Annotated in this window: 54 protein-coding genes (2 of these 54 only partly in view); 11 read left to right on the plus strand and 43 right to left on the minus strand. The window is 68.2% G+C overall.

Annotated features, from left to right (window positions below):
• From WS89_RS15880 to edd, 3 genes are all read right to left on the minus strand, one after another.
• On the minus strand, positions 1-217 hold the 5' portion of the coding sequence (locus tag WS89_RS15880) for a GntP family permease (RefSeq protein WP_059500979.1). Its footprint begins 1,145 nt before the window's first position; only the first 217 of its 1,362 coding nucleotides appear in the window; the start codon lies at positions 215-217; its stop codon lies beyond the left edge, outside the window.
• 504 nt (positions 218-721) lie between these two features.
• Entirely contained in the window at positions 722-1,348 is a 627-nt protein-coding gene (gene eda / locus WS89_RS15885; protein WP_059500978.1) for a bifunctional 4-hydroxy-2-oxoglutarate aldolase/2-dehydro-3-deoxy-phosphogluconate aldolase, read from the minus strand.
• 19 nt (positions 1,349-1,367) lie between these two features.
• Positions 1,368-3,224, minus strand: a complete 1,857-nt coding sequence (edd, locus tag WS89_RS15890) for a phosphogluconate dehydratase (protein ID WP_034206405.1) — start codon at positions 3,222-3,224, stop codon at positions 1,368-1,370.
• Between the two features lie 294 nt (positions 3,225-3,518).
• Between edd and WS89_RS15895 the strand changes: the two genes are divergently transcribed.
• A complete protein-coding gene (locus WS89_RS15895) occupies positions 3,519-4,364 on the plus strand; it encodes a MurR/RpiR family transcriptional regulator (protein WP_034206404.1) in 846 nt (281 codons plus the stop codon).
• 96 nt (positions 4,365-4,460) lie between these two features.
• Here WS89_RS15895 and WS89_RS15900 read toward each other — a convergent pair whose 3' ends face one another.
• The 9 genes from WS89_RS15900 to WS89_RS15940 all read right to left on the minus strand — a co-directional run bounded on the left by WS89_RS15900 (position 4,461) and on the right by WS89_RS15940 (position 13,679).
• Entirely contained in the window at positions 4,461-4,883 is a 423-nt protein-coding gene (locus WS89_RS15900) for a CopD family protein (RefSeq protein ID WP_095211718.1), read from the minus strand.
• A gap of 23 nt (positions 4,884-4,906) precedes the next feature.
• Positions 4,907-6,178, minus strand: a complete 1,272-nt coding sequence (locus WS89_RS15905; RefSeq protein WP_059791855.1) for a glutamate-5-semialdehyde dehydrogenase — start codon at positions 6,176-6,178, stop codon at positions 4,907-4,909.
• Between the two features lie 212 nt (positions 6,179-6,390).
• Complete coding sequence (holA, locus tag WS89_RS15910) at positions 6,391-7,485, minus strand: DNA polymerase III subunit delta (protein ID WP_059791857.1); 1,095 nt, start codon at positions 7,483-7,485, stop codon at positions 6,391-6,393.
• A gap of 18 nt (positions 7,486-7,503) precedes the next feature.
• Complete coding sequence (locus WS89_RS15915) at positions 7,504-8,055, minus strand: LPS-assembly lipoprotein LptE (protein WP_006476923.1); 552 nt, start codon at positions 8,053-8,055, stop codon at positions 7,504-7,506.
• A 38-nt stretch (positions 8,056-8,093) separates the two neighbouring features.
• Entirely contained in the window at positions 8,094-10,688 is a 2,595-nt protein-coding gene (leuS, locus tag WS89_RS15920; RefSeq protein ID WP_059791859.1) for a leucine--tRNA ligase, read from the minus strand.
• Positions 10,689-10,869: 181 nt separating this feature from the next.
• Positions 10,870-11,310: an ExbD/TolR family protein gene (locus WS89_RS15925; protein WP_059500973.1), complete on the minus strand. Its 441-nt coding sequence runs from the start codon at positions 11,308-11,310 to the stop codon at positions 10,870-10,872.
• Between the two features lie 24 nt (positions 11,311-11,334).
• Positions 11,335-12,003: a MotA/TolQ/ExbB proton channel family protein gene (locus WS89_RS15930; protein WP_059791861.1), complete on the minus strand. Its 669-nt coding sequence runs from the start codon at positions 12,001-12,003 to the stop codon at positions 11,335-11,337.
• A gap of 18 nt (positions 12,004-12,021) precedes the next feature.
• Entirely contained in the window at positions 12,022-12,819 is a 798-nt protein-coding gene (gene dapB / locus WS89_RS15935; protein ID WP_034206397.1) for a 4-hydroxy-tetrahydrodipicolinate reductase, read from the minus strand.
• A gap of 65 nt (positions 12,820-12,884) precedes the next feature.
• Positions 12,885-13,679, minus strand: a complete 795-nt coding sequence (locus WS89_RS15940; protein WP_059500970.1) for an outer membrane protein assembly factor BamE — start codon at positions 13,677-13,679, stop codon at positions 12,885-12,887.
• A 141-nt stretch (positions 13,680-13,820) separates the two neighbouring features.
• On the opposite strand from WS89_RS15940, the gene fur reads away from it, so the two are divergent.
• Positions 13,821-14,249, plus strand: coding sequence for a ferric iron uptake transcriptional regulator (gene fur, locus WS89_RS15945; protein WP_006753314.1), 429 nt, complete (start codon positions 13,821-13,823; stop codon positions 14,247-14,249).
• Positions 14,250-14,343: 94 nt separating this feature from the next.
• On the opposite strand, the gene WS89_RS15950 is transcribed toward fur, so the two are convergent.
• The 3 genes from WS89_RS15950 to WS89_RS15960 form a co-directional block, all read right to left on the minus strand.
• A complete protein-coding gene (locus tag WS89_RS15950; RefSeq protein WP_059791863.1) occupies positions 14,344-14,877 on the minus strand; it encodes an ureidoglycolate lyase in 534 nt (177 codons plus the stop codon).
• A gap of 13 nt (positions 14,878-14,890) precedes the next feature.
• Positions 14,891-15,898, minus strand: a complete 1,008-nt coding sequence (gene alc / locus WS89_RS15955; protein WP_059791867.1) for an allantoicase — start codon at positions 15,896-15,898, stop codon at positions 14,891-14,893.
• Between the two features lie 104 nt (positions 15,899-16,002).
• A complete protein-coding gene (locus tag WS89_RS15960) occupies positions 16,003-17,322 on the minus strand; it encodes a C4-dicarboxylate transporter DctA (RefSeq protein WP_059500968.1) in 1,320 nt (439 codons plus the stop codon).
• 194 nt (positions 17,323-17,516) lie between these two features.
• On the opposite strand from WS89_RS15960, the gene WS89_RS15965 reads away from it, so the two are divergent.
• A complete protein-coding gene (locus WS89_RS15965) occupies positions 17,517-18,239 on the plus strand; it encodes a FadR/GntR family transcriptional regulator (RefSeq protein WP_179949386.1) in 723 nt (240 codons plus the stop codon).
• A 44-nt stretch (positions 18,240-18,283) separates the two neighbouring features.
• On the opposite strand, the gene cynR is transcribed toward WS89_RS15965, so the two are convergent.
• Positions 18,284-19,174: a transcriptional regulator CynR gene (gene cynR / locus WS89_RS15970; RefSeq protein WP_059791868.1), complete on the minus strand. Its 891-nt coding sequence runs from the start codon at positions 19,172-19,174 to the stop codon at positions 18,284-18,286.
• A 312-nt stretch (positions 19,175-19,486) separates the two neighbouring features.
• Between cynR and WS89_RS15975 the strand changes: the two genes are divergently transcribed.
• Positions 19,487-20,686, plus strand: a complete 1,200-nt coding sequence (locus WS89_RS15975; protein ID WP_059791870.1) for an MFS transporter — start codon at positions 19,487-19,489, stop codon at positions 20,684-20,686.
• A 117-nt stretch (positions 20,687-20,803) separates the two neighbouring features.
• Here the strand turns inward: WS89_RS15975 and WS89_RS15980 are convergent, their stop codons facing one another.
• Entirely contained in the window at positions 20,804-21,862 is a 1,059-nt protein-coding gene (locus WS89_RS15980; RefSeq protein ID WP_059791978.1) for an L-idonate 5-dehydrogenase, read from the minus strand.
• A 13-nt stretch (positions 21,863-21,875) separates the two neighbouring features.
• The gene (locus WS89_RS15985; protein ID WP_059500964.1) at positions 21,876-22,649 is read right to left on the minus strand and encodes an SDR family NAD(P)-dependent oxidoreductase; all 774 of its coding nucleotides are present in this window, start codon (positions 22,647-22,649) and stop codon (positions 21,876-21,878) included.
• Positions 22,650-22,800: 151 nt separating this feature from the next.
• On the opposite strand from WS89_RS15985, the gene WS89_RS15990 reads away from it, so the two are divergent.
• Entirely contained in the window at positions 22,801-23,691 is an 891-nt protein-coding gene (locus tag WS89_RS15990) for a LysR family transcriptional regulator (RefSeq protein ID WP_059791871.1), read from the plus strand.
• 76 nt (positions 23,692-23,767) lie between these two features.
• Here the strand turns inward: WS89_RS15990 and gap are convergent, their stop codons facing one another.
• Entirely contained in the window at positions 23,768-24,778 is a 1,011-nt protein-coding gene (gene gap, locus WS89_RS15995) for a type I glyceraldehyde-3-phosphate dehydrogenase (RefSeq protein ID WP_059500962.1), read from the minus strand.
• 87 nt (positions 24,779-24,865) lie between these two features.
• A complete protein-coding gene (gene tkt / locus WS89_RS16000; RefSeq protein WP_059500961.1) occupies positions 24,866-26,938 on the minus strand; it encodes a transketolase in 2,073 nt (690 codons plus the stop codon).
• A 211-nt stretch (positions 26,939-27,149) separates the two neighbouring features.
• Between tkt and speE the strand changes: the two genes are divergently transcribed.
• The 3 genes from speE (at position 27,150) to WS89_RS16015 (ending at position 29,359) form a co-directional block, all read left to right on the plus strand.
• Positions 27,150-28,007, plus strand: a complete 858-nt coding sequence (gene speE, locus WS89_RS16005; RefSeq protein ID WP_059791873.1) for a polyamine aminopropyltransferase — start codon at positions 27,150-27,152, stop codon at positions 28,005-28,007.
• Between the two features lie 150 nt (positions 28,008-28,157).
• Positions 28,158-28,574 carry a VOC family protein gene (locus WS89_RS16010; RefSeq protein WP_059500960.1) on the plus strand — a complete coding sequence of 139 codons (417 nt, stop codon included), beginning with the start codon at positions 28,158-28,160 and terminating at the stop codon, positions 28,572-28,574.
• 17 nt (positions 28,575-28,591) lie between these two features.
• Positions 28,592-29,359 (plus strand): 16S rRNA (uracil(1498)-N(3))-methyltransferase, encoded by a 768-nt coding sequence (locus WS89_RS16015; protein ID WP_059791980.1) that lies wholly within the window; start codon positions 28,592-28,594, stop codon positions 29,357-29,359.
• A gap of 6 nt (positions 29,360-29,365) precedes the next feature.
• On the opposite strand, the gene WS89_RS16020 is transcribed toward WS89_RS16015, so the two are convergent.
• The 5 genes from WS89_RS16020 to WS89_RS16040 all read right to left on the minus strand — a co-directional run bounded on the left by WS89_RS16020 (position 29,366) and on the right by WS89_RS16040 (position 34,922).
• Positions 29,366-30,178: a hypothetical protein gene (locus tag WS89_RS16020; protein ID WP_059791875.1), complete on the minus strand. Its 813-nt coding sequence runs from the start codon at positions 30,176-30,178 to the stop codon at positions 29,366-29,368.
• Between the two features lie 65 nt (positions 30,179-30,243).
• Complete coding sequence (locus WS89_RS16025; RefSeq protein WP_059791877.1) at positions 30,244-30,987, minus strand: hypothetical protein; 744 nt, start codon at positions 30,985-30,987, stop codon at positions 30,244-30,246.
• Between the two features lie 207 nt (positions 30,988-31,194).
• A complete protein-coding gene (locus WS89_RS16030; RefSeq protein WP_006476945.1) occupies positions 31,195-31,758 on the minus strand; it encodes a barstar family protein in 564 nt (187 codons plus the stop codon).
• A gap of 16 nt (positions 31,759-31,774) precedes the next feature.
• Positions 31,775-32,206 (minus strand): ribonuclease domain-containing protein, encoded by a 432-nt coding sequence (locus WS89_RS16035; RefSeq protein ID WP_059500957.1) that lies wholly within the window; start codon positions 32,204-32,206, stop codon positions 31,775-31,777.
• A 373-nt stretch (positions 32,207-32,579) separates the two neighbouring features.
• On the minus strand, positions 32,580-34,922 hold the full coding sequence (locus WS89_RS16040) for an NADP-dependent malic enzyme (protein WP_306454016.1): 2,343 nt from the start codon (positions 34,920-34,922) through the stop codon (positions 32,580-32,582).
• A 134-nt stretch (positions 34,923-35,056) separates the two neighbouring features.
• Between WS89_RS16040 and thiL the strand changes: the two genes are divergently transcribed.
• Genes thiL through WS89_RS16055 form a run of 3 tightly spaced genes read left to right on the plus strand, consistent with a single transcriptional unit; the run spans position 35,057 to position 37,131 of the window.
• Entirely contained in the window at positions 35,057-36,055 is a 999-nt protein-coding gene (gene thiL, locus WS89_RS16045) for a thiamine-phosphate kinase (protein ID WP_059500955.1), read from the plus strand.
• Complete coding sequence (locus WS89_RS16050; protein WP_059791881.1) at positions 36,045-36,590, plus strand: phosphatidylglycerophosphatase A family protein; 546 nt, start codon at positions 36,045-36,047, stop codon at positions 36,588-36,590. Before thiL ends, WS89_RS16050 begins: the two co-directional genes overlap by 11 nt.
• Before the next feature lie 40 nt (positions 36,591-36,630).
• A complete protein-coding gene (locus tag WS89_RS16055) occupies positions 36,631-37,131 on the plus strand; it encodes a CinA family protein (protein WP_027783514.1) in 501 nt (166 codons plus the stop codon).
• Between the two features lie 30 nt (positions 37,132-37,161).
• Here WS89_RS16055 and WS89_RS16060 read toward each other — a convergent pair whose 3' ends face one another.
• From WS89_RS16060 to mpl, 18 genes are all read right to left on the minus strand, one after another.
• A complete protein-coding gene (locus tag WS89_RS16060; protein WP_059791883.1) occupies positions 37,162-38,220 on the minus strand; it encodes a hypothetical protein in 1,059 nt (352 codons plus the stop codon).
• Between the two features lie 264 nt (positions 38,221-38,484).
• Positions 38,485-39,327, minus strand: coding sequence for an orotidine-5'-phosphate decarboxylase (gene pyrF / locus WS89_RS16065; RefSeq protein ID WP_059500952.1), 843 nt, complete (start codon positions 39,325-39,327; stop codon positions 38,485-38,487).
• A gap of 39 nt (positions 39,328-39,366) precedes the next feature.
• Positions 39,367-40,428: an aldose 1-epimerase gene (locus tag WS89_RS16070; RefSeq protein ID WP_059791885.1), complete on the minus strand. Its 1,062-nt coding sequence runs from the start codon at positions 40,426-40,428 to the stop codon at positions 39,367-39,369.
• A 49-nt stretch (positions 40,429-40,477) separates the two neighbouring features.
• Complete coding sequence (locus tag WS89_RS16075) at positions 40,478-41,284, minus strand: SDR family NAD(P)-dependent oxidoreductase (RefSeq protein ID WP_059791887.1); 807 nt, start codon at positions 41,282-41,284, stop codon at positions 40,478-40,480.
• Positions 41,285-41,312: 28 nt separating this feature from the next.
• On the minus strand, positions 41,313-42,329 hold the full coding sequence (araH, locus tag WS89_RS16080; protein ID WP_059500949.1) for an L-arabinose ABC transporter permease AraH: 1,017 nt from the start codon (positions 42,327-42,329) through the stop codon (positions 41,313-41,315).
• A gap of 69 nt (positions 42,330-42,398) precedes the next feature.
• Positions 42,399-43,910 (minus strand): L-arabinose ABC transporter ATP-binding protein AraG, encoded by a 1,512-nt coding sequence (gene araG, locus WS89_RS16085; RefSeq protein WP_059791889.1) that lies wholly within the window; start codon positions 43,908-43,910, stop codon positions 42,399-42,401.
• 67 nt (positions 43,911-43,977) lie between these two features.
• Complete coding sequence (locus WS89_RS16090; RefSeq protein ID WP_059500947.1) at positions 43,978-44,973, minus strand: arabinose ABC transporter substrate-binding protein; 996 nt, start codon at positions 44,971-44,973, stop codon at positions 43,978-43,980.
• A gap of 102 nt (positions 44,974-45,075) precedes the next feature.
• Entirely contained in the window at positions 45,076-45,855 is a 780-nt protein-coding gene (locus WS89_RS16095) for an SDR family oxidoreductase (protein ID WP_059791982.1), read from the minus strand.
• A complete protein-coding gene (locus tag WS89_RS16100) occupies positions 45,855-46,532 on the minus strand; it encodes a 2-dehydro-3-deoxy-6-phosphogalactonate aldolase (RefSeq protein ID WP_059500946.1) in 678 nt (225 codons plus the stop codon). The genes WS89_RS16095 and WS89_RS16100 overlap by 1 nt, the downstream gene beginning before the upstream one ends.
• Before the next feature lie 29 nt (positions 46,533-46,561).
• Complete coding sequence (locus tag WS89_RS16105; protein WP_059500945.1) at positions 46,562-47,587, minus strand: 2-dehydro-3-deoxygalactonokinase; 1,026 nt, start codon at positions 47,585-47,587, stop codon at positions 46,562-46,564.
• The gene (locus WS89_RS16110; protein ID WP_034206368.1) at positions 47,584-48,483 is read right to left on the minus strand and encodes an IclR family transcriptional regulator; all 900 of its coding nucleotides are present in this window, start codon (positions 48,481-48,483) and stop codon (positions 47,584-47,586) included. Before WS89_RS16110 ends, WS89_RS16105 begins: the two co-directional genes overlap by 4 nt.
• Before the next feature lie 351 nt (positions 48,484-48,834).
• Positions 48,835-49,233 (minus strand): EF-hand domain-containing protein, encoded by a 399-nt coding sequence (locus WS89_RS16115; RefSeq protein WP_059500944.1) that lies wholly within the window; start codon positions 49,231-49,233, stop codon positions 48,835-48,837.
• Positions 49,234-49,310: 77 nt separating this feature from the next.
• Positions 49,311-50,921 carry a S10 family peptidase gene (locus WS89_RS16120; RefSeq protein WP_059500943.1) on the minus strand — a complete coding sequence of 537 codons (1,611 nt, stop codon included), beginning with the start codon at positions 50,919-50,921 and terminating at the stop codon, positions 49,311-49,313.
• Between the two features lie 427 nt (positions 50,922-51,348).
• On the minus strand, positions 51,349-52,086 hold the full coding sequence (gene mtgA, locus WS89_RS16125; RefSeq protein WP_059791891.1) for a monofunctional biosynthetic peptidoglycan transglycosylase: 738 nt from the start codon (positions 52,084-52,086) through the stop codon (positions 51,349-51,351).
• 14 nt (positions 52,087-52,100) lie between these two features.
• Complete coding sequence (aroE, locus tag WS89_RS16130; protein WP_059500941.1) at positions 52,101-52,967, minus strand: shikimate dehydrogenase; 867 nt, start codon at positions 52,965-52,967, stop codon at positions 52,101-52,103.
• The gene (locus tag WS89_RS16135) at positions 52,964-55,051 is read right to left on the minus strand and encodes a ribonuclease catalytic domain-containing protein (RefSeq protein ID WP_059791892.1); all 2,088 of its coding nucleotides are present in this window, start codon (positions 55,049-55,051) and stop codon (positions 52,964-52,966) included. Before WS89_RS16135 ends, aroE begins: the two co-directional genes overlap by 4 nt.
• 80 nt (positions 55,052-55,131) lie before the next feature.
• Positions 55,132-55,701 carry a YqiA/YcfP family alpha/beta fold hydrolase gene (locus tag WS89_RS16140; RefSeq protein ID WP_059500939.1) on the minus strand — a complete coding sequence of 190 codons (570 nt, stop codon included), beginning with the start codon at positions 55,699-55,701 and terminating at the stop codon, positions 55,132-55,134.
• A protein-coding gene (gene mpl / locus WS89_RS16145) for a UDP-N-acetylmuramate:L-alanyl-gamma-D-glutamyl-meso-diaminopimelate ligase (protein WP_059500938.1) crosses the window boundary here: on the minus strand, positions 55,698-56,919 show its 3' portion. The gene runs 164 nt beyond the window's last position; 1,222 of the gene's 1,386 nt are visible here — the last part of the coding sequence; the start codon falls outside the window, past its right edge; the stop codon is at positions 55,698-55,700. The genes WS89_RS16140 and mpl overlap by 4 nt, the downstream gene beginning before the upstream one ends.

Genomic DNA, 56,919 nt, shown 5'->3' on the forward strand with positions numbered 1-56,919 from the left:
CGACGACGATCGCAATGTGGCCGAGCGTGCCGCCGGTGCCCGTTTCGAACGACTTGACGATCTTGTCCATCGGCATGCCGACGACGAGGCCGAGGCCGAGCGAAACGATGATCAGCACCAGGAACGGGTAGATCTTGTAGCGCGCGATCATCAGGATCAGCGCGGCAATCGCGATCAGCGTGAATACGAGCAGCATGCTGCCTTGGACGGCCCCCATGTGGCACTCCTCCTAGAATTGTTCGAACCGGGCGAGTCGTTGCGAGTATGCCCGGCTATGCAGGTCTCCGAAACACGGGGGTACCCCCCCGTCAGGACGCTGAATTTTACTTATCTTTGCGATCCGCGGATAGAACCGGTTCCATCAGCAAAAACCCTCGGTAAAACAAGCACTAACGCTTGCTTTCCGAGGGTCAAGGGCCTGTTCGCGCCAGTAACGGGCTTGCGCTGGCCACCAGAAGGGCCGAGCGCAAGGAATGCGACGAAGCGAATACTTGGCGTATTCGCGAGGAGCATGACGCAGCGATTGGCCCTTCTGGTGGCCAGCCCCACGAATTATTTTTCCACAAACACGGGAACGAGCCTTTCCGCCCACATTGCGGCGTCGTTCGTCGCTTGTTTGGCTCGGCCAAACGGCGCTCCTCACTCCTTGCACTGCGGGCGGAAAGGCTCGTTCGCAAGCCCGTTACTGGCGCGAACAGGCCCTTGTCATCCGGTACAAGTCTTAGCGGGGCAACTGGCTCGCCGCTTGCGCGAGACGCGTGACTTCCGCCCAGTCCTGCGCGGCGAGTGCGGCCTTCGGCGTGAGCCACGAGCCGCCGACGCACACGACGTTCGGCAGTTTCAGGAAGTTCGGCGCGGTGTCGACCGTGATGCCGCCGGTCGGGCAGAACTTCAGCGCCGGGAACGGGCCGTGGAACGCCTGCAGCATCGGCACGCCGCCCGCCTGCTGCGCGGGGAAGAACTTCACGATCTCGTAGCCGAATTCGAGCGCCTGGATGATGTCGCTCGGCGTCATCACGCCCGGCAGCAACGGCAGGCCGGCGTCGAGCGACGCGAGATGCAGCTCCTTCGTCAGGCCCGGCGACACGCCGAACGTCGCGCCCGCGCGCTTGGCCTGCGCGCAATGCTCAGGCTTCGTGATCGTGCCGACGCCGACGACGATGTCGTCCGCGAGCTGGCTCGCGCGCTGGATCGCCTCCAGGCCCGCCGGCGTGCGCAGCGTGATCTCGAGCACCTTCACGCCGCCCGCGTGCAACGCGCGCGACACGTTTTCGCCCTGCTCGACCGAGTCGAACGCGAGCACCGGAATCACCGGGCCCAGCTTCACGATTTCAGCAATCGTCTTCATTGAATTGGCTCCTTGAAATTCATGCGGCGACGCTGACGGCCGTTTCGCCGACCAGCGCCCCGAAAACCGATGCGCCCTGCTCGGCCGGCGCCGCGGCCGCGCGGAACACGCCGAACAGTTCGCGCCCGAAACCGACTTCGTTCTCGGCCTGGTGCTGCGGCTGCGCGACCGGGCGCGCGTGCCACTCGGCGTCGTCGATCTCGATGTCGAGCACGCCGGCTTCCGCGTCGATCACGAGCGTATCGCCCGTCTTCACCTTGCCGATCGGGCCGGCCAGCAGCGCTTCCGGCGACACGTGGATCACCGCCGGCACCTTGCCCGACGCGCCCGACATGCGGCCATCGGTCACCAGCGCGACATGGAAGCCCTGATCCTGCAGCACGCCGAGCAGCGGCGTCAAACGGTGCAGCTCGGGCATGCCGTTCGCGCGTGCGCCCTGGAAGCGCACCACCGCGACGAAATCGCGCTTCAGCTCGCCGCGATCGAACGCTTCCTGCACGGCCTCCTGCGAGTCGAACACGATCGCGGGCGCCGTCACCTTGCGGTGCTCCGGCGCGACCGCCGAGATCTTGATCACGCCGCGGCCGAGCCGGCCTTGCATCAGGCGCAGGCCGCCGTCCGGCTGGAACGGGTCGCGAATGCCGCGCAGCACCTTCGTGTCGTGGCTCTCGGCCGCACCGTCGACCCACGTCAGCTTGCCGTCGATCAGCTTCGGCTCCTTCGTGTAGTGCGACAGGCCCTTGCCCGCGACCGTCGTCACGTCTTCGTGCAGCAGCCCGCCTTCGAGCAGGTTGCGCACCAGGAACGCGACACCGCCCGCCGCGTGGAAGTGGTTCACGTCGGCCTTGCCGTTCGGGTAGATCTTCGCGAGCAGCGGCACGACGGCCGACAGCTCGTCGAAGTCGTTCCAGTCGATCAGGATGCCGGCCGCGCGCGCGATCGCGACGAGATGCAGCGTGTGGTTGGTCGAGCCGCCCGTCGCGAGCAGCGCGACGATCCCGTTGACGATCGCCTTTTCGTCGATCACGTGGCCGATCGGCGTGTAGTGGCCGCGCTCGACGGTCAGGTCGAGCACGCGGCGCGCGGCCTCGGCCGTCAGCGCGGTGCGCAGCGGCGTATGCGGGTGAACGAACGCCGAGCCCGGCAGGTGCAGCCCCATCAGCTCCATCAGCATCTGGTTGCTGTTCGCGGTGCCGTAGAACGTGCAGGTGCCGTGGCCGTGATACGCGGCCGATTCGGCTTCGAGCAGCGCGTCGCGGCCGACCTGGCCGGTCGCGAACTGCTGGCGGATCTTCGCCTTGTCGTCGTTCGACAGGCCGCTCGTCATCGGGCCGGCCGGCACGAAGATCGTCGGCAGGTGGCCGAACTGCAGCGCGCCGATCAGCAGGCCCGGCACGATCTTGTCGCAGATGCCGAGGCAGAGCGCCGCATCGAACATGTTGTGCGTGAGCGCGATCGCCGTGCCCATCGCGATCGCCTCGCGCGAGAACAGCGACAGCTCCATCCCCGGGTTGCCCTGCGTGACGCCGTCGCACATCGCCGGCACGCCGCCCGCGAACTGCGCGACCCCGCCGTTCTCGCGCGCGGCCGCCTTGATGATCTCGGGGAAATCCTTGTACGGCGCGTGCGCGGACAGCATCTCGTTGTACGAGGACACGATGCCGATGTTCGGCTCGCGAATCGCCTTGATCGCGAACTTGTCGTTGCCCTCGAGGCCCGCGAAGCCGTGCGCGAGGTTCGCGCACGACAGCGCGCCGCGCGCCGGGAACTTGCCTTGCGCGCCGTCGATGCGCTGCAGATAGGCGGAACGGGTCGATTGGCTGCGGGCGATCACGCGTTCGGTGACCTTCGCCAGAGTGGGGTGCAGCGACGTCATGCTGGGCGCTCCTGTATGCCGGCCGACACCGGCGGTTGGAATCGTGGGGACGGTCGAGCTTCGTCGATCGAACGAAGGCAGTCTAGTAGAAAAACTACAAGCACGCAATGCCGATCGACTCACTCGCAACCGTTATTCCCGCCACCAGCAAGGGTTTAATCAGTGAAAACCCTAATTCACGCTGCTGATCCCGCACCGAAATCTTCACGACTGGGCTAGTATTTTCATGTAGATTTTCTACAATTCGATTGCGATACACTCGCTCATCCGAACCCGATTTCCATTCGCCGTCCCATGCTGCCTCGCATTGAAGCGATCCGCGCCGAGTTGCGCCCGTCCGAGCGCAAGCTCGCCGACTACATTCTGGCCGCGCCGCGCGAGGTGCTCGACCTCGCGATGACCGAGCTGTCGACTCGTGCGGGCGTCAGCCAGCCGACGATCGCGCGCTTCTGCCAGGCGCTCGGCTGCAGCGGCTTTCGCGAATTCAAGATCCGGCTCGCGCAGAGCGTGGCGCCGGGCGTGTCGTCGGTGTATCGCGACGTCGAGCCCGACGAACCGGCGCCCGGCATCATCGGCAAGGTGTTCGACCGCACGATCGGCGCGCTGATCGAAGTGCGCAACAGTTTGTCAGCGGGCAGCGTCGCCGACGCGATCGCGCTGCTGTCAAACGCGTCGCGCATCGAGTTCTACGGCGCCGGCGGCTCGGGCATTGCCGCGCAAGACATCCAGCACAAGTTTTTCCGGCTCGGCGTGCCGAGCGTCGCGTATTCGGATCCGCACACGTTCTCGATGTCGTCGGCGCTGCTCGGGCCGCACGACGTCGTCGTCGCGATCTCGAACACCGGCCGCACGCGCGACATCGTCGACGCCGCGCGCTCCGCGCTCGCGTGCGGCGCGAAAGTCGTCGCGATCACGCAGAGCCATTCGCCGCTCGCGAAGCTCGCGACGGTCAGCCTCGCGTCGAACGTCGCCGAGGAAACGGACGTGTTCTCGCCGATGACGTCGCGGATGTCGCATCTCGCGATCGGCGACATTCTCGCGGTCGGTGTCGCGCTGTCGCGCGGGCCGGCGCTGATGGAACGGGTCGGTCGCGCGAAGGAAGCGATCACGCGGCGCCGGATCGACGACGCGAAGGATTGAGCCGGCGACGCACGGACCGCACGTCAACGAACAACGGCGCCCCGAGGGGCGCCGTTGCGCATGATTCGGCGGCGACGTAACCGCCGGCCGCGCCGCTCAGAACGGCTTGATCACCACCAGCGCGACCGCCGCGAGCATGCCGAGCACCGGCAGTTCGTTGAACACGCGATACCACTTGTCGGTGCGGCGGTTCTCGCCGCGCTCGAACACCCGCAGCAGGTGCCCGCAATACGCGTGGTAGATCACGAGCAGCAGCACCACCGTCACCTTCGCATGGATCCAGCCCTGCCCCTGCCCGATGCCGATCGCGAGCCAGAGCCACAGCCCGCAGGCCAGCGCCGGCACCGCGATCATCGTCATGAAGCGGAACAGCTTGCGCGCCATCAAGAGCAGGCGCCGCACCGCGGCCGGATCGGTCTCCATGGCCAGGTTCACGTAGATGCGCGGCAGATAGAAGAGCCCCGCGAACCACGCGGCGATCAGAACGATATGGAACGTCTTGACCCAGAGCATTGCCATTGGTGATGCGCCTCGTTGTTGACTTATTGACGGCCTTCGCCGTGCCCGAGCACCACGTATTTCAGCGACGTCAGCCCTTCCAGGCCGACGGGGCCGCGTGCGTGCAGCTTGTCGTTCGAGATGCCGATTTCCGCGCCGAGGCCGAATTCGAAACCGTCCGCGAAGCGCGTCGACGCGTTGACCATCACGCTCGCCGAATCGACTTCGCGCAGGAACCGCATCGCGCGGTCGTGATCCTCGGTGACGATCGCATCCGTGTGATGCGAGCCGTAGTGGTTGATGTGCTCGATCGCGGCGTCGAGCCCGTCGACGACCTTGATCGCGAGCACCGGCGCGAGATACTCGGTGTGCCAGTCTTCTTCGGTCGCGTCGACGAGCGGGCCGACGCCCGCATCGGCGAGCACCGCGCGCGCGGCCGCGTCGACGCGCAGTTCGACCTGCTTGTCGCGATACAGCTTGCCGAGCGGCGGCAGCAACTTCTCCGCGATGCCGCTCGACACGAGCAGCGTCTCCATCGTGTTGCACGTGCCGTAGCGGTGCGTCTTCGCGTTGTCGCACACCGTCAGCGCCTTGGCCAGATCGGCGCGATCGTCGACATACACGTGGCAGATGCCGTCGAGGTGCTTGATCATCGGCACGCGCGCCTCGTTGATCAGGCGCTCGATCAGGCTCTTGCCGCCGCGCGGCACGATCACGTCGACGTATTCGGTCATCGTGATCAGCTTGCCGACCGCCGCGCGATCGGCCGTCGCGACGACCTGCACCGCGTCCTGCGGCAGCCCTGCCGCCGCGAGCCCTTCGCCGATCAGCTTCGCGAGCGCGGTATTCGATTCGAGCGCCTCGGAGCCGCCGCGCAGGATCGTCGCGTTGCCCGACTTCAGGCACAGCGCGGCCGCGTCGATCGTCACGTTCGGGCGCGACTCGTAGATGATGCCGATCACGCCGAGCGGCACGCGCATCTGGCCGACCTGGATCCCGCTCGGGCGGAACTTGAGGTTGCCGATCTCGCCGATCGGATCGGCGAGCGACGCGACCTGGCGCAGCCCTTCGACCATCGTCTTCAGCGCCTTGTCCGACAGCGTCAGGCGATCGACGAACGCCGCATCGAGCCCCTTTTCGCGGGCGCGGGCAACGTCGCGCGCATTCGCATCCTTCAGCGCCTGCGCGTCGCGTTCGATCGCGCGGGCCACGGCGTCGAGCGCCGCGTTCTTCGCGGCCGTGCTGGCGCGCGCCATCGCGCGGGAAGCGTGCCGGGCGCGGCGGCCCAGGTCGGTCATGTACTGATCGATATCCATCGTGTGACTCGAGAAGCGAGCCGCGCGGAGCGGCATGAATTCGTGGGGAAGCATGGGCCGGCCATCCGGGGGCCGGCCATCCGAGGGACGACCATCCGGGCGCGACGATCCGCGGGACAGCCATCCGTGCAGGGCAGCGGCCGATATGCCGCGCCAGCCATCGAAGCATTGTAAGCGGGTTGCGCAGCGCGCGCTGACGGCCCGGACGGGACCTAGCGTCGCACGCGACCCGCGGTCGGCGGTCGCTCGCCGCGGGCACCCGCGACCGTCATCGCAAGCTGGAACAGCCCGTCCCACGGGTCGGGCGGCGGCTCGTCCTGCGTGCGGCGGCCCGGTGCGACGGCCGTGAGCCCCTTGACCTGCCGGTCGAGCTTCGCGGCGAACGCGAGCGCCTTTTCGAGCACCGCTTCCGACACGCGGTTCAGCGCAGGCGCGATCAACCGCTCGCGCGGCCCCCACACGCGGTTCTCGCGCAGCAGCGTCGCGAGCGGCTTGCCGGCCGTCGTGCCGCGCTTGATCCGCAACAGCGTGCGCAACTCCTCGACGACGGCCCACATCACGAGCACGATCGCCTCGCCCTCGCCCTTCAGCCCGTCGATCATCCGCGCGAGCCGCGCGGCGTCGCCGGCGAGCATCGCTTCGTTCAGCTTGAACACGTCGTAACGCGCGACGTTCAGCACCGCGTCGTGCACCTGCTCGAACGACAGCGCGCCCTGCGGATACAGCAGCCCGAGCTTCTGGATTTCCTGGTGCGCGGCGAGCAGGTTGCCCTCGACGCGCTCCGCGATGAACTGCAGCGCGCGGCGCCCGTCGTCGCCCGGCGCGGCGCGCTGGCCCTGCATCGCGAGTCGCTGGCCGATCCAGTTCGGCAACTGCGCACGGTCGACCGGATCGATCTTCAGCGCGACACCGCCGTTCTGCAGCGCGGTAAACCAGGCGGATTTCTGCGTGGCCGCGTCGAGGCGCGGCAACGTGACGAGCATCAGCGCGTCCGGATTGGGCGTCGCCGCGAGCGTCTTCAGCGCATCGGCGCCTTCCTTGCCGGGCTTGCCCGACGGAATGCGCAGCTCGATCAGCTGGCGCTCGCCGAACAGCGACATCGCCTGGGTCGCGCCGAGCAGCACGCTCCAGTCGAAACCGCGCTCGACCGTATGCACCGAACGCTCGGTGAAGCCGGCCGCGCGCGCGGCCGCACGAATGCGGTCGCACGCTTCCTGCGCGAGCAGCGGCTCGTCGCCGTAGACGGTATAGAGCCCGGCCAACCCCTTCGCGAGGTGCGGCTCCAGCGCATCAAGTCGCAATTGCATCGCTGCGTGCGCCCGCGATCAGAGCGGCGGCGGTGGCAGCGGCGCGCGCGGCGCCACGCCCGGCACCACGTCCTCCGGCGCCGGCGTCAGCGAGTGGACGATCGCGAGACGCCGCATCAACTGATCGACCGCGTCGTTCTGCATGTCGCCGTACAGGATGTCGGCTTCCTGCGCCTTCGCGTTCGTGTACTGGTCGCTGTACGTCATCGCGCGGTTCAGCGCGATCGCGCTCGGCGGGATCAGCACGGTGCCGTCCTTGCTCGTCAGCGTGTAGTTCAGCGTGTAGAACAGCGCGTATTCCTGCGCGGAGCCGTACTTGTTGAGCGTCAGCGTGTTCTGGCCACGCGACTCCCACATGCGCAGCACGGCGTCGGCGTCGTCCGCCGACTTGACGATCTTCGTGTCGCTGCCGGCCTGGACGAGGCGCGTGAGCCGCGCCTCGACGGGCGCCGGCGCACCGGCCACGAACAGGTGCTTGAACGCGTAATCCTGCTGGCCGCGCAACTGGAAGCCGCATGCCGACAGCACGACCGTGCTGCCGACGAGCATCAAAAACGATCTGCGGATCACCTTCGCTCCTTCTGGGTACGTCCGACGGCCGGCGGCCGTCAGACGACGATGTTCACGAGGCGGCCCGGCACGACGACGATCTTCTTCGCCGGCTTGCCGTCGCTGAATTTCGCGAATGCCTCGTCGGCCACCGCCGCCGCTTCGATCGCGTCGCGGCTCGCGTCCTTCGCGACCTTCAGCGCACCGCGCACCTTGCCGTTCACCTGCAGCACGAGTTCGATCTCGGCCTGCTCGAGCGCGGCCTCGTCGACCTTCGGCCACGGCGCATCGAGCAGCGGGCCGAATTCGTCCGCGTAGCCGAGCGCCTTCCACAGCTCGAACGTGACGTGCGGCACGACCGGGTACAGCACGCGCAGCAGCACGCCGTAGGTCTCGCGCAGCACGGCGGGCGTCGCGCCCTTCGCGCCGTCGATCGCGTTCAGCATCTTCATCGCGGCCGACACGACCGTGTTGTACTGCAGGCGCTGGTAGTCGAAATCGGCCTGCTTCAGCACGCCGTAGATCTCGCGGCGCAGCGCCTTGTCGGTGTCGCCGAGCGCGGCGGCGTCGAAGCCCGCGCGCGCGGCGAGCGCTTCGCGATTCGCGTAGCCGAAGCTCCACACGCGGCGCAGGAAGCGACTCGCGCCCTCGACGCCCGCGCCCGACCACTCGAGCTGCTGCTCGGGCGGCGCCGCGAACATCGTGAACAGGCGCGCGGTGTCGGCGCCGTACTGGTCGATCAGCAGTTGCGGATCGACGCCGTTGTTCTTCGACTTCGACATCTTTTCGATGCCGCCGAGCACGACCGGCTGGCCATCCGCATTCAGCGTCGCGCCGACCGGGCGGCCCTTGTCGTCGTGCGTGACCGTCACGTCGAGCGGGTTGTACCAGGTCTTCTTGCCCGCCGCGTCTTCGCGGTAGTACGTCTCGTTCAGCACCATCCCCTGCGTGAGCAGGTTCTTCGCCGGCTCGCCGAACTTCACGAGGCCGAGGTCGCGCATCACCTTGGTCCAGAAGCGCGAATACAGCAGGTGCAGGATCGCGTGCTCGATGCCGCCGATGTACTGATCCATCGGCATCCAGTAATCGGTGCGCGCGTCGACCATCGTCTCGGCGTCCGGCGCCGTGTAGCGCGAGAAGTACCACGACGAATCGACGAAGGTGTCCATCGTGTCGGTTTCGCGCTTCGCGGCCGCGCCGCACTTCGGGCACGTGCAGTTCAGGAACGCTTCGGACTTCGCGAGCGGGTTGCCCGAGCCGTCCGGCACGAGGTCTTCCGGCAGCACGACCGGCAGATCCTGCTCCGGCACCGGCACGTCGCCGCACGACGGGCAGTGGATGATCGGGATCGGCGTGCCCCAGTAGCGCTGGCGCGACACGCCCCAGTCGCGCAGGCGCCACGTGACCTGCTTGTCGCCGAAGCCGCCGGCCTTCAGGTCGGCGGCGACCGCGTCGACCGCTTCCGTGTAGCGCAGGCCGTCGTACTTGCCGCTGTTCACGCAGACCGCGGTTTCCTTGTCGCCGTACCACTCCTGCCATGCGTCGAGCGAGTACGTCTGCCCTTCGCTCGCGATCACCTGCTTGATCGGCAGATCGTATTTCTTCGCGAACGCGAAATCGCGCTCGTCGTGGCCCGGCACGCCCATCACCGCGCCTTCGCCATAGCTCATCAGCACGTAGTTGCCGATCCACACCTCGACCGGCTCGCCGGTCAGCGGGTGCTTGACCGAGAAGCCGGTCGCGACGCCCTTCTTCTCCATCGTCGCGACGTCGGCCTCGGCGACGCCGCCGCGCTTGCACTCGTCGATGAACGCGAGCAGCTCCGGCTTGTCCTGCGCGAGACGCGTGGCGAGCGGGTGCTCGGCCGCGATCGCGCAGAACGTGACGCCCATGATGGTGTCGGCACGCGTCGTGAACACGCGCAGCAGCTTCTGCTCGCCGTCGAGTTCGTACGGGAAGCCGAAGTTCACGCCGAAGCTCTTGCCGATCCAGTTCTGCTGCATGATCTTCACGCGCTCGGGCCAGCCGAGGCCGTCGAGGTCGTTCAGCAGCTCATCCGCGTACTGCGTGATCCGCAGGTAGTACATCGGGATCTCGCGCTTCTCGACGAGCGCGCCCGAGCGCCAGCCGCGGCCGTCGATCACCTGCTCGTTCGCGAGCACGGTCTGGTCGACCGGATCCCAGTTCACGGTGCCCGTCTTCTTGTACGCGATGCCCTTCTCGAGCATCTTCAGGAACAGCCACTGGTTCCACTTGTAGTAGTCGGGCTTGCACGTCGCGATCTCGCGCGACCAGTCGATCGCGAGGCCCATCGACTGCATCTGGCCCTTCATGTAGTCGATGTTGTCGTAGGTCCACTTCGCGGGCGGCACGCCGTTGGCCATCGCGGCGTTCTCGGCCGGCATCCCGAATGCATCCCAGCCCATCGGCATCAGCGTGTTGTAGCCGTTCATCCGCAGATAGCGGTACATCACGTCGTTGATCGTGTAGTTGCGCACGTGACCCATGTGCAGCTTGCCGGACGGGTACGGCAGCATCGACACGCAGTAGAACTTCGGCTTCTGCGAATCTTCCTTCGTCTTGTAGGCATCGGCTGCGCGCCAGTCGCCCTGGGCGGCGGCTTCGACGTCGGCGGGTACGTATCTCTCGTGCATGGTGTGGTTCGGGCTAGGCTTTAGGCGGCGCGACGGCGCGCGCGCAGGATTGGATCGAAATCGTGCGTGCCCGGCGCAGGAACGTGCTGACCGGTTCCGGGCCGGGAAAAACGTCGATTATACCGCCCGTGCGGGCCCGCACGGCCGGTCTCGCGGGCCGGCGGCCCGCAACGACGACGGATCAGGGCTTCGCGCCGGCGGCGCCGGCCGGCGGCACGTCGGTCACGAAGCCGATCCGCGTGAGGCCCGCGGCCTGCGCGGCGCCCATCACCTGCGCGATCACGTCGTAGCGCGTCGCGCGCGACGCGCGCAGCCGCAGTTCGGGCGGCGCGGCGCCCGCGGCGGCGGCCCGCAAGCGCGCGGGCAGCGCGTCGATCGCGACGGGCGCGTCGTCCCAGTAGAGCTTGCCCGCGTCGTCGATCGACAGCGTGACGGATTGCGGCGTGTCGCGCGCGACGCCGGCCGCGACCTTCGGCAGGTCGAGCCGGATCGCGTGCGTCATCAGCGGCGCGGTGATGATGAAGATGACGAGCAGCACGAGCATCACGTCGATCAGCGGCGTCATGTTGATTTCCGCCATCGGCGCGGACGTCTTGTGGTGCTCGAGCCCGCCGAATGCCATGATCGTTCCTCCGGAGCCGGCGCGTCAGGCGCCCTGTGCGCACACGAATACGTGCAGATCGCGCGCGAAGCCGTCGAGTTCCTCGGCGAGCTGCCGGACGAGCCGGCCGAGGATGTTGTACGCGAGCACCGCGGGAATCGCGACGACCAGCCCGAACGCGGTCATGATCAGCGCCTCGCCGACCGGCCCCGCGACGTTCTCGATCTGCGCCTGCCCGCTCGCGGCGATGCTGCCGAGCGCGTGATAGATACCCCACACGGTGCCGAGCAGGCCTACGAACGGCGCGGTGCTGCCGATCGACGCGAGCAGCACCTGGCCGAATTCGAGGCGCCGCTGCGAGCGCAGCATCGCATGACGCAACGCGCGCAGCACGCGCTCGCCGCGCTCGACGCGCGCGGCCAGCGCGGTGGGATCGTGGTCGCCGGCCGCGTCGCGCGCGGCTTCGGCGAGCGGCACGAACACGCGCTCGCGATCGGCGCCGGCGAGCGCGGCGATCCCCGCGTCGAGCGACGGTGCGCGCCAGAACGCGGCGAGCGCGCGCGGCCCCTGCCGCTTCGCGCGGACCAGCAGCCAGGCTTTCATGAGGAGGAAGCACCAGCTGGCGACGGACATCGCCAGCAGCACATAGGAGACGGCGTGCGTGATCGCATCGCCGCTTTCGAGGTAGTGGACAACGCCGGTGGGAATCGCCATCGGAGTTTCCTCGCGGGGTCAGCGCAGGCCGAGCACGTCCTGCATGTCGAACAGGCCGGCGCCGCGCGCCGACAGGAACCGGACCGCGCGCAGCGCGCCCTGCGCGTACGACACGCGGCTCGACGATTTGTGCGTGATCTCGATGCGCTCGCCGATCCCGGCGAACAGCACGGTGTGGTCGCCGACGATGTCGCCGCCGCGCACCGCGGCAAAGCCGATCGACGACGGATCGCGCTCGCCCGTCACGCCGTGGCGGCCGTACACCGCGCAGTCGTCGAGCGAGCGGCCGAGCGCGCCAGCCACGGCCTCGCCCATCATCAGCGCGGTGCCCGACGGCGCGTCGACCTTGTGGCGGTGATGCGCCTCGATGATCTCGATGTCGTAGCCGTGCGAGAAATGCTTCGCCGCGAATTCGAGCAGCTTCAGCGTGACGTTCACGCCGACGCTCATGTTCGCCGCGAACACGATGCCGAGCTTGGCCGCAGCGGCCTGCAGTTCGGCCTTCTGCTCGGCGGTGAAGCCGGTCGTGCCGATCACGAGCTTCACGTCGTGGCGCAGTGCGGCCTCGATGTGGGCCATCGTGCCTTCCGGCCGCGTGAAATCGATCAGGTAGTCGGCCTGCGCGAACACGGCGTCGAGGTCGTCGGTCAGCTTGACGCCGGTGTCCTTGCCGAGGAACGCACCGGCGTCCTGGCCGAGGAACGGCGAACCGGCGCGGTCGAGCGCGCCGACGAGCTGCGCGTCGGCGTCGTTGAGAACGGCTTCGATCAGCATCCGGCCCATTCGGCCCGATGCGCCGGCAATCGCAATCTTCATGGCTTTCTACACGACAGGTCTAAAGGCGGGCGGCGCATGCCGCCCCGTTTCCGCACGCCGGCCGCTTACTGGGCCGGTGCGGTGAGCGGCTGGTTCTGCAGGTTGTCCGAGCCTTGCGGGCCGACCGGCGGCGACGCCTCGTTCGACACGTTCGGCTGCGGCGGACGATGGAACTGGAACTGCGGCTGGATCGCCGGCGCAGCGCCCGGCGGCTGGCCGCCCGGCACCGGCGCGCCGCCCGAGGCCTGCGCGGCCGGCGTGAACCGGCGCGAACCCGAACCCTGACCCGACACCTGGTTGGTCGCGCGGTTCGCCGCGCGCGCCGCCTGGGCGTTCGCATCCTGGTCGACCGCCGCGCCGGACGCCGGCACCGTGGCCGGGCTCGCGGCAGCGGCAGCCTCCGCGGCGCTCGCGGCGGCGGCTTCGGAAGCCTTCTTCGCCGCGGCAGCGGCCTTCGCCTTCTTGCCGCCGCGGTCGCCGTCGATGTCGGCCAGCAGGTCGAGCTCGGACGGCAGGTTGTCGGCGCCGGTCCAGCTCGCCACGCGATCGCCCGAGAAATTGACCACGAGGTCGCGCTGCTGGACGATCGACGTCGAGCCGCGCTTGAAGTAGAAAAGGTAATCCCAGCGATCCGCGTGGAACATGTCCGCCAGCAGCGGCGTGCCGAGCAGCGCGCGGACCTGCTCGCGCGTCATCCCGACCTGCAACTGTGCGGCCTTCTCCTGCGACACGAAGTTGCCTTGCACGACGGTGATCCGATACGGCGTGATGCTCTGCGCAATGCGCTGCGTCACGCTGTCGTACGACGAACAACCCGCCAGCGCGACAACGGCGGCGGCAGCGATGATGGCACTTCGCATGCGACTCCTCTGAAAGTGCGAAAGCGATTCTGGGATCATTTCCTTCACCGTGCTGGCCCGCGTGCAGGCCGCGCGTATATCTGGAACGGCGAAAAGCCGGTAACATTGAAGCCCTGCATTGTACTCTAGGGATGCCTAGCCATGACCAATCCGACGGATCTCAAGAATATCGGGCTAAAGGCCACCCTACCGCGCCTCAAGATTCTCGAGATCTTCCAGCAGAGCCCCGTGCGCCACCTGACGGCCGAAGACGTCTACCGCAACCTGCTCAACGAGCAGCTCGACATCGGGCTCGCGACCGTCTACCGCGTGCTCACGCAGTTCGAGCAGGCCGGCCTGCTCACGCGCAGCAACTTCGAATCCGGCAAGGCGGTGTTCGAGCTGAACGAAGGTTCGCATCACGACCACCTCGTGTGCCTCGATTGCGGCCGCGTCGAGGAATTCTTCGACGCCGAGATCGAGAGCCGCCAGCAGGCGATCGCGAAGGAGCGCGGCTTCCGGCTCCAGGAGCATTCGCTCGCGATGTACGGCTCGTGCACGACCGAGAACTGCCCGCACCGCAAGCACTGACTCGCGCCACCCGCGCACGCAGCACGGCCCGGCCGGCATCTCGCCGCCCGGGCCGTCTGCTTTTTTGGGCGAGCGTGCCGCGCGCCCGGCATGCTTACGAAAGCCCTTCGACGCCCGCGCAGGCCGACTCGAAATCGAGTGCCCACGCACGTTCCAGCGGAATCTCGTCGCAGTTCGGCTGCGGGCCGCCGCGATCGACGATCACGAAATCGCTGACCGCGTCGAGCGCGAGCAGCGGATGGTGCCAGACGCCCTTCGCATAATTGACGCCCTGCCAGCCTTCGGCCAGGAACGCGCGCATCGCGTCGGGCCGGAATTCGCCGGCCGGCGCGACGACGATCGCGTAGCGCGACACCGCCGCGAGCGGAATGAACGCCTGGCTGCCGTGCGGGTGACGCTCCATCAGCGTGACCGCGACCGGCAGCGCACGCGGCTGCGCGCGAAACACGCTGACGAGCGGCCGGCCGCCGTCCGCGCACACGTCGATCGTCGCGAGATCGTGAAAGCGCTCGGTCGTGCCGCCGTTGATCGGGAAATGCCGCGCGCCTTCGAGCGCGATCACGTCGCCGAACGGCGCGAACGCTTCGCGGGTCAGGCGCTCGACGCGCAGGATGGGAGTTCCGCTCATGCCGCTGCCTCCTTCAAGCCGGCTCGCCCCACAGACGCAGGCGCGACACGCCGCCGTCCGGGAAGATGTTGAACCGCACGTGCGTGACGGGGCCGAGTGCCGCGAGCGAGTCGAACGTGTGCACGTGATCCATCTGCAGCTTCTGCTCGCCGAGCAATTCGGCCCAGAACATCGCCTGCGTGACGAGCGAATCGTCGGTGCCGCCCGTCACGTGCGCGGCCTGCAGCGAGCAGCGGTCGGGGTAATTGCCCTTGAAGAACGCCGTATCGATCTCGACGCGCCGGATGATGCCCGGCCGCGCGAGCGCGATGATCGCCCAGTCGTTGCCGGGCTCGCGGCGCCGCCGCGTTTCCCAGCCGTCGCCCATGTTCGCGCCGCGCCCCGGCATCAGCATCTGCGACGCCGGGCCGAAGTGCTGGTTGTTCGCGGCCACCAGGTAGCCGCCGTTCTCGATCGCCGCGAGATCGACGAGCTCGCCGGCCGGCACGTGGCGCCAGTCGCGCTGCGGCTGGCCGTACACGCGCAGCCGCGCGAGCCCGCCGTCCGGATACAGGTTCACGCGCAGGTGCGTGACCGGCCGCGCATCGTCGACGCTCACGTAGTGATGCGAATTGCCCTGCAGCGTCGTCGCGGGAACGATCGTGCGCCATTCAGCGTCGTCCGGCGGCGTGTCGCCGTCCACCGCGCAGGCCTCGATCGACGCGGCCGGCGGAAAGTTGCCGGTGAAGTGGCTCGTATCGAGATCGACGCCATGGATCACGCCCGGCCGCGCGAGCCGGACCACGCAGAAGTCGTGGCCGGTCGTACGCTTGCGGCGGGTTTCCCAGCCGTCCATCCACTTGCCGTGGTCGTCGTACTTGCCGGGAATGAAGACGGCCGGCTCGGGATCGAGCATGCGCTCCTTCGGCGCGAAGAATTCGTCGCTGGCGAAAAGCGCCTGCGCGCCCAGGCGCGGGTCGGCGAGGTTCATGTAGCGCCGCGTGAAAGCCGGCGCGTTCGGATCGAGGATGGGGGCTGCCATGTCGTCTCCATTTTTTTGACAAGCGCCGGCGCATCGGCGCGCCAGTCGCATGAAGTGCGCTCGCGCGGTGCGGCCGGGGAAGCCGCGCCGCGCGAGCGGCGTGTTCAGAGCGCGTGAGCCTGGTCGCCGGCGACCGGTGCGGCGCTGCCCGGCGCATCGGCCACGTAGCGCAGCTCGCGGTTCAGCACGCGCTGTGCGCGGGCGCGGTCGATGTCGTTCTCCCACACGGCGACCACCACCGTCGCGACGCAGTTGCCGATCAGGTTGGTCAACGCGCGGGCGATGCCGACGAACCAGTCGACCGGCAGGATCAGCACGAGGCCAAGCACCGGAATCGCGGGAATCGCCGACAGCGTCGCTGCGAGAATCACGATCGCCGAGCCGGGGATGCCGTGCGCGCCCTTCGACGTGACGAGCGACACGAGCAGCACGACGATCAGGTCGTGCGTGGACAGCGGCGTGTTGGTGGCCTGCGCGATGAACAGCACCGCGAGCGTCAGGTAGATCGAGAAGCCGTCGAGGTTGAACGAATAGCCGGTCGGAATCACGAGGCCGACGGTCGAATCCTTGATGCCCATGTATTCGAGCTTGCTCATCACCTGCGGCAGCACCGCGTCCGACGACGCCGTGCCGAGCACGATCGACAGTTCCTCGCGCAGATAGCGGATCAGCTTGAACACGGAGAAGCCCGCGAGCCGCATCACCGCGCCGAGCACGACCGTGACGAACACGAAGCAGCTCAGGTAGAACACCGCGACCAGGTAGCCGAGCTGCTTGAGCGACGCGACGCCGTACTTGCCGGTCGTGAACGCGATCGCGCCGAGCACGCCGAGCGGCGCGAGCTTGATGATGAAGCCGATGATCCGGAAGAACACGTGCGACAGCTCCTCGATCAGCGAATTGACGCGCTGCGCCTTGTCGCCGAGCAGCGACAGCGCGGAGCCGAACAGCACCGCGAACACGAGGATCTGCAGGATGTCGCCCTTCGCGAACGCGTCGATCGCCGTCTCGGGGATGATCTTCATCAGGTAGCCGGCCGTATCCTTCAGGCTTTCGGCGTTCTTCGCGTACGTCGACAGCGACGCCGCGTCGAGCGAGCGCAGGTCGATGTTCATCCCGACGCCGGGGCGCGTGACCCAGGCGAGGACGAGCCCGATGCCGAGCGCGAGCGTCGTCATCACCTCGAAGTAGACGACCGCCTTCAGGCCGACCCGGCCGACCTTCTTCAGGTCGCCCGCATTGGCCATGCCGCTGACCACGACGCAGAACACGATCGGGCCGATGACCATCTTGATGAGCTTCAGGAAGCCGTCGCCGAGCGGACGCAGCGACTCGGCGAAGTGCGGGAAGAACGCACCGAGCGCCACCCCTAGGATTAATGCGACGACTACCCGGCCAAACAGCGAATTGAGGAATTTCGACACGGCGCTCTCCCGATCCAACGGTTGCAGTTTCGTCTGTTCATACTGGTAAGACCAGTAATGTTATGGGGGATAGTAGGAAGCCGATATAGTGGCGTCAAGGACGAACAAAATAGGGATTTCCCGCCCCCGCGCACGGGCTTGCGGCGCCCCGGAAAGGGGCGGATCGTGGCTTTCCCACTCGCGGGCGGATTACAATGCCGGTCAGACCGGCCATCGTTCACACCATGAAAAATGTTCCGCATACCGTGACCGACACCGCCATCGCGACGATCCGCGACCGGATCGAGACAGGCGTGTACCCGGTCGGCAGCCTGCTGCCGGCCCAGCGCCAGCTCTCCGAGGAGTTGGAAATCAGCCGCGCGTCGCTGCGCGAGGCGCTGTCGACGCTCGAGGCGCTCGGGATGCTGCGCATCCGCGCGGGCAAGGGCGTGTACGTCGAAAGCGCGCAGGCGTCGGCCGCGCATCCGTGGCAATTCGCCGAGCAGTCGTCGCCGCCCGACACCTACCAGATGCGCTATGCGCTCGAAGGCTTCGCCGCGCGGATGGCCGCGCGCGTGGTCAGCGACGCCGACATCGCATGGTTCGAGGACAACCTCGCCGACCTGCACGTCGCGCTGACGGAGAACGCACTCGAAGAAGCCTCGCGGCTCGACTTCGACTTCCACATGCGGATCATCCATCTGGCCGGCAACGCGGCGATCGAATCCATCCTGCGCAGCAGCGCGGACATCATGAAGGAAAGCCAGCGCATGCCGTTCTACCGCCGCGAACTGCTGCTGTCGACCTGGCACGAGCACCGTGCGATCGTCGACGCGCTAATCGCGCGCGATGCGGCCGCCGCCGGCATCGCGATCGAAACGCACATCGCGAACGCCGCACAGCGCGCGGGCGTATTCTTCCCGACGCCCGGCACGTAATTCCCCCCCGCGCCGCCGTCTGCCCGTCCGGCCGGCCGCGCCGGTCACCGTTCCGACGAATCGCGATAGGCGAGCACGCGCTCGATGAATGCGCGCGCCGCGACGCTGCGGTACGCGCCCTTGCGCGTGAGCAGCGCGGCCGTGCGCGTCGGCAGCGGCGGATCGATCTCCAGTGCGCACAGGTCGCCGCTCTCGCGCGCGACCGCGTCGGGCAGCACCGTCGCGAGCCGGCCGCACCGTACGAGTTCCAGCACCGCGCTGACCGTATTCGTCTCGATCGCGATCGACGGCCGCGCGCCGTGCTCGACGAAATACCGGTCGATGTGCTCGCGCGTCGCGAACGCACGGCTCAGCAGCACCAGCGGCTCGCCGCCGAGCTCGGCCGGCGTCAGCGCGCGGCGGCGGCGCGCGAGGCGGTGCGTGCGCCCCGTCACCAGCGCGAGCGGCTCGTCCCACAGCGGCAGTGCGTCGATGTCCGGCGCGCGCGGCGGCATGAACGCGAAGCCGGCGTCGAGCCGGTCGTCGGCGAGGAGCGCCTCGATGCGCGCCTGCGGCATCGCATCGATCGTCAGCGCGACGTTCGGATGGTCGGCATGGAATGCGTCGATCAGCGAGCCGCTCAGGTAAGCCGCGAACGTCGGCATCATCGCGAGCCGCAGCGAGCCGCTGCCGAGATCGGCGACGTCGTGCAGCGCGCGCTGCCCGGTATCGAGCGCGTGCAGTGCGGCGCGCGCATGCCGCGCATAGACCTCGCCGAATTCGGTGATCTGCACCGTGCGGCCCGAGCGGTCGAACAACTGCACGCCGAGCGTTTCCTCGAGCTGGCGGACCTGCTGCGACAGCGTCGGCTGCGACACGTGCAGCGCATCGGCCGCGCGCGTGAAACTGCGCTGCTCGGCGACGGCCAGGAAATAGCGGATGTGGCGGAGAAGCATCGCAACCAACGTATTGGTTTTGCCAATAGAGACCATAACGATCCAGTCTTGGACGCTATGGGTCGATACCCGCATCATACGCACATCCGCTTCCGTGCAGCGCCGCTGTCGCCGCACGGAAGCGGCACGCCCGGGCCCGCCCTGCTTCCGCCCGCCGCACGGCGATCCGCCGCCCGCCCGATCCGGGCTCGGCCGCGGTCCGCCCGGCGCGCTTCGGCTCACCGCCGATCCGTCGACGCCGGCCCCCGATTTCCTTCACCCCGCGCAACCGACGGCCCGTGCCGCCGGCCGGCGCCGCCGTTTTTCGCGATCATGGAACCGCATCACGACAACCACCCTCCCCTCACCCGCGGCATGACGCTGCTGTTCGCGTGCGCGTGCGGCATCGTCATCGGCAACATCTACTACGCGCAGCCGCTGCTCGCCGCGATCGCGCACAGCTTCGGGCGCGCGCCGACCGAGCTCGGCTATCTCGTCACGCTGACGCAGCTCGGCTATGCGGCCAGCCTGCTGCTGATCGTCCCGCTCGGCGACGCGATCAATCGCCATACGCTGATCGTGCGGCTGCTGATGCTCAACGTCGTCGCACTGATCGCGGTCGCGTCCAGCACGAACTTCACGATGTTCGTCGTCGCGAACGTCGCGGTCGGCTTCGTCACCTGTTCGACGCAGTTGCTCGTGCCGTTCGCGGCGTCGCTCGCCGATGCGCGCTCGCGCGGCCGCGCGGTCGGCACCGTGATGAGCGGGCTCCTGCTGGGTATCCTGCTCGCGCGCGTCGCGGCCGGCGCGATCGCCGACTGGCTCGGCTGGCGCGCGGTGTACGGCATCGCCGCCGCGATGGTGCTCGCGCTGACCGCCGTGCTCGCCGTGAAGCTGCCGAAGGACCGCCGCGACGTGCGCGTCGACTACGCGGCGCTGATGAAGTCGCTCGTCGCGCTGGTGCGCGCGCAGCCGCCGATCGTGCTGCGCTCGACCTACGGCGCGCTCGTGTTCGCGTGCTTCAGCCTGCTGTGGACAGGCCTCACGTTTTTGCTGAGCCAACCGCCGTACAGCTATTCGGAAGGGCAGATCGGCCTGTTCGGGATCGTCGGCGCGGTCGGCGCGCTCGCGGCGACGTCGGCCGGCCGGCTCGTCGATCGCGGTCACGGCAATGCGGCCACCGGCCTGTTCGCGGCGGCCGTGCTCGCGTCGTTCGCGCTGATCGCGACCGGCTCGCATTCGCTCGCGGCGCTGATCGCGGGCATCCTGCTGCTCGACGTCGGCGTGCAGGGCATGCACATCTCGAACCAGAGCGTGATCTATGCGCTCGCGGGCAACGCACGCAGCCGCGTGACGACGATCTACCTGACGAGCTATTTCATCGGCGGCGCGTTCGGGTCGTTCGCGGCGAGCGTCGCGTACGGCCTCGACGGCTGGCGCGGCGTGTGCATCGCGGGCGCCGCGCTGTCGGGTGCGCTGATCGCGCTGTGGCTCGCATCGCAACGTGTCGGCACGCGACGGGTCACGCAGTGATGCGGCAGGCCGGCGATCCGTTTGCACCGCACGACGAGAAAGGCACGCTGCGCGCATCGCGGGCGTGCCTTTTCACCAAGGATGCCGCAGCCGTCGCGACGCGCCGACGCCGCACCGTCACGCGGCCTCGTTCGCGAAATCGATCAGCACCTTCATCGCACGCTGGCGGTCGCCCGCCAGTTCGAACGCGAGGTTCGCATCGCGCATCGGGAACACGCGCGTGACGGCCGGCCGCAGGTCGACGCGCCCCGCGTTGATCAGTTGCACCGCCAGCGCGAATTCCGCATGAAAGCGAAACGACCCGCAGATCGACAGCTCCTTCGCGACCACGACGTTCTGCGGCAAGCTCACGTCGCCGCCGAGCCCGAGCTGTACGACGACGCCGCGCGGACGCATCACGTCCAGTCCGTCGCGCAACGCGCGCGCATTGCCCGAACATTCGATCATCACGTCGAACGTGCCCTTGTCGGCGCTGTAGCGTTCGACCCAGCCGACATCGGCCGTCGCGTTGATCGTGCGGTCCGCGCCGAGCGCGCGCGCCACGTCCAGCGGCGCGTCGACGACGTCGGTCGCGACGATCTCCGCCGCGCCGTGCACGCGCGCCGCCGCGACTGCCAGCACGCCGATCGGCCCGCACCCCGACACGAGCACGCGCTTGCCGATCAGCGCGCCCGCGCGCGACACCGCATGCAGCCCGACCGCGAACGGCTCGGCGAGCGCCGCGAGCGACAGCGGCACGTGATCGGCGACCTTCACGCACTGCACCGCGTCGCACACGAGCGCGTTGCGGAACGCGCCCTGCACGTGCGGCATGCGCATCGCGCTGCCGTAGAAGCGCATGTCCAGGCAATGGTTCGGTAGCCCGTCGAGACAGTAGCGACATGCGCCGCACGGCCGGCTCGGATTGACGGCGACGCGATCGCCGACCTTCACCGACGTCACGTCCGGCGCCACTTCCGCGACCGTGCCGGCGACCTCGTGGCCGAGCACCATCGGCTGCTGCAGCCGGATCGCGCCGAAACCGCCATGCCGGAAGTAATGCAGATCGGAGCCGCAGATGCCGCCCATCGCGACGTCGACGCGCACCTGGCCCGGGCCGATCTCGCCCGCGTCCTGCTCCTCGACCCGCAGGTCGTTCGGCCCGTGGATCACGACACACATGCAACGCATACGCATGACACGCTCCTTGTCAGACGGCACTGGTCAGCCCGCCATCCACGAACAGCGTCTGGCCGTTCACGAAATCGGACGCGGCCGACGCGAGGAAGATCGCCGCGCCGCACAGCTCGTCGACCTGCCCCCAGCGGCCGGCCGGCGTGCGCTTGCACAGCCAGTCCGAAAACGCCGCGTCGTCGACCAGCGCGCGATTCAGTTCGGTCTCGAAATAGCCAGGCGCGAGGCCATTGGCCTGGATGCCGTGACGTGCCCAGTCGGCGCACATCCCCTTGGTCAGCATCCGCACCGCCCCCTTGGTCGCCGCATAGGGCGCGATCGTCGGCCGCGCGAGCTCGCTCTGCACCGAACAGATGTTGATGATCTTCCCGCGGCCGCGCGCGATCATGTGCCGCGCGACGGCCTGTGCGACGTTGAACACGCCGTCGAGATTCACGCGCATCAGCGCATGCCAGTCGTCCGGGTCGAATGCGTCGAGCGGCGCGCGACGCTGGATGCCCGCGTTGTTCACGAGGATGTCGATCGCGCCGACGCGCGCCTCGACGTCGTCGATCGCCATGCGTACCTGCGCGTGCTCGGTCACGTCGAACACCGCATGGTCGGCCGCGAAGCCTTCGTCGCGGAAACGGCGCGCGAGCGTCGCGGCCTTCTCTTCATTGCGATCGTTGATGACGATCGCCGCGCCCGCTTCCGCGAGCCCGCGGGCAAGCGTCAGCCCGATCCCGCGGCCGGAACCGGTAATCAGCGCGCGGCGGCCGTCGAGGCGGAACCGGTCAAGGGCGTCAGTCATGGATGTCTCCTCGTACCCGACGAGCCGGCTGCCCGTCGCGGCCGGTCTCGTATGAACGGTATCTTCCGTCGCAACCGGGACGCCGCGCCAATGGTCTTTCTTGATCCGGTTATCATGAAAACTGATTACCGTCCTTTCGAGCCCGCCGCCCATGGAACTCAAGCAATTGCGCGCCTTCGTCACGCTCGCGGAAGAGCTGCATTTCGGGCGCGCCGCGCAGCGCCTGTGCATCGTGCAGCCCGCGCTGAGCATGCAGATCAAGGCGCTCGAGGCGGAACTCGGCGCACGCCTGTTCGAGCGCGACCGGCACAAGGTCGAGCTGAGCGACACGGGGCGCGTGTTCCTGCCCGAAGCGCGGGCGACGCTGCAGCAGGCTGCACGCGCGGAACAGATGGCGCGGCTGTCGAGCCGCGGCGAAATCGGCACGCTGCGGATCGCGTTCGTGTCGTCGGTATTGCCGGCGCTGCTGCCGGCCGTGCTGCGCGCGATGCGCGAGCGCTATCCGCTGATCGCGCTCGAGCTGAAGGACATGCCGACGCCCGACCAGATCGCCGCGCTGCGCGACCGGCGGATCGACTTCGGCATGATCCGGCTGCCGGCCGCGTATGCGGGCATCGATATCCGCGTGGTGCTCGAGGAAGGCTTCGTCGTCGCGCTGCCGCTCGGCCATCCGCTCGCCGCGCGCGATGCGATTTCGCCCGCCGCATTGCGCGGCCACCCCGCGTTCGTGCTCGCGCGCCGCTACGCGCCCGGCTTTCACGACGACATGCTGCTCGCGCTGAGCCGCGCGGGTACGACGCTCGAGATCGCCCAGGAGTTCGGGGAATTCACGACGATGCTCGCGCTCGTCGCGGCGGGAATGGGGATCGGGCTGATCCCGGCGGAAGCGGCCAGCGCGCTGCCGCCGAACGTGCTCGCGCGGCCGCTCGACCTGCCCGGTCATCGCAGCGGCATCGGTCTCGCGTGGACCGATCTCGACGGCCCGCTGAAGCGCGCGTTCGTCGCCGCGATCGAACACGCGACAGCGAACGGCGGGCAATAAAAAACCCGGCCGGGAAACCCGGGCCGGGTTCGTCCGCCACGCCGGCCGCGTTGCGGCGGCTGCGCGACGTGCGGGATTACTTCGCGTTCGCGAATGCGACGGCCGTATCCAGCATGCGGTTCGAGAAACCCCACTCGTTGTCGTACCAGCTCGACACCTTCACGAGGCGGCCCGACACCTTGGTCAGCGTCGCATCGAACGTCGACGAAGCCGGGTTGTGGTTGAAGTCGATCGACACCAGCGGTGCGTCGTTGTAGCCGAGGATGCCCTTCAGCGCGCCTTCCGATGCTTCCTTCATGATCGCGTTGACTTCCTCGACCGTCGTGTCGCGCTTCGCGATGAACGACAGGTCGACGATCGACACGTTGATCGTCGGGACGCGGATCGCGTAGCCGTCGAGCTTGCCGTTCAGTTCCGGCAGCACGAGGCCGACGGCGGAAGCCGCGCCCGTCTTCGTCGGGATCTGGCTGTGCGTGGCCGAACGCGCGCGGCGCAGGTCTTCATGGTAGACGTCCGTCAGCACCTGGTCGTTCGTGTACGCGTGGATCGTCGTCATCAGGCCGGTTTCGAGGCCGATCTTGTCGTTCAGCGGCTTGACGAGCGGCGCGAGGCAGTTCGTCGTGCACGATGCGTTCGAGATGACCGTGTGCTCGGCCTTCAGCACGTCGTGGTTCACGCCGTAGACGATCGTCGCGTCGACGTCCTTGCCGCCCGGCGCCGAGATGATCACCTTCTTCGCGCCGCCCTTCAGGTGCGCGCTCGCCTTTTCCTTGGTCGTGAAGAAACCCGTGCACTCCATCACGACGTCGACGCCCAGCTCGCCCCACGGCAGTTCGGCCGGGTTGCGGTTCGCGAGCACGCGGATCTTGTCGCCGTTCACGACGAGGTAGTCGCCGTCGACCGACACTTCGCCCGGGAACTTGCCGTGTGCGGTGTCGTACTGGGTCAGGTGCGCGTTGGTCTTCGCATCGCCCAGGTCGTTGATCGCGACGATCTCGATATCGTGCTTCTTGCCGTTTTCATAAAACGCGCGCAGCGTGTTGCGGCCGATACGGCCGTAGCCGTTGATTGCGACGCGAATCGTCATGGTCTATCTCCTGATGGCTGAAAAAATTCGTTTCGTGCAGCTTCACGGTGCGACGCGCGCATCGGGCGGCGCGCGTCGCGTATGCTTTTAGGCCAGCACGGCCTTCGCCGTCTCGACGACGTGCTCGACGGTGAAGCCGAAGTACTTGAACAGCACGCCGGCCGGCGCCGATTCGCCGAACGTGTCGATCCCGACCACGCCGCCTTCGAGGCCGACGTACTTGTGCCAGAAGCTCGTCACGCCCGCTTCGATCGCGACGCGGCGCACGCCGTGCGGCAGCACGCGTTCGCGGTATTCGGCGTCCTGGCGGTCGAACACGTTGGTCGACGGCATCGACACGACGCGCGCCGCGATGCCCTGCTGCGCGAGCGGCTCGACGGCCTTCATCGCGAGTTCGACTTCCGAGCCCGTCGCGATCAGGATGATCTTGCGCGCAACGATCTCGTCGTCCCAGTCCTTCAGCACGTAACCGCCCTTCTCGATGTTGGCGATCTGCGCATCGGTACGCGGGTTGAACGCGAGGTTCTGGCGGCTGAAGATCAGGCTCGACGGACGATCCGCGGCGATCGCCTGGGTCCATGCGACGGCCGTCTCGACCGTGTCGGCCGGGCGCCAGACGTCGTGGTTCGGGATCAGGCGCAGGCTCGACACGTGCTCGATCGACTGGTGCGTCGGGCCGTCTTCGCCGAGGCCGATCGAATCGTGCGTGAACACGAAGATCGACGGCACCTTCATCAGCGCGGCCACGCGCAGCGCGTTGCGGCTGTAGTCGGAGAACGTCAGGAACGTGCCGCCGAACGGCTTGTGGCCGCCGTGCAGCGCGAGGCCGTTGATCGCGGCGCTCATGCCGAATTCGCGCACGCCGTAGTTGATGTGGTTGCCGAGCCGCACGCCCGCGCCTTCCGGATTCGCGCGCACGGCCTTCGACGCCTTCCAGTTGGTCAGGTTCGAGCCGGTCAGGTCGGCCGAGCCGCCGAGCAGCTCGGGCAGCGCGGCGGCGAGGCCCTCGATCGCCTGCTGCGACGCCTTGCGGGTCGCGACCGTCTCGGCGCGCTCGTTCGCGCCGGCGATGATCGCGGCAGCCTTCTCGGCCCAGTCGGCCGGCAGCTTGTTGGCCATCCGGCGCTCGAATTCGGCCGCTTCCGCCGGGTACTTCGCGCGATAGGCCGCGAACGTCGCGTCCCATTCGGTCTCGGCGCGCTTGCCGGCTTCCTTCGCGTCCCATGCCGCATAGACTTCCTGCGGAATCACGAACGGCTCCCACTTCCAGCCGAGCGCTTCGCGCGTCTTCGCGATTTCTTCCGCGCCGAGCGCGGCGCCGTGCACGTCGTGGCCGCCGGCCTTGGTCGCCGCACCCTTGCCGATCACCGTCTTGCAGCAGATCAGCGTCGGCTTGTCCGACAGCTTCGCCTTCGCGATCGCCGCGTCGACCGCGTCGACGTCGTGGCCGTTCACGTTCGGGATCACGTTCCAGCCGTACGCTTCGAAACGCTTCGGCGTGTCGTCGTGGAACCAGTTCACGACGTCGCCGTCGATCGAGATGCCGTTGTCGTCGTACAGCGCGATCAGCTTGTTCAGCTTCAGCGTGCCGGCGAGCGAGCAGGCCTCGTGCGAGATGCCTTCCATCAGGCAGCCATCGCCGAGGAACACGTACGTGTGGTGATCGACGATCTTCGCGCCGTCACGGTTGAACTCGTCGGCCATCAGCGCTTCGCCGAGCGCCATGCCGACCGCGTTCGCGAGACCCTGGCCGAGCGGGCCGGTGGTCGTCTCGACGCCCGGCGTGATCCCGTATTCCGGGTGGCCCGGCGTCTTCGAGTGCAGCTGGCGGAAGTTCTTCAGCTCTTCGATCGGCAGGTCGTAGCCGGTCAGGTGCAGCAGCGAGTACAGCAGCATCGAGCCATGGCCGTTCGACAGCACGAAACGATCGCGGTCGGCCCAGTGCGGGTTCGCCGGGTTGTGCTTCAGATGGCGCGACCAGAGCGCCACGCCGATTTCGGCCATGCCCATCGGCATGCCGGGGTGACCGGAGTTCGCTTGCTGGACGGCGTCCATCGCGAGCGCACGGATCGCGTTGGCCATCAGGGTGGTGGAGGCGGGAGACGAAGTCGTCATGTCGAGTCCGGAGAACGAGTCGAGGAAACGGGAGCACGGCGGCATCCGGAAGCTCGAGCGTCAATCGTTCCCGGCGCGCGGTGCGGCGCCTGACGGACGCGAAGCGGACGGAGCCAACGGACGGGGCTGCAAAGCTCGTCATTTTAACAGATGGGCCGACATTTCCCTTGTCGGCGCGTCGTGTTCCGGCACGGTTTTCCGCCAAACCGGCCGCCGCCTATAATTCAGGCGTCGGAACTGCCCCAGCGGCCTGCCCGTGAGTACCACCCTTCTCTTTCACCCGACGCCCGACGCCACCTACGGCTTCCCGAATGCGCGGCGGCTCGCGCACGTCTCGTCCCCGCACCAGCAGATCGAAGTCTGGGACACCCCGCAGCTCGGCCGCCTGTTCACGCTCGACGGCCGGCCGATGACGTCGGTCGGCGACGAGTACGTCTATCACGAGTGCATGACGCACCCGGCCGCGCTCGCGCATCCGTCGCCGCGCAAGGCGCTCGTGCTCGGCGGCGGCGACGGCGGCGCCGCGCGGCAGTTGCTCAAGCACGCATGCATCGAACGGATCGTGATCGCCGAACTCGACGACGAGGTGGTCGGGATGGCGCGCCGCTATCTCGACGACGTGCACCAGGGCGCGCTCGACGACCCGCGTGTGGAGGTGGTGATCGGCGACGCCGCGCATTTCGTCGCGTCGACCGTCGAGCATTTCGATCTCGTGGTGTTCGACCTCACGCCGCCCGACTCGCCGGCGGCCGGCCTCTACACGCGGGCGTTCTACGCCCGACTCAAGCGGATCCTCACGCCGCGCGGCGCGATCTCGATGCATCTCGGCTCGCCGGTGTTCCATGCGACGCGCATCGCCGCGCTGCTCGACGACCTGCGCGCGAGTTTCGCGTTCGTCGATCCGTTGTCCGCCCATGTGCCGCTGTACGGCTCGCAGTGGCTGATGGCGATCGCGAGCGACACGCTCGACGCGGCCGCGCTGTTCGCGCACGACGTCGACGAACGGCTCGCTGCGCGCCGCGTGCAGGGATTGCGCTATTACGATGCACGACTTCATGCGGCCCTCTTTGCCCTGCCCCGCGCGCTGCGCGATACACTGGGCGTTCGCCGCTGAACGTCCGGACGGCCACATCGCTCCGTTTTCCTTCGAGGCTTCGCATGGTTCGCCTGCGAAACGCGGAGCCGGAACGACCCGGATGCAGCGAACGCCATTCGACCGACCGCGCCGCAACGCACCGTTCGACCGCGAAAACAGGAGATTTTCATGACCGATCCACGTCCGGCCGACGTGCCTTGGTTGACGCCGTACCTGACCGTGCGCAACGTGCGCGCGGCCATCGATTTCTTCAAGGCCGCATTCGGCTTCGAGCTGCGCGACGTGCACGACGAGGACGGCGCGATCATGCACGTCGAGATGACCTATCGCGGCCAGTTGATCGTGATGTTCGCGCCCGAGGGCGCGTTCGGCTCGAAGGCCTTGACGCCGAAGCGCGCGAACGCCGTCGCGCCGCAATCGTTCTATCTGTATGTCGACGACGTCGACGCCACCTGGCAGCGCGCGCTCGACGCCGGCGCGAAATCGCTGAGCGAGCCGCAGGATCAGTTCTGGGGCGACCGGTTCGCGCAGATCGAGGATCTCGACGGCTACCGCTGGGCGCTCGGGTGCCGCCTCGACGCATGACCGACACCGCCACGCGCATGAACGAAGCCACCACCACCGCGGCCGTGCCGCGCTTTTTCGTCGACGCGGCATTGCGCGCCGACACCACGCTCGCGCTGCCGGCCGAGGTCGCGCGCCACGCGCAGGTGCTGCGGCTGCAGCCCGGCGACGTGCTCGCGCTGTTCGACGGCACGGGCGGCCAATACCGCGCGCGGCTCGTCGAGATCGACAAGCGCAACGCAATCGCACAGATCGAGGCGTTCGAACCGGTCGAAGCCGAGCCGCCCTATCGCGTGACGCTCGCGCAAGGCATCGCCGGCGGCGACAAGATGGACTGGGTGATCGAGAAGGCCGTCGAGCTCGGCGTCGCGGCGGTCGTGCCGCTGTCGACCGCGCGCGGCGTCGTGAAGCTGTCCGGTGAACGGGCGGACAAGCGCGTCGCGCATTGGCGCGGCGTCGTGCGCGCGTCGTGCGAACAGTGCGGACGCAACCGTGTGCCGGACGTCGCGGCAGTACGCGGCTTCGGCGCATGGCTCGATACGCTGCCTGCCGCGTCGGGCGACGGCGAACTGCGGCTGCTGCTGTCGCCGCGCGCAAGCATTCCGTTTTCGTCGTTGCCTGATGCACCACCCGCGGCATCGGTCACGCTGCTGATCGGGCCCGAAGGCGGACTGTCGCCCGATGAGGAAAACGCGGCCCGTGCGCGCGGGTTCACCGCGCTGTCGCTCGGGCCGCGCGTGCTGCGCACGGAGACGGCCGGCGCGGCCGTGCTCGCGGCGCTGGCGGCGCGCTGGGGTGGGTGGTGAAGCGCGTCAGCGCGCCGCGTTGAACGGCTCGATGTCGATGACGCCGGAACCCTTGAGCGCCAGCGCAAGCGCATCGATGCTGGCCGGATCGAACGAGAAGGTCGTCGCGGTGACCCGCAACGGCGGCGTCGCCTGGATCGCCTCGATCAGTGGGCCGCGATAGCGCAGGTTCATCAGCATCGGCACGACCTGTGCGATACCGACCGGCCGGCCGCCGTGCTGCACCGTGGCGGCATCGACCGTATCGTTCCAGCCCTGGATGAAGCCGCCGGCGTCGATCCGCGTGTTCAGCTCGATCCAGCGCCGCTTCTTCTCGTCCGGGCTGTCGCCCGATGCGCGCAATGCGGCGGCTTCGCGGCCGACATCCGTATCGTGCTTCGCGCGCCACGCCATGTAGCCGAGCGCGAAGACCATGTTGTCCGGCAGGATGTCGTCGTCATGCACGACGTGGGACAGGCGTCGCGGCGCCTGACTGTCGACGAAGGCCGGCGTCAGGATCCAGACGCTCCCGTTGCGCAACGCGCCGGATGTCCTGCCGAGCGCGGGTTCGCCGCTGTCGACCGCGATGCGCGTCAGCAGCCCCGCATCGACCAGTTCGTTCAACTGGCCGGCCAACGCCGCCGACGCGTGAATCGCGCCGGCCACTGCCGCGTATTGGCCGGGCGTCGAGCGCGTGCGCAAATCGGCAAGCAGCCGCTCTACCGCCGGATACGCAGCCGGCGTCGACGCCGGTTCGGCCGCGACGGCATTCGCGGCCGCCGCGCCCCCCATCGAAACCACGACTGCAGCAACCAGCAGCCCTCGCGTGAAAGCGTTCATCGTTGATGCCCCCGTTCGAATGTCCGGCGCGCCGGCGACGTGCACGACAGCCCGGACGCTGCCGATTACTTGCCGGCGTCGCCGTCCGCGTCCCGCATCTGGCTCATCAGCGCGTTGACGACCGGCCGCAGCACCTGAGCGGGGGAATCCATGATCCAGCCCTTGCCGTCCGCACCATGCAGGTCGATCCGGCCCGTCATCGGCCGGCTCGTCTGCGCGTGGTCGAACACGGGTACCATGCCCTTCAGGAACGTCGCGAGGTATGCCGCGCGCGCGTTGTCGTCCTCCGAGCGCGGCTCGTCGACCTTCTCCCGCAGCGCCCGCAAGCCAGGCTCCACCTCGGCGACGCGGCACGCGAATTCGACCGTCGCGATCGATTCGCCTTCCACGGATTCGTTCGGTTTCCGCGTCGAGCCGGTGGCCTTGCACTCGGAACGCGCAAGTGCATGCTGAAACGACTCGATCGCCGCGGTGGCCGGCCCGCTCACCGTTGCGCGCACCGTCGCCGGCACCTTGTTCAGGATGGAGGCGACGATAGCCTCGCTCACCTTGTCGGCGAGCTTCGCAACTTCCGCCACGTCGAGCACACCCTTGCCGTCGAAGTGCGTACGCGTTGCCTCGTTGAACTGCTCGGCCTTCGACGCGTCGCCATTGACGAATGCGCCGAGATACAGGTCGGCGGTTTGCTCGGGGGTCAGCAGCGCGGCCTGCGCGGCCGGCGGGATGCCGAACGACAGCGCGCACAGGGTCAGCGCGCATGCGAGCGGACGACGCGCACGCGTGCGCGCCGCAAATCGGGTAGCGGTCATGGGAAGACGGCCCTCTCTCGAATGATTGGTGTTGTGCGCCCGACGCGTCGTCCGCAGCCCGGGCCGACCGATTGTCGCGGAAAAAAGTGTGCGATGAAAGGCTTGTGTCGGGTCGCGTACCGCGCGCGACACGTGCAGACGCAAAAAAGCCCGCTCGAAGCGGACTTTTGACGGGCGGTTCGGCGAATCGGCCGCAGGCCGATGCGCTTACGCGAACGAGTAGAACACGCGGAACGCGACCTTGCGCTCGGCCCAGAATTCGGCCGCCTCGCGGAACACGTCGAGCAGCGTCTCGCGCCCTTCCTTGTCGAATTTCTGCGCGATCGGCAGCCCTTCGAGGACGATCACGAAACCGGGCTGCGCGCCGGCCTTCGCGACGAGGTCGGTCAGGCAGTCGTACAGCGCGTCGTAGTTCTTCCCGAAATGCTTCGGAAACAGGAACGACGTCGCGATCGTTTCCATCACTTCCTGCTTCGACTGCGCGGCGCCGCAATACGCATACAGGAAATGCTGGCCGAGCCGACCGGCTTCGTCGGCGAGATCCTGCACGCGGAACGCGCGGATCGACTGCACGAGATTGGGTCGCACGGTCGTGAAAAGGCTCATAGGCTCCTCGTTCGATGAAAGCCCGGGCTCGGCTTCCTGTTGCTCCGGCGTGCCGCCGGCCTGCGCCGCCGCGTGCAACTGAATCACACGCTGAAACAGATTACCGTCGCCGGCCGCGAACAGTTCCGCCGCCGCCGTATCGTGCGCGTAGATGGAGTCGCTCATGCCATTCGTCCCGAAGTCATTCAACAATACGTTTAAAACTGTTGTAGTGGTCGCCCGTGTAATAACAGTTGTCGATCCGGCGCAACGGCCCGCCACAGACGATCCGGCGCGCGCCGCGATTGCGCGCACGCGGCGTCGGCACCGTGTACTCATGGTAGTAGCCGCGCTTCGCCTTCGGCAGGATCCGCTCGCGATTGCCGAATACGACGCCGTCTTTCTCGTACGGATAGGGGCCGCCGGCGGCGATCAGGCCCAGCGTGGTCACGGCTTCGCGCGGAAGACGGGCGGCCGGGATCGTATCGAGCCCGCTCGCGGCCACGTCGGCCGGAACGGCCTCCCGTGCGTAAGCGGCGGAAACCAGACTGCCCGTCGGCGTGCCGACGATACCCATCGCGAACATCGCGAAGACGGACGCGAGCGCGCCGTTGCGGAGCCACTTGCGTGCCATGAACCAGGGTTCCCGCTGTTAAATCAAGTAGTTGACGACCAACAAAGGCGTTAGCGTAGCGTTATTGGCCGCGCGAATCAATGTCCGTTTGGGAATCGAAAGCCGCGCGACACCGGTAATGCCGTATTTCTTACCGAATTTGCACTACATTTAACTTACATGGGATAAAATACGACCGGCATCTTTCATATGGCAAGACCCTGCCTCCTTGCCACACTCGCTACCCGGAGTGGAAAGATGCTGCTGTTGCTTATGGGAAGCGCGATTGCGCCCTGCCCGCGGCGTGCCCATTGCGGGCACGCCTCTTTTTGCTTTTGTTTACAATTTCGCCCGACGCGCGGCACCGGTTCGACCGGCGCCGCGTCGTTTCGCCTCAGCGCGCGGCGTTGACGTCGGCGACCAGCAGCGCCGCCATGTTGACGATGCGGCGAACGGTCGCCGATTCGGTCAGCACGTGCACCGGCTCCGCGGCGCCCAACAGGATCGGCCCGATCGCGATGTTGTTGCCGGCGGCCGTCTTCAGCAGGTTGTACGCGATGTTCGCGGCGTCGATGTTCGGCAGGATCAGCAGGTTCGCGTCGCCTTCCAGCGTCGATTCCGGCAGGATTTCCTTGCGCAGCGCCGCGTCGAGCGCGACGTCGCCGTGCATCTCGCCGTCGACCTTCAGCTCCGGCGCGGTTTCCTGCAGGATCGCGAGCGTATCGCGCATCTTCTTCGCCGAAGGTGCATTGCTCGTGCCGAAATTCGAGTGCGACAGCAGCGCGACTTTCGGCTCGATGCCGAAGCGGCGCACTTCTTCCGCGGCCATGATCGTGATCTCGGCCAGTTGCTCCGGCGTCGGATCGACGTTCACGTGCGTATCGACGAGGAAAATCTGGCGGCCCGGCAGCACGAGGCCGTTCATCGCCGCGTACACGCTGCAGCCCGGGCGCTTGCCGATCACCTGGTCGATGAAGTGCAGGTGGCGGTGCGTGGTGCTGATCGTGCCGCAGATCATCCCGTCCGCTTCGCCCTTCTTCACCAGCATCGAGCCGATCAGCGTCGTGCGGCGGCGCATTTCGACGCGCGCGAGCTGCTCGCTGATGCCCTTGCGCGCCATCATCTTGTGATACGTCTGCCAGAAGTCGCGGTAGCGCTCGTCGTGCTCGGTGTTGACGACCGTGAAATCGGCGCCGGGCGTGAGGCGCAGGCCGTAGCGCTGGATGCGGTGCTCGATCACCGACGGGCGGCCGATCAGGATCGGCTTCGCGAGTTTTTCGTCGACGATGATCTGAACGGCGCGCAACACGCGCTCTTCTTCACCTTCCGCGAACACGACGCGCTTCTTCTCTTCCGGCGCGGCGCGCGCGATCTGGAAGATCGGCTTCATCGTCGTGCCGCTGTGATACACGAACTGCTGCAGATGGACGCGATACGCCTCCATGTCCTCGATCGGGCGCGTCGCGACACCGCCGTCCATCGCGGCCTGCGCGACGGCCGGCGCGATCTTCACGATCAGGCGCGGATCGAACGGCTTCGGGATCAGGTATTCGGGCCCGAACGACAAATCCTGGATGCCGTACGCGGTCGCGACGATGTCGCTCTGCTCGTGCTGCGCGAGTTCGGCGATCGCATTGACGGCCGCGATCTCCATTTCGCGCGTGATCGTCGTCGCGCCGACGTCGAGCGCGCCGCGGAAGATGAACGGGAAGCACAGGACGTTGTTGACCTGGTTCGGGTAATCGGTGCGGCCGGTGGCCAGCACGGCGTCGGGGCGCACTTCGAGCGCGAGTTCCGGCAGGATTTCCGGCGTCGGGTTCGCGAGCGCGAGGATCAGCGGGCGCTCGGCCATGCCCTTCACCATCTCCTGCTTCAGCACGCCCGCGGCCGACAGGCCAAGGAAGATGTCCGCACCGTCGATCACTTCGGCGAGCGTGCGGGCGTCGGTTTCGCGCGCGAAACGCTCCTTGTCCGGATCCATCAGTTCGGTGCGGCCCTTGTAGACCACGCCGGCCAGGTCGGTCACCGTGATGTTCTCGAGCGGCAGGCCGATGTCGACCAGCAGGTCGAGACACGCGAGCGCGGCCGCGCCCGCGCCGGACGCGACGAGCTTGACCTTCTTGATGTCCTTGCCGACGACCTTCAGGCCGTTCGTGACGGCCGCGGCCACGACGATCGCGGTGCCGTGCTGGTCGTCGTGGAACACCGGGATCTTCATCCGCTTGCGCGCTTCGCGCTCGACGATGAAGCAGTCCGGCGCCTTGATGTCTTCGAGGTTGATCCCGCCGAAGGTCGGCTCCAGCGCGGCGATCACGTCGACGAGCTTGTGCGGGTCCGATTCGTTCAGCTCGATGTCGAACACGTCGATGCCCGCGAACTTCTTGAACAGCACCGCCTTGCCTTCCATCACCGGCTTCGACGCGAGCGGGCCGATGTTGCCGAGACCGAGCACCGCCGTGCCGTTCGTCACGACGCCGACCAGGTTGCTGCGCGCGGTGAAACGCGCCGCGTTCAGCGGGTTCTCGACGATCTCCTCGCACGCGTACGCCACACCCGGCGAATACGCGAGCGCGAGGTCGCGCTGGTTGATCATCTGCTTGGTCGGAGCGATCGCGATTTTGCCGGGGGTCGGAAATTCGTGATAGTCGAGCGCGGCTTCGCGAAGCTTGGCTTTGGAGGAGGCTTGGGTGGACATGTGTCTCGTGACGTGCGGATTAGAATAACTGTTCGACGGCATTGTAGCGCCAATCATCGGCCGCCAGACCGGCGATTCGGGTGCAACAGCCGCGACCAAAATGTACTGGATGGTGCAGGAGCGCCGCCGCTCGCCTCGTACAATGCCGTTCCTTCAACCGTTTCGGACCGCCCGCCGTGCCAGCCGCCCTCTCCGAGTTTTCGCTGATCGAACGCTTCTTCACGCGCCGCGCCGCGCAGGGCGCCCGCGCGTCGACGCTCGGCATCGGCGACGATTGCGCACTGATTGCGCCCCGATCCGGGAAATTGCTGGCCATTTCGACGGACATGCTGGTGGAAGGCCGCCACTTCTTCCCCGATGTCGCGCCCGACGCGCTCGGCCACAAGACGCTCGCGGTCAACCTGTCGGACCTCGCGGCGATGGGCGCCGAGCCGCGCGCATTCACGCTCGCGTGCGCGCTGCCGCGGGCCGACGCGGCGTGGCTCGAGGCGTTCAGCGACGGCCTCTTCGCGCTGGCCGAGCGATACGGCTGCGAGCTGATCGGCGGCGACACGACGAGCGGGCCGCTGAACCTGTGCGTGACCGTGTTCGGCGAAGTCGCGCCCGACGCGGCGCTGCGGCGCGATGCCGCGCGCGACGGCGACGACGTGTGGGTGTCCGGCACGCTGGGCGATGCGCGCGCGGGCCTCGGCGTCGCCCGCGGCGAATGGGCGGCCGGCGCGGATGAAGCCGCCGCGTTCCGGCGCGCGCTCGAGCGGCCCGAACCGCGCGTCGCACTCGGCCTGGCGCTCGCGGGCGTCGCGCACGCGGCGCTCGACCTGTCGGATGGCCTCGCCGGCGATCTCCAGCACATCCTGACGCGCTCGAACGTGCGCGCCGAGATCGACGCCGACGCGGTGCCGCGCTCGGCCGCGCTCGCGACGCTGCCGGCCGACGTGCAGCGCCGCTGCACGCTGGCCGGCGGCGACGACTACGAACTGTGCTTCACGGCGCCGGTCGCGGCCCGCGCGGCGGTCGCGGCGGCGGGCGCCACGGCCGGCGTGCCGGTCACGCGAATCGGTACAATACGCGCGTTGTCCGCGCCGTCGGCGCAACCCGCCATCGCGTGGCGCGACGCGGCCGGCGCGCCCCTCGCTCTCACGTTGCACGGCTTCGACCACTTCCATGCAGACTGATCCGACGCCCACGCACGCCGCGGCCGAGCCCGGCGCCGCGCAGCCCGCGCCGACACGCGTGACGGCCCGCTTCATGCTGTCGCACCCGGCGCATCTCGTGTCGCTCGGCTTCGGCAGCGGGCTCGCGCCGATCATGCCCGGCACGTTCGGCTCGCTGTTCGGCTGGCTCACGTTCGTCGTGCTCAACCGCTACCTGACGGTGCCCGAATGGTGGGCGCTGATCGCCGTCGGCTTCGTGGCGGGCACGTGGGTCACCGGTTTCACCGCGAAGAAGGCCGGGATGGCCGACCCGGGCGCCGTCGTCTGGGACGAGATCGTCGCGATCTGGCTCGTGATGCTGTTCGTCACGCCCGCGACCTTCGTCGGCCAGCTGTGGGCGTTCGTCGCGTTCCGCTTCTTCGACATGCTCAAGCCGCCGCCGATCCACTACTTCGAGCGCCGCCTGAAAGGCGGGCTCGGCATCATGGTCGACGACCTGGTAGCCGCGTTCATGACGCTGCTCGTGATCGCCCTGTGGCGCTCCGTCGCCGGCTGACCGATTTTCCGACCGCTTCCCCGACTGTTTCCCGACGCGTATGCCAACCGATTCCGTCGTTCACCAGCTTGCGATCCGCGCTGGCAACAAGCTGCGTGACGAGCACCTCACGCTCGCCACCGCCGAATCCTGCACCGGCGGCATGATCGCCGCGGCGATCACCGACATCTCCGGCAGCAGCCAGTGGTTCGAGCGCGGCTTCGTCACGTACTCGAACCAGGCCAAGATCGAGATGATCGGCGTGCCGGCCGACCTGATCGACAAGCACGGCGCCGTCAGCGAGCCCGTCGCGCGCGCGATGGCCGAAGGCGCGCTGCGCAACAGCCGCGCGCAGGTCGCGCTGTCCGTTACCGGCATCGCGGGCCCGGCCGGCGGCAGCGAGAAGAAGCCGGTCGGCACCGTATCGTTCGGCTGGAGCAACCGGCTGCATACCGACGTCGAGACGCTCGTGTTCAAGGGCGACCGCGAACAGATCCGCACGCAGGCGGCCGCGCATGCGCTGCGCGGGTTGCTGAAGCTGCTCGACGAGCGCGAGCGCTGACCGGGCGGGGTGTGCCGCCCCGCCGCGCGCTTATTGAATCGCGTCGGGCTTCACGACGATCCAGTTCTTGTCCGCCGTCACCGGCAAGCCGAGCGACTTCTGCTTCGCGGCCGATTCGTCCGACCACGCGCGGATCTGCGCCATCTGCTTGTCCTTCTTGTCGACCCACACACGCACGCCGCCGCGCGCGACGTCGGTCGCGTTCAGCAGCATGTAGCCGTCGGACGTCGGCGTGTCGCCCGCGACGAGCACCGGCTTCTTCCACTGGTCGATCCAGCCGACGATCGAACCGAGCTTGCCTTCGTACCACGTCATCGGGTTCATCAGGAACGGCGTGATCACGAGGTGGCGGTTCGCGGCCTCGTCGTACTTGCCGGCCTTGATCTGCAGCCGCGACGTCGTCAGCGTACCGGTCGCCGGGTCGCGCAGCAGCGTCGTCACGCCGATCACGTTCTGCGGCTTCACGTTGTAGCCGTACTTCGGATCGGACAGCACGAGCCGCGCGAGCTCCTCGTGCGCGGCCGTCATCACGTAGACGTCGATGCCGTTCTCGCGCAGCGCGTTGTACAGCTCCTGCATCCCGCGGAAGAAGCGCGGCGGGTTCACCGTGCCGTCGACGATCTTGTCGCCGTGCCAGTAGCGGATCGGAATCGGCTTGCCGTCGGCGAGCATCGCGTCGACGTGGCGCTTCAGGTCGGCGAGCGACTGCCCGGCGAACGCCTGCGCGATCCATGGATAGCAGACCAGATCGTCGATCTCGCACAGCCGGTAGTAGTAGCTCGTCAGCGATTCCTTGTAGTCGGCGGCATCCTTGAACGGGATCAGCTTCAGTGACGGGTCGAGCGAATCGCGCGTGAGCACGCCGCGGTTCTCGAGATACGGCAGCAGCGCTTCCTCGAGGTCGTAGCGGTAGGTCGTGTTGTCGGCGTCGAACACCGCGTAGTCGCCGCGGTTCGCGTGCGCGGCGATCATCGCGTTCAGCGCCTTCGCGCTGTCGGCCGGCCAGTACGACAGATCCGCCGCATGGGCGAACGTCATGCACAGCGACGCGGCGAACGCGCTCAGAAGACGGCGGGACAGCTTGGGCATGGCGTCGCTCCTTTTCTTGACATTTTCGTGACGGATCGATGACAAGAGGCAGCATCGCGCGAATAAATTAGCGACATGCGGTGCGGAAGCGACGGGAAGTTGTCGGCGTGCGCCAGGGACGATCGGGGAACGCGGAGGGGAACGGGAGGATGCAGCGCGGCCCGCGGGCGCGGGGCGGACACCAACCGCCCAGCGGGCGGCCGGGCGGTGTGGTGCGATACGGTACAGCGATACGGTGCGGCGATACGGTGTCGCGCGATTCGATCAGCGATGCGCGTTGATCGCGTCGCGCGTCTTCTGCGCGGCGAGCGCCGCGGCTTCGACGAAATCCTCGCCCTTGCTCGCATACAGGATCGCGCGCGACGAGTTGATCATCATCCCGGTGCCGTCGGCCGTGCGCCCCGCGTTGACGGTCGCCTGCACGTCGCCGCCCTGCGCGCCGATGCCGGGAATCAGCAGCGGCATGTCGCCGACGATCCCGCGCACGATCTCGATTTCGTTCGGGAACGTCGCGCCGACCACGAGGCCGAGCTGGCCGCTCTTCGCATTCCACTTGTTCGCCGCAAGGTCGGCGACGACCTGGTACAGCGGCCGGCCCGGATGGCCGGCGCCGTTCGTGTCGAGGAACTGCAGATCCGAGCCGCCCGGGTTCGACGTGCGGCACAGCACGATCACGCCCTTGCCTTCGTGCTCGAAGTACGGCTCGACCGAGTCGTAGCCCATGTACGGGTTCACCGTGACGGCGTCCGCGCGATAGCGCTCGAACGCTTCGCGCGCGTACTGCTCGGCGGTGCTGCCGATGTCGCCGCGCTTCGCGTCGAGGATCACGGGCAGGCCCGGATGCTGGAGATGGATGTGCGCGATCAGGCGCTCGAGCTGGTCTTCCGCGCGGTGCGCGGCGAAGTATGCGATCTGCGGCTTGAACGCGCTCGCGTACTGCGCGGTCGCGTCGACGATCTGCCGGCAGAACTCGAAGATCGCGTCGGGCTGGCCGTCGAACTGCACGGGAAAGCGCGACGGCTCGGGATCGAGGCCGACGCACAGCAGCGAATTCGTGCGCTGCCACGCGGCGCGCAGCGATTCGATGAAAGTAAGCGGGGAAGACATGGCGGGTACTCGCGTCAAACCGTTGGTAGACCGCGTATTTTACCCGCGTCGCGGGCGGGCCTCGCGTGCCGCGGCGCTGCCGCGCGCATCGGCGCGCTCGACGGTGAACGCGAAGCGCCGCGTGAGCCGCTCGCCGGGCGCGAGCAGCGTCATCCCGTGCGCGGCCGCGCCGCCCGGCAGGTTCACCGCATTGATCGGATGATCGACCGGCTCGAAGCAGAAGAAATCCTCGCCCGGCGGCGTATAGAGCACGTACGCGTCGGCGTCGGCCGAGACGGTCAGCGACAGCCGGCGGCGCGGCCAGCTCACCGTCGCGTGGCCGCCCCAGCCGGTGAACGCGTGATTGACGAGCGTGGCCGGCAGCGGATACGCGACGCCGAACTGCCAGGCCGGCGGCACGCTGACGTGCCGCACCGGCAGGAAATCGGCGCCCGACAGCCACAGGCCGCCCGCCGCCGCGGCCAGCTCGGTCGCCGCATCGCGCACGAGGAACGGATGCACGCCGAGCCCGAACGGCAGCCGCGCGCGCCCCGCGTTCTCGATCGTCAGCGCGATCGACAGCGTCGCGTCGTCGAGCTCGAACGACTGGATCGCGCGGAACGCATACGGCGCGCCGGCGGCACGGTCGAGCGACAGTTGCAACGACGTGTCGGTCGCATCGTCCACCTGCCACGGCGCGAGCCAGCCATCGCCGTGGATCGGCAGCGGCTCGTCGCGGCGGTTGCGCGGCACCGCGACCTTGCGCCCGTCGCATTCGAAGCGCCCGTCGCCGATCCGGTTCGAGTACGGCAGCAGCGGATAGCACGCGAGCTCGTTCGGGTCCGTCGCCGTCTCCGGGTGCTCGCAACGGCGGAACACCGGCATCAGCATGCCGTTGTCGCCGCGCCAGTCGAAGCGCGCGATGCCGCCGCCGAGGTGCGGCAGCACGTCGAGCCGCAGCGACGCGTTCGACAGCGTGACGGCCGCCGCATGCGCGGCGCCGACGCCCTGCGCGAACGCGGCCGTCTGCGGGCCGGGGCTGACCGGCTGGGCGGCGGCGGCCAGGCGCGCGCGGCGCGACTGGCTGGTGGACGACGATGCGCGCGAGGACGTGGCGGTCATGGTGAGCTCCTTTCCTTCGTCGAAGAAACGATGCAGGTCGTGCGAACGATCAGGCCCAGCCGCCGTCGACGATCACGTCCTGCGCGGTGATCATCCGGCTGTCGTCGGCCGCGAGAAACAGCGCCATCCGTGCAAGATCGGCCGGCAGCAGCTCGGCATCGATGCACTGGCCGGCCTTGATCGCCGCGCGGCCCGCGTCGTCGAGCCACAACCGGCGCTGCTTGTCGGTCAGCACCCAGCCGGGCACCAGCGAATTCACGCGGATGCCGAACGGGCCGAGCTCGCGCGCGAGGCCGCGCGTCAGGCCCTGCACGGCCGCCTTCGCCATCACGTAGACGGGATAGCCGCCGTTCTTCAGCATCCAGCTGATCGAGCCGAGATTGATGATCGCGCCGCCGCCCTGCCGCTTCATGTCGTCGATCACCGCCTGCGCGGCGAAGAACTGGTGACGCAGGTTCACCGCGATGCCCGCGTCGAACGACGCGGGCGTCACGTCGCCGATCGCATGGCGCGTGTCGTTCGCCGCGTTGTTCACGAGCACGGCGATCGCGCCGATGCGCGCGCGGATCGCGTCGATCGCCCGGCGCAGCGCGTCGATGTCGGTCAGGTCGCACGACAGGAACAGCGGCGCATGTCGCGCATGCGCGAGGCGCTCGGCGAGCGCGGCGCCGGCCGCCGCGTCGAGATCGACGAATGCGACGCGCGCGCCCTGTTCGGCGAAGTGCTCGACGAACGACGCGCCGATGCCGGTCGCACCGCCCGTGATCAGCACGGTGCGATTCTCGAGGCTCGGGTAGCGCGCGAAGCGCGTGTCGCTCGCGGCGTGCGGATCGGGCGCGGAAGTGTCGATGGTCATGCGGATCGTCTCCGTGGGAACAGGTCGGTCAGTCGCGTACGCCGCGGTTCTTGAGCTGGTCGAGCAGCACGGCCGCGAGCAGGATCGCGCCGCGCACGAGGTACTGGTAGAACGCGTCGATGTTCAGCAGGTTCATCACGTTCTCGACGGTGCCCATGATCAGCACGCCGATCACGACGCCCGAGATCGTCGCGCGGCCGCCCATCAGCGACACGCCGCCGAGCACGCACGCCGAGATCACGTTCAGCTCGAAGCCCTGCGCGGCGTTCGGCTGGCCCGACGTGATGCGCGACGCGAGAATTACGCCCGCGAGCGCCGTCACCGCGCCCTGGATCAGGAAGATGTACACGCGCGTGCGTTCGACGTTGATCCCCGCGAGCCGCGACGCTTCCGGATTGCCGCCGATCGCGAGCGTGTTGCGGCCGTAGACGGTCTGGTTCAGCAGCACGCCGAACCCGATGAAGCACAGCAGCGTGACCCAGATCGGCAGCGACACGCCGAACATCGACAGCCCGCCGAGCGCGATGAAGGTGTCCGACGACACGCCGACCGCCTGCCCCTTCGACACGATGAAGCCGAGCCCGCGCACGATCTCCATCGTCGCGAGCGTCGTGATCAGCGCGTTGATGCGCAGGTACGCGATCACCGCGCCGTTCACGAAGCCGATCGCGGCGCCGGCCGCGACCGCCGCGACGATCGCGACGAATGTGTTGTCGGTCGCGTTCAGCACCATCGCGCACAGCACGCCGGAGAATGCGACGGTCGAGCCGATCGACAGGTCGAAGTCGCGCGACGCGAGACAGAACATCATCGTGCACGCGACCATGCCGATCTGCGAGATCGACAGCGCGAGGCCGAGCATGTTGTCGATCGAGAAGAAGTGATCGACGGTCAGCGACATCGTGATGAACATCACCGCGAAGATCGCGATCAGGCTGTATTCGGTCAGATGCTGCCACCACTTCTGGCGGTCGCTCTGCTGCGGCACCAGCGCGTCGGCCGACGGCTTCGCGGCGGCGCTGGCAAGATTTTCGTTGACTTGCATGGTGTATCTCCTGCTCCTGCATCGCGCGGCCCACGCCGCGCGTGTTCGATTCGAATGTCGTATGTCGCGTCAGGCCGCCTCGACCGCACTCGTCTGCGGCAGCGCGAGGTTCAGCACCGCGTGCTCGTTCGCCTGCGCGCGCGGCAGTTCGCCGGCGATCCGGCCTTCGCGCATCACGACGACGCGGTCGGACACGCCGAGCACTTCCGGCAGTTCCGACGACACCATCACGATCGCGCAGCCACGCTCCGCGAGCCGGTAGATCACGTCGTAGATCTCGTGCTTCGCGCCGACGTCGATCCCGCGCGTCGGCTCGTCGAGGATCACGACCTTCAGGTCGGGCTCCGCGAGCCAGCGCGACAGGATCGCCTTCTGCTGGTTGCCGCCCGACAGGAAGCGGATCTTCTGGCGCCGGTTCGGCGTCTTGATCTTCAGCCGCTGGATGAAGCGGTCGGCCGTTTCGCTTTCGGTCTTGCCGTTGATGAAGAGCCCCGCGCGCAGCGAATGGCGGCGGCAGCTGATGTTGATGTTCTCGGCGACCGACGCGATCGCGATGATCCCTTCTTCCTTGCGGTCCTCGGGGCACAGCACGATGCCGTGCCGAATCGCGTCGCCGGTGCGTTTCACGTCGATGCGCGCGCCGTCGAGCGTCAGCACGCCCGCGCGCCGGCGGTCCGCGCCGTACACGAGCCGCATCAGCTCGCTGCGACCCGCGCCGACGAGCCCGAAGAAACCGACGATCTCGCCCGCGCGCACCGAGAAGCTCGCGGGTTCGCGCAATGCCGGGCCGTCGACGCCTTCGGCGGAAAACCGCACGTCGCCGAGCGCGCGCGGCGCGTAATGGTAGATGTCCGAAATCTCGCGCCCGACCATCTCGGCAACCAGCCGCTCGCGCGGCACGTCGGCCAGCGATTCGTGCGACGCGATCTTGCGCCCGTCGCGAAAGATCGTGCACGCATCGCACAGCCGGTAGATCTCGTCCATCCGGTGCGAGATGTAGATCAGCGCGCGGCCTTGCGCACGCAGATCGTCGACCAGCTTGAACAGCACTTCGGTCTCGCGATGCGACAGCGAGCTCGTCGGTTCGTCGAGCGCGATCACGCGCGCGTTGCGCATCAGCGCCTTGCAGATCTCGACCATCTGCCGCTGCGCGATCGACAGCCGCCCGAGCCGCGCGTCCGGATCGAGATCGACGCCCATCTCGGCGAGCCGCTCGCGCACGTAACGCTTTGCCTCGCGCTTCCTCACCCAGCCGAACGCGTTCGGCAGGCGGCCGAGCAACAGGTTTTCCGCGACCGTCAGGTCGGGCACGTACTGCAATTCCTGGTGAATCACCGCGATGCCGGCCGCGATCGACGCGGCCGCACTCGCGAACTGCACGGGCTGGCCGTCGACCAGCACGCTGCCCGCATCGGGCTGGTATTCGCCGCCGAGAATCTTCAACAGCGTCGACTTGCCCGCGCCGTTCTCGCCCATCAGGCCATGCACCTCGCCCGCATGCACGTCGAACGAAATGCCGTCGAGTGCGCGCACGCCGGGAAATACCTTGCCGATATTGTCAAAACGCAGTGCCGCTGACACGTCGTCTCCCCACTTCCAGATCGATCGACCGCCGGCCGCCGCGTCGCCGCGGCAGCCGGCGGGCCGCTTACTTCGACGCGAGCCCCATCTCCTCGCGCACCTTCGCCACGTTCTCGCGCGTCGCGAGCATGCCCGTCGTCAGCGTCAGCGGCGGCGGCGCCTTGCCCTGCGTGATCCACGCGTACATCAGGTCCGAGGTTTCCTCGCCGTGGCGCTTCGGGCTGATGATCACGGTGCCGTAGAAGCCCGTCGGCTGCGGCTTCTTGAACTCGTTCAACGCCGAATCGGAACCGCCGATGCCGATGCCGATCATGTTGTCGGCCTTGAAGCCGCGCCCTTCGGCCGCGCGCACCGCGCCGAGCACGGCCTCGTCGTTCAGGCCGTACGCGACCCAGTGCTTGAACTGCGGATTCTTCGTGAGCGCGATGTTCGCCGCGTTGAACGCGTTTTCGGTGTCGGTCTTCGCCTGCGGCGCCGCGATCACGTTCGCCTTCGGGAAGCCGGCGGCGACCAGCGCGTCGGTCGCGCCGCTCGTGCGATCGTGCGCGGTCGGCAACTGCTCGTAGGTGATGTCGATCGCGCCGACGTCCTTCATGTCCCAGCCGCGCTTCTTGATCTCGGCCGCGATGCCGTCGCCGACCTGCTTGCCGATGTTGTACGCGGAGATCCCCATGTGCGGCACCGCCTCGATCGGCTTGCCCGCGCCGTCGACGAGGCGGTCGTCGACCGTCATCATCTTCAGGTTGTGCGACTTCGCCTTCGCGACGATGCCCGGCCCGAGCTTCACGTCGGGCGTGCAGATGATGAAGCCCTGCGCCTTCTGCGCGGACAGGTTGTCGATCGCGCTCATCACCTTCTCGCCGGACGGCGCGCCGATCTTCACGAGCGTGAAGCCCTTCTGCTTCGCGGCGATCTCGGCGAATTTCCATTCGTCCTGGAACCACGGCTCTTCAGGCTGCTTCACCAGGAAGCCGATCTTGACCGGGTCGGCCGCATGCGCGACCGGGCTACCCATCACCACCGCGGCCGCAGCGGCCAGCGTTACGAACGTTCTGCGTTTCATCTCCAGTGTCTCCTTGTTTTCATCGAACAGGATGCAGCCGCTTGTTGGTTTCGACGCAGCATGCGCGCGGCCGTCGCACGTGCGGTCTTTCGAATCGTTGCGTCAGTCGTGATACAGCGCCGCGCGCCCGCCATCGACGGTGATGCACGCGGCATTGATGAACGGCGCCTCGTCGGACGCCAGGAACACGGCCGTCATCGCGACCTCCTCCGGGCGGCCGATCCGCTTCATCGGCTGCAGCGCGAGCGTCTCGGCGCGCGCGGCGGCCGGATCGGGCTGCGCGTCCCACCAGTCGCGCGTCAGCTGCGTCTCGATGTAGCCCGGCGCGATCGCGTTCACGCGCACGTTGCGCGCCGCGTATTCGATGCCGAGCGCCCGCGTGAGCCCCAGCACGCCGTGCTTCGCGACCGGGTACGGAAAGCAGCCCGGGATGATCCTGAATGCATGCGTCGACGCGATGTTCACGATGCTGCCGCGCCCGCGCTCGACCATGCCCTCCAGCGCCGCGCGGCAGCCATGCCACACGCCGTCGAGATCGACCGCGAAGCAGCGCCGCCAGTCGTCGTCGGTCATCGTCAGCGGATCGGCGAACACGTTGATGCCCGCGTTGTTCACGAGCACGTCGAGCGGGCCGAACGCCGCTTCGGTCTGCGCGAGCGCGTCGCGCACCGCCTGCTGCCGCGCGACGTCCGCCTGCAGCGGCAGCACGCGCGCGCCGTCGCATTCGTGTGCAATCGCGGCGGCCGTGTGCTGCGCCTGCGGGAAGTCGAGATCGACGAGCGCGACGGCCGCGCCTTCGCGCACGAACGCGCGCGCGATCGCGGCGCCGATGCCGCGGCCCGCGCCCGTCACCATCGCGACCTTGCCCGCGAGGCGGCCCATCATGCGGCTCCGCCGCGTGCGACGCGCAAGCCGGCCTGGAACGCACGCGCATTCGCCGCGGTCGTGTCGGCCGACTGGCCGGGGCGATACAGCGCCGAACCGAGCCCGAAGCCGTTCGCGCCGGCGTCGAGGAACGGCCGCATGTTGTCCGGCGCGATCCCGCCGACCGGAATCAGCGGCACCGCGCGGTCGATCACCGCGCGCCACGCCTTCACGACCGTCACGCCGAGTTGCTCGGCCGGGAACATCTTCAGCACGTCGGCGCCGTTCGTCAGCGCCGCGAACGCTTCGGTCGGCGTCGCGACGCCCGGCGCGCTCGCCAGCCCGCGCTCGCGTGCGCGGCGGATCACGGCTGCGTCGCTGTGCGGCATCACGATCAGCGCGCCGCCCGCGTCCTGCACGCGGTCGACGTACTCGGCGCGCAGCACGGTGCCCGCACCGACGATCGCGTCGTCCGGCAACGCGCGCCGCAGCGCCGCGATGCTGTCGAACGGGTCCGGCGAGTTGAGCGGCACCTCGACGATCCGGAAGCCGGCGTCGTACAGCGCGCGGCCGTGATCGGCCGCTTCGGCGGGCGTGATGCCGCGCATGATCGCGATCAGCGGACACGCGTCGAACGCGCGCATCAATGCGGCGTGGGGCGTGTACGGCGCGGGCAATGTCAGGTCGGACGGCATCGAGGATTCCTCTGCAAGCGGTTCAGTGTTCAGTGGTCGGCGCAGACGGGTTTGCCGTCCGCGCGCACGAGCCCGGCGCGCGACGCGATCCGCCACAGGCCGAGCTCGGTCGCATGCGCGGCGACACGCGCATGCGCATGGCCGAATACCTGGAGCGCATCGACGTAGCGCGAGCACAAGCCGTCGTCGCCGATCAGCAGCAGCGGCTGGTTCGCGAGCGCGATGCCGCGCTCCGCGAGCATTGCATCGAGCGCATTCAGCTCGTGGCCGATCAGCAAGCCGGACAGGTAGTCGCCCTGCGCATCGGGCGCGAGCCGGTCGGTCAGCCCCAGCGTGCGCGTGCTGAAAATCGTCGCGAGCAGCCCCGTGTGTTGCGCGCCGCGTGCGACCGATACGCCGCGCACGAACGCGTCGCGGTCGGGCGATGCGCCCGTTCGCATCGTGCGGCCGAGGATCGTGTGATCGCGCAGCACCGCGAACAGCTCGCCGGTCATGAAGGTCTGGAAGCGCTCGATCAGCCCGTCCTTCACCCACGCCCATTTCGCATGCGTGCCCGGCAAGCCGATCAGGACCCCTGAACGATCGGCGCCAAGCGTCGGGTCGCTCGCGAGCGCGCCGACGATCTGCGTTTCTTCGCCGCGCATCACGTCGGGCAATTCGCCCGTCGCGATCACGCCCGGCACGATCGAGACCGTCGCGCCGCGCGCCGTCGTCACCGTGATGAGGCCCGCGACGAGCGCGTCGGCGCCGGCCGGCACCGCGACGTACGGCGCCTCGCGCCAGCCCTGCGCGCTGCCGACCATGCCGGCGGCGAGCACCGGCAGGCCGGGCGCACGGTCGAGCCAGTCGCCGCACGCTTCCTCGAACACCGCGTCGAACGCACGCGCGCCGCCGCCCGGCACGTGCATCACGCCGGCCGCCCGGCTGCGCGTGTCGATCGGCACGCCGTGCGCGTCGAACAGATACGCGCGCAGCGACGTGGTGCCCCAGTCGAGCGCGATCAGCGACGGGGAGGCGGAGCTGGCATCCGGAACGGGCCGGGTCGAAGTCGTCATCGTTTGATCCTGCGGGTACCCTGCGGCGGGCTCCAGCCCAGCTCCGCGGAAATGGCTCGCGCTTCGCGCTGCACGAGCGGAATCAGTTCGTCCATGCGGTCGTGCGGCATGTACGGAATCGTGCTCGCGACCGACACGGCCGCGACGATCGCGCCCGACGCATCGCGGATCGGCGCGGCCACGCAGCGGATCGACGCCTCGTTTTCCTCGAGATCGAACGTATAGCCGCCGGCCGCGTAATGGGCCATGCGCTGCAGGAACGCGCTCGTCTCGGGCCGGTTGTCGGGCTTGAAGTTGACGCCGGCCAGCGCGCGCCGCGCGGCTTCGAACAGCGAGCGCCACAGGTCCGGATCGAGGTCGAGCATCATCGCCTTGCCGATGCCGGTCGACGCGAGCGGCATCCGGTGGCCGACACGCGAGCGCATCTCGAGGCCGCGCGTGCCGGGAATCTTGTCGATGTACAACACGTCGTCGCCGTCGCGCACGCCGAGGTGAATCGTGTCGAGCGTCGCTTCCGCGAGCGCTTCCAGATGCGGACGCGCCACCGCGGTGAGCGGCATCTGCTCGAGCGCGATCGTGCCCAGCTCGATCAGCTTCGGGCCGAGCAGGTAGCCGCCCTGCACCTGGCGCAGATAGCGCGCCTGCACGAGGCTGCTGACGAGCCGGTGCGTCGTGCTGCGCGTCGTGCCGAGCGCGGCGCCGATCGCGCGCATGTCGCGCGCGCCGTTGGCGATCGCCTCGAGGATCGCGAGGCCGCGCAGCAGCGTCTGCGTGCCGGCCTGCTGCGCGGCGAGGTCGAGCGGCGTGCTGGTCGCGCCGATGCTGTCGGTCAGCGACGCATTGACCGGCATCGCGCGCCGGGCGTCGAGGGCAAGGGAATCTGGCATCTTGGTCATGGGGCGGGGCTTCTTCAACGGAATCGGTGAAGCCGCACGCGCGGCGCCGGAACTGCGTCCGGTGCTGCGGCGTGGCGGCGGTCGATGCACCGAGTAAAGCGCCCGGCGAACTTCATGGAAGGTGTCTCCGTGTGCGACGGGCGCCGCGCGATGCGTGGGTCCGAAGCTGTCGATGTGCTTCGGATTGTAGGAGCGCACGCACTCGTCTCCAATATTTGAATGCGTTGTCCAGATAATGAGATTGGGACGAAATCGGCCGCGGGCTCGACGCGACGGCCACGCCATGCGCACGGGGGCGGAAAACCCGCCGCGTCGCAGGCTCCGCCCCCGTTTGTCCGACGCGTCCCGCGCTTACTGCTGGCTCGTGTCGCGCGTCTGCATGTAGCGCTGCACGTCGGCAAACGACACGCGACCGTTGCCGCCCGCATCGATCTGCCGGAAGTGGTTCGCGACATAGCCGAGGCCGGCCGCACGCGCCTGCGACTCGGTGATCGAACCCGTGTTCTGCGTATCGGCCGCGCTGAACTGCCGCGCGAGCTTGCGCACCACCTGCGCATGCAGCGCGGCGCCGGTCGTTTGCGTGCCGGCGGTCGGATGGCGGGCGGCCGGCGGCACGTACGGATCGCCGAGCTGCGCCTGGCGCGCACGCGCCGGCGCGGCGGCGTCGCTCGCCTGCGCGAACGCGGAGAGGGATGCTGCGGCGCCGACGCATGCGAGCGCCGCGGCAACGACGATGAAACGATTCTTCATGTCAGGCTCCAGTCTGGAATGAGGTCGACGGCCGGCGAGCGGCGCCGCCGGGGGCGCCCGTCGCCGACGTGGCGCAATCAGTGCGCGGCCGCGCTGTAGAAGGTCACGAGATCGGCTTTCTCCTGCGGACGCGACGTATCGTCGAGATAAACCATGTGCCCGCCCTGATAGTCCTTGATCGTCAGGTTCGGTTGTGTCCCGAGCCGCGCGAGGTCGAGCTCGGTCTGGTAGAACGGCGTCGCGATGTCGTGATACCCGTTCAGCGACAGCACCTTCAACTGCGGATTCAGTGTCAGCGCCGCGGCCAGATCGGGGATCGTGTCGGGCATCGCCAGACCGTCGTGCGTCCAGTCCCACGTGTTGATCGCATTGCTGCTCACCGAGTAGGCCGACTGCGCGGTGTACTTCAGCTCGTTCGGCAGGTAGCTGCCGATCGTGTCGGTGAACGGCTTCGTGATGAACGAACTGGACGGATCGCCGTCGGCCGCGAGCGGGCTCGACACGGGCACGTTCACGCGTGCGTCGTAGCGGCCGATCAGCGTGCCCGGGACCAGCGACAGCTGGAAGCTGTTGTCGAAGAAGGTCGGGACCACGTTGAAGTCCGCATTCCACAGCGCCCGCTTCACGCCGGTCGAATTCGCCATCGTCGTGACGAGATTCGGCGGCGGCGGCGTGTGGCTCGCCAGATACGCGTTCACGGCAGGCGCGTAGCTGCCGGCCGTCAGCAGGCGCATCTGGTCCGCATACTGCGGCAGATTCGACGGATTGGGGTTGTCCAGCTGGTAATACGCGCCGACCGTGCCGTACGACGGCACGAAGCCGGCGCAGCTCACCGGGCTCGCGCCGTTGTTCGAGTTGCCGACATAGTCGCTCGCCATGTCGCAGTTCGTGTTGTAGTTCAGGATCGACGATTGCAGCACGATGCCGTCGAGCTTCACGCCGGCCGTCTCGAGCAGGTTCGCGAGCACGTCGGTGCGCGGCGTGCCGTACGATTCGCCGAACAGGTATTTCGGCGAATCGTTGCGCTGGTTCACGCTCAGGTAGCGCGTCACGAAATCGCGGAACGCGCCGGCATCCTGGTCGACGCCCCAGAACGTCTGGTTCGTGTTCGGCGCGATCGCTTCCGAGAAGCCGGTGCCGATCGCATCGACGAACACGAGGTCGGTCGTGTCGAGCAGCGTTTCCTGGTTGTCGACGAACGGGAACGTCGACGTGTTCGCGTTCGGGTCGCCGGTCTGGATCCGGCGCGGGCCGAACGAACCGAGGTGCAGCCACACCGAGGCCGAGCCCGGGCCGCCGTTGTACAGGAACGTGACGGGCCGCTTCGCCGCGGGCTGGTTGTCGGCCGTGTACGCGACATAGAAGAATGACGCTTCGGGCGCGCCCGTCTGCGGATTGTGTGCGACGAGGTGGCCGGCGGTGGCCGTGTAGCGGATCGTCTTGCCGTTCAGCGTGATCTGATGGTGCGTGACGGCGGCTTTTTCGACCGCGGCGGATGCGTCGAGCGACGCGTTCGCGCTCGACGAATAACTGTTGGGATCGTTGTACGCGCGGTCGACCTGACCGGCGGGATCGGCCGAATTGGCGGCGCTTGCAGCAGCGGACGACGTCACGTCGTCGTTGCAGGCCGTCAGAATCAGCGAAGAACACACCACCCCCAACAACAGCTTCGCTTTGCTCGCTGGCATCGTTGCGTTCCTTCTCTCGGATGTTTTTTGTGTCGAGCAGCCGGATAAGCCGCCCCCCGCCTCGATTGCGGCCGATAAGCCGAGGCGCTGGCCAATATACGCGAGCCCGTCAGCTTTGAAAAATTTTGAAATATTTGGCGCGCGGGCGGTGCGGCGCACACCTTTCAGGAATGCTTCGATTCGCGAAACGTTGCATTTCACGTCGCTTTCATCGACTTTCGCGTTGACCCGCGAAGACTCGAAAAGCATGGATTTTCATGCGCTGCAGGCCAACAAAATCGCACGGTCGCCGGCATTGCTCAGTCGAGCGAAATAGACGGATTCGTCTAAAGGATGCGGCCCGAAATGGCGGCGACACGAATCCGCTGCAATGCACCAAGCGCGCGTCGGCGGCGAAACGGACAATGCAGCGGCGCGGACGCGCCGCTTACTCGGATTGCGGCAGCTCTGCCGCGCCCATCCGGCGCGCGATGATTGCCGCACGCTGCGCCTGGTACGCCGAGCCGCGATGCGCATCGAACCAGCGCGGCTTCGGCAGCATCACCGCGAGACGCGCCGACTGCCACGCGCCGAGCCGGCTCGCGGGAATCCTGTAGTAATAGCGTGCGGCCGCCTCGGCGCCGTACACGCCGCGCCCCCACTCGACCGAATTCAGGTAGATCTCGAAGATGCGCTCCTTGTCGAGCACCGTCTCGAGCATCCACGTGATGATCAGCTCCTGCCCCTTGCGGATGTAGCTCTTCTCGCGCGACAGGAACAGGTTGCGCGCGAGCTGCTGCGTGATCGTCGAGCCGCCCGCGACGATCCGGCCGCGCGCCTTGTTCTTCTCCCACGCCTGCAGGATCGCGTCAACGTCGTAGCCGTTGTTGGTCGCGAAGGTCGAATCTTCGGAGGCGATCAGCGCACGCTTCAGGTTGCGCGAGATCTGGTCGTACGGCACCCACTGGTGCCGGATCTGCGCGGGCGGCGTGCCGCGCGACAGCCACCACGCGTCGGTGCGCATGAACGCCGTCGAGCCCGGGTTCACGAACGACCACAGCGCGATCTGCGCGAGATAGAACAGTTGCGTCGCGAGCCATGCGCCCGCGAACACCGATCCCGCATAGACGATCCAGCGAGCGAGGCTCGTCGTCCGCGTGCGCTGCGTGCCGCTCACCGCCGCCACGTGCCGCGCTCCGTTCAGCTCGCCGCGAGCGCCTGGCGCAGCGCGGCCAGCACCGGTGCGCCGTCCGGCCGCACGCCGCGCCAGATGAAGAACGATTCGGCCGCCTGCTCGACCAGCATCCCGAGCCCGTCGGCCGTGCGCGCGCCGAGCGACGCCGCGTGCTGCATGAACACGGTCGGCTGCGCGCCGTACATCATGTCGTACGCGAGCGTGCCGGCGCCGAACGCGGCAGCGTCGCATTCCGGCAGCGCGGCGTCGAGGCTGCCGGCCGTCGCATTGATCACCACGTCGTACGGTTCGGCCCGCACGACGCCGGGGCCGCCGCCCGCGAGCAGGCAGCCCGCATCGTGCGCGGCCTGCATGAACTGGCCGACGAGCGCTTCGGCCTTGCTCGCGGTGCGGTTCACGATGTCGATCGACAGCGGCGCGCGGTCGAGCAGCGGCAGCACGACACCGCGCGCGGCGCCGCCCGCGCCGAGCAGCAGAATGCGCGCGCCCGCGAGCGACACGCCGAGATTCGCTTCGATGTCGCGCACGAGGCCGACGCCGTCGGTGTTGTCGCCGTGCAGACGGCCGTCGGCGTCGATACGCAGCGTGTTCACCGCGCCCGCCGCCGCCGCGCGCGGCGACAGCGTGTCGGCGAGCGCATGCGCGTCGAGCTTGAACGGCACCGTCACGTTCGCGCCGCGACCGCCTTCGGCGACGAACGCGCGCACGGCGGCCTCGAAACCGTCGACCGGCGCGAGCCGGTGCGTGTACTCGATCGGCTCGCCGGTCTGCGCGGCGAATTGCGCGTGGATGAACGGCGACTTGCTGTGCGCCACCGGGTTGCCGAACACGACATAGCGGTCGACGCCGCTCGACGACGCCGCTGCGTTCATGATGCGCGCCCCTCTTCGCCGTCGTTGCCGCTCGCGGCTTCGCCGCCCTCCGCCGCCGCATCGTCGCCCGATTCGGCCAGCGCTTCGGCCTCGGCTTGCGCCGACGCGTCTTCCGCGTCGACCAGCGTATCGTCGCCGCCCTCGGCGTCATCCTCTTCGTCGGCCGCGTCGCCGCTCGTCACGGTCGGCGCATCGAGCACGTTCAGCAGGCGCACCGACGCCTCGATCGTCAGCTCGTCGAGCGACATCACGTCGAGCAGCACGCGCGTGCCGCGCGCATGCACGCCGAGCCCCGGCACGTGCAGCAGCAGCGGAATTTCCTCGAGGCGCACGAGATCGCCCTTCACGACGCTCGCGACGACCTGCTTCTTCTGCTCCTGCGCGAGCCAGCGCAGGCACCAGAAGTACTCCATCCGGCGCTGGTAGTCGGCATAGGCCGTATACGTATCGTCGAAACCCTGCACGACCGCGTACAGGTCGGCGTCCTTCGGCTTGAACGGCGCCGCGAGCTTCGCGGTGACGCCGTGCTGCACGCACGCGAGCAGTTGCCATTGATTCACGAGGTCGACGTAGCGGCGCAGCGGCGACGTGCTCCACGCGTATTGCGCGACGCCGAGGCCTTCGTGCGGCGCGGCCGTCGTCTGCATCCGCGTGCGCTTCGGGCCCGGCGCGCCGAAGCCGCGCTGCGAACGATAGATGCCCGGCACCGTGTGATCGTGCAGGAACGCGCCCCAGGTCGAGTTCGCGAGAATCGCGAGCTCCGACACGATCAGGTCGAGCGGCGAGCCGCGGCGGCGCGGCGTGATCGTCACGTGCTCGCCTTCGACGTAGAAGTTGTAGTCGGTGTTGCGCTGCACCTCGCGCTTCAGGCCGTAGCCCGCACGCGCGACCTGGCGCTTCTCGAACAGCGCCTGCGCGAGCGGCCACAGCACGGCGATGTCGTCCTTGTGCGGATAGTCGCCGGTGCCAGCCGCGAGCGTCTCCTCGGTGACGAGCTCGTCGAGCGTGTTGTGGCGCAGGTTGTTCTTCACGAAGACGAGCTCGGCGCGCGTCTCGTTCGCGACGATGTCCTGCGTCTCGCGGTTGACGATGATGTACAGCGACAGCGCCGGGCGGTAATCGCCCTCTTTCAGCGTGAACACGTCGACGACGTCGTCCGGCAGCATCGTGATCTTGTCGCCCGGCATGTAGACGGTCGACAGGCGCGCGCGCGCGATCGCATCGACCGGATCGCCGCGCACGATGCCGAGCGCAGGCGCCGCGATGTGCACGCCGATCCGCACCCGGCCGTCGGACAGGTGCTCGACCGAAAATGCGTCGTCGATTTCGGTGGTCGTGATGTCGTCGATCGAGAACGCCTCGACGTTCGCGCGCGGCAGGTCGTCCGGCAGCGGGCCGACCGTGACGGGCGGAAAGCCCGTGCCGTGCGGGAAGAATTCCGCGAGAAAGCGCGCTTCGTGCAGCGCCCGCGGCGACTCGATGCCGCCGCAGTCGAGCATCAGCCGCGCCGGCGATACGCCGCACGCGCCGGCCGCCGCTTCCATCGCCTTGTATTCGATCGAATTCTTGTCCGGCCGCGTCAGCAGCCCGAGCACCTTGCCCGCGAACGCTTCCGGCAGCTTGCCGGCCTTCAGTTCCTCTTCATACTGCGCCTGCACGAGCGCCTGCTGGCGCTTGCGCTCGAGCGAGGCGAGCGCCATCTTGAGCTGCTCTTCCGGCGCGCGCTGGTACTGGCCGCGCCCCTTGCGGCGGAAATAGACGGGCGAGCCGTGCAGCCGCAGCACGAGCGCCGCGCGCTCGACCGGGCCGTACGTCGCGCCGAAGTACTCGGCGGCGAGCGCCGTGTACGCGAACTCGTCGGCCGGCGCGCATTCCCACAGGAAGTCCAGGTCGATCTGCTGCGCGGCCGTGTCGGCCTCCTGCATCAGCTCGCCCGCTGCCGGCTTGTCGAATTCGATCAGCACGTCTTTCGCGCGCACCTTCGCGCGCCGCCCGCCGGGCAACTCGACCTGAAATGCGTCGCCCTGGCGCGACAGCACGCTGCCCGCCTTGAAACTGCCCGATTCCTCGAAGAAAACGTTCACTCAGTACTCTCGTTCAGACTGCCGGGCGCCGCGTCGGCGGCGCCGCATGATGATGGGAATTCGATCGGCACACGGCCGGTTTATGACGTCTTTCCGTCGCAAAACGCGAGAACGTCGTCGACATAGTCGGCAAATTCGCTGATTCCGTGATCGCTGCCGTCGATCACGCGGGTTTTCGCGCCCGGGTAATGGGCAAGCATCTCGCGATAATCGAGCACTTCGTCGCCGGTCGCCGCGAACAGATAGTAGCGGTCGGCGCGCGTGATCGCCGGCACGCGCAGCGCGTCGAGTTCCTGCAGGTGGCGGCGCTCGACGACGATCGTGCCACCGCCGTGCCACAGCGGCTGTTCGCCGAGATACTGTTCGAGGTCGCGCTGCGGGACGATGGCCGGATTCAGCAGCACCGCCTTCCACCCGTGTTTTTCCGCGAGCCACGTCGCGTAATAGCCGCCGAGCGAGCTGCCGATGACAGTGACGTCGGCCGCCCCCGCGACCTCGGCCTCGGCGACCGCAATCGCTTCCAGCGGCGACACCGACAGCGACGGGCACCGCCACTCGCCGGCGCGGCCGAGTTCGGCCATGCGCGCGGCGAGCAGCCGCGATTTCTGCGATTCCGGCGACGACCGGAAGCCGTGCAGATACAGGATCACGTGCGGCTCCCGAGCGCGTCGAGCAGCTTCTGATGCACGCCGCCGAAGCCGCCGTTGCTCATCACGAGCACGTGGTCGCCCGGACGTGCGGCCTCGACCACCGCCTTCACCAGCAGATGCAGATCGTCGAATGCGCGCGCGCGCTCGCCGAGCGGCGCGAGCGCCTCGGCGAGATTCCAGCCGAGCGCATCGCGCCCGGTCGGCGCGCCGTAGCCGAACACGAGATCGGCATCGGCGAGGCTCGCCGGCAATTGCGACTTCATCACGCCGAGCTTCATCGTGTTCGAGCGCGGCTCGAGCACCGCGAGGATGCGCGCGTTTTGGCGACCGATCCGCGCGCGAAGCCCGGCGATCGTGGTGTCGATCGCGGTCGGGTGATGCGCGAAGTCGTCGTAGACGGTCACGCCGTCGACGCTGCCGCGCACTTCCATGCGCCGCTTCACGTTGCGGAACGATGCGAGCGACGCAGCCGCCTGCGCGGGCGGCACGCCGACGTGGCGCGCGGCGGCGATCGCCGCGAGCGCGTTCATCCGGTTGTGCTCGCCCTGCACCTGCCACGCGACTTCGCCGACGCGCTCGGCGCGGGAATACACCGCGAAGCGTTCGTCGACCGGCACGCCGTCCTCCGCCGGCAGCGCCTGCCAGCCGCCGTCGACGCCGAAGCGCTCGACCTCGCTCCAGCAGCCGCGCGCCAGCACGCGCTCGAGCGCATCCGACCGACCGTTGGCGACGATCCGCCCGACGCCGGGCACGGTACGCACGAGATGATGGAATTGCGTCTCGATCGCGGCGAGATCGGGGAAGATGTCGGCGTGATCGAATTCGAGGTTGTTCAGCACCGCGGTGCGCGGCCGGTAGTGCACGAATTTCGAGCGCTTGTCGAAGAAGGCCGTGTCGTACTCGTCGGCCTCGATCACGAAGAAGCTCGAATCGGTGAGCCGCGCGGACACGCCGAAGTTCAGCGGCACGCCGCCGATCAGGAAGCCCGGGTTCAGCCCCGCGTCTTCCAGCAGCCACGCGAGCATCGACGAGGTGGTCGTCTTGCCGTGCGTGCCCGCGACCGCGAGCACCCATTTGCCGGCGAGCACGTGCTCGCCGAGCCACTGCGGGCCCGACACGTAAGGCAGGCCGCGATCGAGGATCGCCTCCATCAGCGGATTGCCGCGCGTGACGACGTTGCCGATCACGAACAGGTCCGGTTTCAGGTCGATCTGCTCG

This window comes from Burkholderia sp. MSMB1072 (assembly GCF_001524725.1).
In the GTDB taxonomy this organism is placed as follows: Bacteria; Pseudomonadota; Gammaproteobacteria; order Burkholderiales; family Burkholderiaceae; genus Burkholderia.

Excerpts from the sequence above, each read along its gene's own strand:
- eda (WP_059500978.1), bottom strand. The coding sequence starts at position 1,348 with ATGAAGACGATTGCTGAAATCGTGAAGCTGGGCCCGGTGATTCCGGTG.
- edd (WP_034206405.1), bottom strand. The coding sequence starts at position 3,224 with ATGACGTCGCTGCACCCCACTCTGGCGAAGGTCACCGAACGCGTGATC.
- WS89_RS15895 (WP_034206404.1), top strand. The coding sequence starts at position 3,519 with ATGCTGCCTCGCATTGAAGCGATCCGCGCCGAGTTGCGCCCGTCCGAG.
- WS89_RS15900 (WP_095211718.1), bottom strand. The coding sequence starts at position 4,883 with ATGGCAATGCTCTGGGTCAAGACGTTCCATATCGTTCTGATCGCCGCG.
- WS89_RS15905 (WP_059791855.1), bottom strand. The coding sequence starts at position 6,178 with ATGGATATCGATCAGTACATGACCGACCTGGGCCGCCGCGCCCGGCAC.
- holA (WP_059791857.1), bottom strand. The coding sequence starts at position 7,485 with ATGCAATTGCGACTTGATGCGCTGGAGCCGCACCTCGCGAAGGGGTTG.
- leuS (WP_059791859.1), bottom strand. The coding sequence starts at position 10,688 with ATGCACGAGAGATACGTACCCGCCGACGTCGAAGCCGCCGCCCAGGGC.
- WS89_RS15925 (WP_059500973.1), bottom strand. The coding sequence starts at position 11,310 with ATGGCATTCGGCGGGCTCGAGCACCACAAGACGTCCGCGCCGATGGCG.
- WS89_RS15930 (WP_059791861.1), bottom strand. The coding sequence starts at position 12,003 with ATGGCGATTCCCACCGGCGTTGTCCACTACCTCGAAAGCGGCGATGCG.
- dapB (WP_034206397.1), bottom strand. The coding sequence starts at position 12,819 with ATGAAGATTGCGATTGCCGGCGCATCGGGCCGAATGGGCCGGATGCTG.
- WS89_RS15940 (WP_059500970.1), bottom strand. The coding sequence starts at position 13,679 with ATGCGAAGTGCCATCATCGCTGCCGCCGCCGTTGTCGCGCTGGCGGGT.
- fur (WP_006753314.1), top strand. The coding sequence starts at position 13,821 with ATGACCAATCCGACGGATCTCAAGAATATCGGGCTAAAGGCCACCCTA.
- WS89_RS15950 (WP_059791863.1), bottom strand. The coding sequence starts at position 14,877 with ATGAGCGGAACTCCCATCCTGCGCGTCGAGCGCCTGACCCGCGAAGCG.
- alc (WP_059791867.1), bottom strand. The coding sequence starts at position 15,898 with ATGGCAGCCCCCATCCTCGATCCGAACGCGCCGGCTTTCACGCGGCGC.
- WS89_RS15965 (WP_179949386.1), top strand. The coding sequence starts at position 17,517 with ATGCCGGTCAGACCGGCCATCGTTCACACCATGAAAAATGTTCCGCAT.
- cynR (WP_059791868.1), bottom strand. The coding sequence starts at position 19,174 with ATGCTTCTCCGCCACATCCGCTATTTCCTGGCCGTCGCCGAGCAGCGC.
- WS89_RS15975 (WP_059791870.1), top strand. The coding sequence starts at position 19,487 with ATGGAACCGCATCACGACAACCACCCTCCCCTCACCCGCGGCATGACG.
- WS89_RS15980 (WP_059791978.1), bottom strand. The coding sequence starts at position 21,862 with ATGCGTATGCGTTGCATGTGTGTCGTGATCCACGGGCCGAACGACCTG.
- WS89_RS15985 (WP_059500964.1), bottom strand. The coding sequence starts at position 22,649 with ATGACTGACGCCCTTGACCGGTTCCGCCTCGACGGCCGCCGCGCGCTG.
- WS89_RS15990 (WP_059791871.1), top strand. The coding sequence starts at position 22,801 with ATGGAACTCAAGCAATTGCGCGCCTTCGTCACGCTCGCGGAAGAGCTG.
- gap (WP_059500962.1), bottom strand. The coding sequence starts at position 24,778 with ATGACGATTCGCGTCGCAATCAACGGCTACGGCCGTATCGGCCGCAAC.
- tkt (WP_059500961.1), bottom strand. The coding sequence starts at position 26,938 with ATGCCGCCGTGCTCCCGTTTCCTCGACTCGTTCTCCGGACTCGACATG.
- WS89_RS16010 (WP_059500960.1), top strand. The coding sequence starts at position 28,158 with ATGACCGATCCACGTCCGGCCGACGTGCCTTGGTTGACGCCGTACCTG.
- WS89_RS16015 (WP_059791980.1), top strand. The coding sequence starts at position 28,592 with ATGAACGAAGCCACCACCACCGCGGCCGTGCCGCGCTTTTTCGTCGAC.
- WS89_RS16020 (WP_059791875.1), bottom strand. The coding sequence starts at position 30,178 with ATGAACGCTTTCACGCGAGGGCTGCTGGTTGCTGCAGTCGTGGTTTCG.
- WS89_RS16025 (WP_059791877.1), bottom strand. The coding sequence starts at position 30,987 with ATGACCGCTACCCGATTTGCGGCGCGCACGCGTGCGCGTCGTCCGCTC.
- WS89_RS16030 (WP_006476945.1), bottom strand. The coding sequence starts at position 31,758 with ATGAGCGACTCCATCTACGCGCACGATACGGCGGCGGCGGAACTGTTC.
- WS89_RS16035 (WP_059500957.1), bottom strand. The coding sequence starts at position 32,206 with ATGGCACGCAAGTGGCTCCGCAACGGCGCGCTCGCGTCCGTCTTCGCG.
- WS89_RS16040 (WP_306454016.1), bottom strand. The coding sequence starts at position 34,922 with ATGCCGTCGAACAGTTATTCTAATCCGCACGTCACGAGACACATGTCC.
- WS89_RS16050 (WP_059791881.1), top strand. The coding sequence starts at position 36,045 with ATGCAGACTGATCCGACGCCCACGCACGCCGCGGCCGAGCCCGGCGCC.
- WS89_RS16055 (WP_027783514.1), top strand. The coding sequence starts at position 36,631 with ATGCCAACCGATTCCGTCGTTCACCAGCTTGCGATCCGCGCTGGCAAC.
- WS89_RS16060 (WP_059791883.1), bottom strand. The coding sequence starts at position 38,220 with ATGCCCAAGCTGTCCCGCCGTCTTCTGAGCGCGTTCGCCGCGTCGCTG.
- pyrF (WP_059500952.1), bottom strand. The coding sequence starts at position 39,327 with ATGTCTTCCCCGCTTACTTTCATCGAATCGCTGCGCGCCGCGTGGCAG.
- WS89_RS16070 (WP_059791885.1), bottom strand. The coding sequence starts at position 40,428 with ATGACCGCCACGTCCTCGCGCGCATCGTCGTCCACCAGCCAGTCGCGC.
- WS89_RS16075 (WP_059791887.1), bottom strand. The coding sequence starts at position 41,284 with ATGACCATCGACACTTCCGCGCCCGATCCGCACGCCGCGAGCGACACG.
- araH (WP_059500949.1), bottom strand. The coding sequence starts at position 42,329 with ATGCAAGTCAACGAAAATCTTGCCAGCGCCGCCGCGAAGCCGTCGGCC.
- WS89_RS16090 (WP_059500947.1), bottom strand. The coding sequence starts at position 44,973 with ATGAAACGCAGAACGTTCGTAACGCTGGCCGCTGCGGCCGCGGTGGTG.
- WS89_RS16095 (WP_059791982.1), bottom strand. The coding sequence starts at position 45,855 with ATGGGCCGCCTCGCGGGCAAGGTCGCGATGGTGACGGGCGCGGGCCGC.
- WS89_RS16100 (WP_059500946.1), bottom strand. The coding sequence starts at position 46,532 with ATGCCGTCCGACCTGACATTGCCCGCGCCGTACACGCCCCACGCCGCA.
- WS89_RS16105 (WP_059500945.1), bottom strand. The coding sequence starts at position 47,587 with ATGACGACTTCGACCCGGCCCGTTCCGGATGCCAGCTCCGCCTCCCCG.
- WS89_RS16110 (WP_034206368.1), bottom strand. The coding sequence starts at position 48,483 with ATGACCAAGATGCCAGATTCCCTTGCCCTCGACGCCCGGCGCGCGATG.
- WS89_RS16115 (WP_059500944.1), bottom strand. The coding sequence starts at position 49,233 with ATGAAGAATCGTTTCATCGTCGTTGCCGCGGCGCTCGCATGCGTCGGC.
- WS89_RS16120 (WP_059500943.1), bottom strand. The coding sequence starts at position 50,921 with ATGCCAGCGAGCAAAGCGAAGCTGTTGTTGGGGGTGGTGTGTTCTTCG.
- aroE (WP_059500941.1), bottom strand. The coding sequence starts at position 52,967 with ATGAACGCAGCGGCGTCGTCGAGCGGCGTCGACCGCTATGTCGTGTTC.